Source organism: Pseudomonas sp. CBZ-4, from assembly GCF_000346755.1.
In the GTDB taxonomy this organism is placed as follows: Bacteria; Pseudomonadota; Gammaproteobacteria; order Pseudomonadales; family Pseudomonadaceae; genus Aquipseudomonas.
The window spans coordinates 57,672-103,682 of the sequence record NZ_ANNV01000166.1 but is presented as its reverse complement, the minus strand read 5'-3'; the positions used below and the strand labels follow the sequence as shown (position 1 = coordinate 103,682).

Sequence of the window (46,011 nt, the reverse complement as noted above, 5' to 3'; positions counted from 1 at the left end):
GTTGAATTCACTGCAGCTATCGCAGGCAAGCCAGCTCCCACAGAGACCGCATTGCAGGTTTAGGGCAGTGGGGCTTCGCGGTCCATCATCTGGCCGACCAGCAGTACGCCTAGCTCGCTTAATTGGTGGATCGCCAGGGCCACGTCGCGGTGTTCGCCGGTGAGGTCGTTGGAAAGGCTGAGCAATAAGGTGCGCACGCTAGAGAAGGTCTCGTAGCTGTTGAGGACGAGGGTTTCGGTGGGGAGGTTGGGGGTAACAGAATAAAGATTAGCCATGGATCGTCTCCGGAGAATGGAGCCGCAACCGACCGCTACTAAACAGAGGGTGGCAGCTGTACGCAGGTTAGTAGACCGGGGAGACACAACCGGCGCGCCCGAAAGCGCCCTCCGTACAGCCACCATCAAATGGAGAATTGCTGTACGTCTCACCACGGGCTACTAAACCCGATCACTGAACATTCAGCGACCGGCGAACCTTAAGAGACACCCCTCCAGACGCACAAGCCGGCGGATTCTGGCGTACGCGTAGGCAACGATACAAGGCTCATGCCCTATTGCCAGACCTGTCCTACAGCATCAGTAGGACATATCCAAATCCCGTTCTGGAATGCAAAAAAATGTGGGAGCTGGCTTGCCTGCGATGACAGTGTTGAATTCACTACAGCTATCGCAGGCAAGCCAGCTCCCACAGGGGAATGGTGTGGCATTCGAGATCAGGCGTTTTCCAGCAGGTTATGCAACTCCACAAACTGCTGGGTCAACTTATGCCGTGGGTCCAGGTGGATCAGCGGCTTGCTCTCCTGGTGCGACTCGCGCATGCGCACCGAACTGGCCAGGTACACCGGCAGCACCGGCAACCCCTCGGCAATCAACTCATCGAGCATCTGCTGCGGCAGCGTAGCCCGGGCCTGGAACTGGTTGACCACGATCCCTTCAACCTCAAGGCCTTCGTTGTGGTCCTCCTTCAACTCTTCGATCTCAGCCAGCAGGCCGTACAGCGCCTGGCGCGAGAAGCTGTCGCAATCGAAGGGGATCAGCACGCGATCAGCGGCAATCAACGCCGAAACCGCATAAAAGTTCAGCGCCGGCGGGGTATCCAGGTAAATCCGGTCGTAATCTTCGCTCAACTCGTCCAACAGCTTTCGCAGCTTGTTGATCTTGTGCTTGGCCTCAAGCTTGGGCTGCAGGTCTGCCAGCTCGGCGGTGGCGGTGACCACATGCAGGTTATCGAAGGGCGTTTCGTAGATATCCACCTTGTTCTTCTTCGAAAACGGCCCGGAAGACAGGGTTTGCTTGAAAAAATCCGCGATCCCCATGGGGATGTCGTCGCCCGTCAGCCCGGTGAGGTACTGGGTTGAGTTGGCTTGTGCATCGAGGTCCACCAACAGGGTTCGATAGCCTTCGCTGGCGCTGACCGCCGCCAGGTTGCAGGCAATGCTGGATTTGCCAACGCCGCCTTTCTGATTGAACACCACACGCCGCATGGAAAAACCTCCGTGTATCAATGAATGCCCGAGTGTAGAGGGCAAAAGCGCCTGTTAGCTACCTTGTTCATCCACGCACTTACAGCATCACAGGCGATTGGAGCGCCGACTGTCATATGCCGCCGACAAATTAAACAGAACAGTCCGACAATCCAATCTGATTCCGGGTAACCGACAATCTGTAAATCTTTCCGGGCCATTTGTAATCAACCTTGAACAATTCATTACCAAAGTTTGCTAGAACCCCGCAGCACCGGGATAATGCGCGCCATTCGGCCATTGTTCCCTGTCCCGGTATTCGGGGCCAACGGCCGCACATGGAAGCCCGCAGGGGCGGGATAACCTCTCAGTGATCAATTTCAACATCGCCCAATGGCGCGCCTGGGCCCCTGGTCTCGACTGCGCGCAAGACTGGCTGGCCTGGAGCAAGGCCCCAGTGGTCATTCCCGCCAGCGACGCCTCCCCCGACGTGTCATTTCTGCCAGCGATGCAGCGCCGTCGCCTGAGCCGCCTGGCACGCATGGCGTTCAGCGTCGGCTGGCCATTGGCCGAAGGCTTGCAGGATCTGCCGCTGGTGTTCATCTCCCGGCATGGCGAAACCCCGCGCACCCTCGACATCCTCAGCGACCTGGCCAACGACCAGCCCCTGTCGCCGACCCAGTTCAGCCTGTCGGTGCATAACGCGGTGATTGGGCTGTGGTCGATCCTGCGCAATGAAACCAGCGAAATGACCGCCCTCGCCGCCGCCGGCGACGGCCTGGAACACGGCTTGCTGGAGGCCGCCGCGCTGCTCAACGAAGGCGCCCCGGCCGTATTGCTGGTAATCACCGAAGAACAGCCACCCGAGGCCTACGCCAGCTGGATCAAGGACGTGCCGTTCCCCTACGCCCTCGGCCTGCTGCTGACGCCGGGCGACGAGTGGCAGCTGGAACTGCGCACCGCCACGGTCCAACCCACTCAAACCCAGTGGCCCCACGCCCTGAACCTGCTGCGCACCCTGCTTACCGAGCAAGGCGCCTGCCAACATGCCTGGAAGAACCGCGTATGGAACTGGCAACGCAAGTAATCACTGACAAGCCACGGCAGGCCTACTATTGGCGCCTGTTCGCGACCGCCATCAGCTTCCTGACCTTTGGCGTCGGCGGCCTGTGCCTGCGCTTGCTGGTGTTCCCGCTGCTCAGTTGCCTGCCGGGCGATGCCAGGCAGCATCAGCGACGTGCGCGCCACACCATCAGTTGCCTGTTCTGGTTTTTCATTCGCCTGATGTACCGCCTGGGCATCCTCACCTACAGCGTCGAAGGTGCGGAAAAACTCGGTCGCCCGGGGCAGATGATCGTGGCCAACCACCCGTCGCTGATCGACGTGGTGTTCCTCATCGGCCTGATGCGCCAGACCAACTGCGTGGTCAAGCAGAGCCTGTTCCAGAACCCGTTCATGCGTGGCCCGGTGCGCGACGCCGGCTACATCAGCAATGACGGCAGCGCCGACATGCTCGACGCCGCCGCCGACGCCCTGCGCGACGGCCAGACCCTGATCATCTTCCCCGAAGGCACCCGCACCACGCCCGGCGCGGCGCCCGCCTTTCATCGCGGGGGCGCCGCCATTGCACTGCGCGGTGCGACAATCGTCACCCCGGTGGTGATCAAGGTCAGCCCCACCACACTGACCAAGGCCGAGCCCTGGTATCGCATCCCCAAACGCCGCTTTCACTTCAGTTTGCGCGTGGGTGCCGATATAGAACCACAGGCGTTCGCCACACTGGGGCCCGCGCCCCAGGCTTCACGCAAGCTCAACGATTACCTGCATGACTATTTTATTAAGGAGCTCGCCGAAGATGAGCGACAGCAACAGCCTTGAGTACGACATAAAGACGCTGATCATCGAGGCCCTGGGCCTTGAGGACATCAGCGTCGACGACATTGGTAGCGACCAAACCCTGTTCGGCGAAGGCCTGGGCCTGGATTCGGTAGACGCCCTGGAACTGGGCCTGGCGATCCAGAAAAAGTACGGCATCAAGATCGATGCCGACGCCAAGGACACCCGCAATCACTTCACCAACGTGGCCAGCCTTGCGGCGTTCGTCACGGCCCGACAGGCAGCTTGAGACCCTACCATGCAAACTCGTGACGATATTTTCAACACCTTGCGCGACGCCCTGGTGGAACTGTTTGAACTGGCGCCGGAACGCGTCACCCTTGACGCCAACCTGTACCAGGACCTGGAAATCGACAGCATCGACGCCGTGGACTTGATCGACCATATCAAGCGCCAGACCGGCAAGAAGATCGCCGCCGAAGAGTTCAAGGCCGTGCGTACCGTGGACGACGTGGTTGAGGCGGTGTACCGCCTGGTGCAACCCGCCGCATGAGCCGGCTGATCGGCCTTGGCCTGTTGTTGGCGGGGCTGCTGTACCCCTTTGCGGTGTATTACGGCACCGAGCACTTTGCACCGTGGCAATTCGGCCTGCTGCTGGGCAGCCTGTGGCTGTTGCGCGCGGTTACCGGCGCCCGGCGCCCCGGCAGCCGCTGGATGGCGCTGGCGGTGATCGTGTTCTGCCTGCTGCTGGCCTGGTTCGACAACCCGCACCTGCTGCGCTGGTACCCGAGCCTGGTCAGCGCGTTCATGCTGGCGCTGTTTGGCCTGAGCCTGAAATACGGCCCGCCGATGGTGGAACGCCTGGCGCGCATGACCGACCCGCAACTGCCGCCCCACGCGATTGTGTATACGCGCCAGGTCACCATGGTCTGGAGCGCGTTTTTTCTGTGTAATGGCCTGCTCGCCGCCGCCCTCACCCTGTGGGCGCCGCTGAGCTGGTGGACGTTGTACAACGGCCTGATCGCCTACGGGCTGATGGGGCTGTTGTTTGCCGTGGAATGGCTGGTACGACAAAGGGTTCGAGGCCGCGTATGAATGGGTTGAAACTTGAGCACTTGCTGCTTGAGCCGCTGGAACAGCGTCCGGTCACCACCGAACCTGCAATGAATCACGCCCAGCTGTGGGAGCAGTCCCTGAGCCTGGCGGCGGGGCTGCGCGCGCGCGGTATCCAGCGCGTCGCCGTGCACCTGGAAGACGCCGGTCTCCTGGCGATTGCCCTGCTGGGTGCCTGGCGCGCCGGGGTCAGCGTGCTGCTGCCGGCCGACCTGCAAGCGCAAACCCGGCAACGCTGGGACACTGCCGTCGACGCCTGGTTGACCGACGCGACGCACCTCGACGCGCTGTATCAAGCGCCGTTGAGCGCGGCGGCGCTGGACCTCGACGCCTGCCAACTGAGCCTGTGCACCTCCGGCTCCAGCGGCGAGCCCAAGCGCATCGACAAGTCCCTGCGCCAACTGGCCAACGAAGTCGACGCCCTGGAAACCCTGTGGGGCGCAGACTTGAAAAGCGCCTGCATCATCGGCAGCGTCGCCACCCAACATATCTACGGCCTGCTGTTCCGCGTGCTGTGGCCGCTGTGCGCCGGGCGCGCCTTTGTGCGCAAGCAACTGGCCTTTCCCGAGGACTTGCAGCGCGCCAGCCGCGAACACCCACAATTCGCCTGGGTCGCCAGCCCGGCGCTGCTCAAGCGCATGGGCGACAACCTCGACTGGCCGGCGCTGAGCCAGGTGTCGCGGGTTTTTTCCTCCGGCGGCGCGTTGCCCATCGAGGCCGCTGGCGAGCTGTACGACCGCCTGCAGCAATGGCCGACGGAAATCCTCGGCAGCTCGGAAACCGGCGGCATCGCCTGGCGCCAAGGCGCGCAGCCCTGGCAGCCGTTCGCCGACGTGGAGTTGAGCCAGGACGCCGACGGCGCCCTGCGCATCGCTTCGCCCTACCTGCCCGCCGGGCATGTCGAACAGACCGCCGACGCCGCGCGCATCCACGCCGATGGCCGCTTCGAACTGCTCGGGCGCCTGGACCGCATCGTCAAGCTGGAAGAAAAACGCATCTCCCTGCCCATGCTCGAACAAGCGCTGATGGCCCACCCGTGGGTCGCCGAAACCCGCTTGGGCGTGGTACAGGAAAACCGCGCGTCACTCGGTGCATTGGTGGTGCTGAGCGCCGAGGGCCTGCATGCCTTGCGCAATCAGGGCCGGCGCACGCTGACCCAAACCCTGCGCCAGCATCTGAGCCAACACTGCGAAGCCCTGGCGCTGCCGCGTCGCTGGCGCTTACTGCGCCAGCTGCCGCTCAACAGCCAAGGCAAACTGCCCCAAGCCCAAGTCGAGGCGTTGCTGCTGGCGCCACGGCCAAAGGCGCCGGAAGTATTGGAGCAAGTCGAAGCCAACGGTGAGTGGACCTTGCAACTGAGCATCCCACCCGACCTGGCCTACTTCAGCGGCCACTTCCCGGTCACACCGGTGTTGCCGGGCGTGGTGCAGATCGAATGGGCGTTCAACCTCGGCCAGCAACTGCTCGATTTGCCGACGACCTTTGCCGGGATGGAAGTGCTCAAGTTCCAGCAACTGGTGCGCCCAGGCGACCGGGTCGAACTGCACCTGCGCTTCGACCAGGAGCGCGGCAAGCTGTACTTCGCCTATCGCAATGGCGACGCGGCCTGCTCCAGTGGGCGGATTTTGCTGGAGACTGAGCATGCATAGGTTTGGTGAGCGCTTCGCGCTCAATCGCGGGCAAGCCCGCTCCCACACTGGACCTGTGCCAGCCACATATCTCCCGCATACAGCAGATCAAATGTGGGAGCGGGCTTGCCCGCGATGCAGGCGACGCGGTCAACCAGGAGACTGCGATCATGCATAACCCCTGCGCCCTGATCCCGGTCTACACCCACAAACCCGCCGTCCCCGCCGTGATCCACAGCCTGTTGCACAGCGGCCTGCCCTGCCTGCTGGTAGACGACGGCAGCAGCCCGGCCTGCGCGGCGGTGCTGGCGCAATTGGCAACCCTGGATAACGTCACCTTGCTGACCCTGCCAAACAACCAGGGCAAGGGCGGCGCGGTCATGGCCGGTTTCCGCGAAGCCGCGCGCCTGGGCTTCAGCCACGCCCTGCAAGTGGACGCCGACGGCCAGCACGACCTGCGCGACGTCGACACCTTCCTCGACGCCTCACGCACCCACCCCAGCGCAATCATCTGCGGCTACCCCGAATACGACGACAGCGTGCCCAAAGGTCGCCTCTACGCGCGTTACCTGACCCACGTATGGGTGTGGATCAACACCCTGTCGCTACAGATCCGCGACTCCATGTGCGGCTTTCGCGTGTACCCGCTGGCCCCCACGCTGGCGCTGATGGACTCGGCCTACATCGGCACGCGCATGGATTTCGACTCCGACATCCTCGTGCGCCTGGCCTGGCGCAACCAGCCGATGCGCTGGCTGCCGACCCGCGTGCATTACCCGGCGGACGGCCTGTCGCACTTCCGCCTGTTCCGCGACAACGTGCGCATCTCGGCGATGCACACCCGCTTGTTCTTCGGCATGTTGGTGCGCTCGCCGATGATCCTGTGGCGGCGGTGGCAGGCATGAGCGACAGCACCAAGCACTGGGCCGACCGCGAGGAGCGCGGCAGCTTCCTGCTGATGAAACTCACCGCGTTCGCCGCCAAGGTCCTTGGCCGCCGCGTGTTGAGCCCGCTGCTGTACGCCATCGTCCTGTACTTCTTCCTGTTCGGCCGCACCGCACGCCACAGCGCCTGGCAATACCAGCAGCGCCTGGCCGACTGGAGCGGGCGCGATGACCTGCGCCCCACCCACAGGCGCGTCTTCGGCCAGTTCATGGCCTTCGCCGACTCCCTGCTCGACAAGCTCGACGTGTGGAACGGCAAGCTGCGCCTGGAACAGATCGAGATCAACGACCCGGCCAAGTTGCGCGGGCAACTGCGCGGCGAGCGCGGGCAGATGCTGGTGGGCGCGCACCTGGGCAACCTCGAAGTGTGCCGCGCCCTCGCCGAGATCGGCGAACAAGTGACCATGAACGTGCTGGTGCACACCAAGCACGCCGAACAATTCAACCGCCTGCTGGGCGAAGCCGGGGCGACGCACTTGCGCCTGATCCAGGTCAGCGAACTGGACCCGACCACCATGCTGCTGCTCAGCCAACGCCTGGACGACGGCGAATGGCTGGCCATCGCCGGCGACCGCGTGCCGCTGCACGGCGGGCGCACGGTGCGCGTGGACTTCCTCGGCCACGCCGCCGCCTTCCCCCAAGGCCCGTGGCTGCTGGCCGGCCTGCTCAAATGCCCGGTGAACCTGCTGATGTGCCTCAAGCACAAAAGCCGCTATCGCCTGACCATCGAGCCTTTCGCCGATTTGATCGAATGGAAACGTAATACCCGCGAGCAGGTCATAGCCCTGTGGACCGCACGCTATGCCGCACGCCTGGGCCAGTTCTGCCTGGAAGCGCCCCAACAATGGTTCAACTTTTACCCTTTCTGGAAGACCGATGACCACGCATCTTGAGCCGGTAACCTTTGGCGAACGCGCTTTGCGCATCGAAGACGTGCTGGCCCTGGCCAACCGTCAGGCGCCTACCCAATTGCAGGGCGATGCCGCCTACCGCCAGCGCATCGCCAAGGGCGCGCAGTTCCTCGACTCGCTGCTGGACAAGGAAGGCGTGATCTACGGCGTGACCACCGGCTACGGCGACTCGTGCGTGGTGGCCGTGCCGTTGCAGCACGTCGAAGCGCTGCCGCGTCACCTCTACACCTTCCACGGGTGCGGCCTGGGCAAGCTGCTCGATGCGCAAGCCACCCGCGCCGTGCTGGCCGCGCGTTTGCAGTCGCTGTGCCACGGCGTGTCCGGCGTGCGCGTGGAGCTGCTGGAGCGCCTGCATGCCTTCCTTGAACACGACGTGCTGCCGCTGATCCCGGAAGAAGGCTCGGTGGGCGCCAGCGGTGATTTGACGCCGCTGTCCTACGTGGCTGCGACCTTGTCCGGCGAGCGCGAAGTGATGTTCCGTGGCGAACGCCGCCAGGCCGCCGACGTGCATCGCGAACTGGGCTGGGACCCGCTGGTGCTGCGCCCGAAAGAAGCCCTCGCGCTGATGAACGGCACCGCCGTGATGACCGGTCTCGCGTGCCTGGCCTTCGCCCGCGCCGACTACCTGCTGCAACTGGCCACGCGCATCACCGCGCTGAACGTGGTGGCGCTGCAAGGCAACCCGGAACACTTCGACGAGCGCCTGTTCGCCGCCAAGCCGCACCCGGGGCAGATGCAAGTCGCCGCCTGGCTGCGCAAGGACCTGGCCATCGATGCACCGACCGCGCCGCTGCATCGCTTGCAGGACCGCTACTCGCTGCGCTGCGCACCCCACGTCCTCGGCGTGCTGGCTGACAGCCTGAACTGGCTGCGGTCGTTCATCGAGATCGAACTGAACAGCGCCAACGACAACCCGATCATCGACGCCGAAGAAGAGCGCGTGCTCCACGGCGGGCACTTCTACGGCGGCCACATTGCCTTCGCCATGGACAGCCTCAAGACCCTGGTGGCCAACGTCGCCGACCTGCTCGACCGCCAGCTCGCGCTGCTGGTGGACGTGCGCTACAACCACGGCCTGCCAAGCAACCTGTCCGGCGCCCCGGAGGATCGCGCGATGATCAACCACGGCTTCAAGGCCGTGCAGATCGGCACCAGCGCCTGGACCGCCGAAGCGCTGAAAAATACGATGCCGGCCAGCGTGTTCTCGCGTTCCACCGAATGCCACAACCAGGACAAAGTGAGCATGGGCACCATCGCCGCCCGCGATGCGATCCGCGTGCTGGAACTGACCGAACAGGTCGCTGCCGCCACCTTGCTTGCCGCCAACCAAGGCGTGTGGCTGCGCGCCCAGGCCGCCGATGCACGCCCGCTGCCTCCCGCGCTGGCGGCGATGCACGAACAACTGGCGCAGGACTTCCCGCCAGTGATCGAAGACCGCGCCCTCGAAGGCGAACTGCGCCTGTGCCTGCAACGCATCGCCGCGCAACACTGGAGGCTGCATGCGTAGCCCCGGCGTGCTGCACTGCGACACCGAAATCCTCGTGCCGTTTTTCGACGTCGACACCATGAACGTCGTCTGGCACGGGCACTACGTGAAGTACCTGGAAGTGGCGCGCTGCGCGCTGCTGGACAAGCTCGGCCACAACTACACGCAGATGCTGGAGTCGGGCTACGCCTGGCCGGTAATCGACATGCAGCTGCGCTACGTGCGCGGCGCGGTGTTTGGCCAGACCATCAACGTGCGCGCCAGTTTGGTGGAGTGGGAGAACCGTTTGAAGGTCAATTACCTGATCACCGACCTGGCCAGTGGCGAGCGGTTGACCCGCGCGAGCACGGTGCAAGTGGCCGTGGAAATCGCCAGTCGCGAGATGCAACTCGCCTCGCCCAAAATCTTCACCAACGCCGTCGAAAGGGCCTTGAAATGAAATCCCCTGTGGGAGCGGGCTTGCCCGCGATGGACGTCAACGATAACGCAATCCGCCTGACACTCCGCAGCGCCCTCAGGCTCATCGCGGGCAAGCCCGCTCCCACATTGTTGATCGGGTTGTTCCTGAGTTTCAGTGCCCATGCTTTTGACTTGCAGCAGCTCAGCGACCAGCTCGCCAAACCCTCGGTGATCCACGGCAACTTCACCCAGGAAAAACACCTGCGCGCCCTGCCCCAGCCGCTGGTCAGCAAAGGCACCTTCGTCCTCGCCAAGGACCACGGCCTGCTGTGGCTGCTGAAAACCCCGCTGCAACAGGACTACCGCATCAGCGCCCAGGGCATCGCCCGCCGTGACGCCACGGGTTGGCAGCCGCTGCCGAACAAGAGCGCCGGTGCCGAGCAGAATCGTCTGTTCCTCGCCGTGCTCCAGGGCGACAGCAGCGGCTTGCAGCGTGACTTCGAGCTGCAACTGAAAGGCGAGGCCAACGACTGGAAGCTGACCCTGATCCCACGCTCGCTGCTGCTGAAACAAGTCTTCACCCAGATCAATATCGAAGGTGGCGAGCTGGTGCAGAACATCGAGCTGCTGGAAACCCAGGGCGACAGCACCCTGCTGCGCATGCAGGACAGCACCGCCGCCCTGCCCTTGAGCGACGCGGAGCGCCACGACTTTGCGCAGTGAGCGTCTGTTACCGCGGCTGTTCCTGATCCTGCTGGTGGCCGTGCTGGCCCTGGCCGGCTGGCAGTGGCGCCATGGCGCGCCGTTGTCGGCGAACCTGATGGAGCTGGTGCCGGGCAACACGCCGGACGCCCTGGAGCTGCAAGCCGAACAGCGCATGCAAGAGCCGCTGAACCGCGAAATGCTGGTGCTGGTCGGGCATGCCGACCGCCAGCAAGCGGTGGCCGTGGCGCAACAATTGGGCGAGCGCTGGCAAGCCAGCGGGCTGTTTGAAAAGGTCCAGTGGAACCTGCAAGCCGACCTGCCGGCGCTGCGCGAGCAATTGCTGCGCGGGCGTCTGGCGATGCTCTCGGCCAAGGACCGCGAGCAACTGATCGAACAACCCGACGCCTTCATCCAGCAGCGTGTGCAAGCGCTGTTCGACCCCTTCACCGGCTTCAGCCTGGTGCCGAGCCAGGATGACTGGCTGGGCCTGACCGGGCGCATCCAGAACAGCCAGCCGCAACACGGCTCGGTGCAGTTGGATATCGGCAGCGGCGCGCTGATCGCCGATGCCGACGGCAAGAGCTGGGTGCTGCTGCGTGCGCGCACCACCGGCAATGCCTTCGACATGAAACTGCCACTGCAAGTGGCGGACCTGCTCCAGGCCAGCCGTGCCCAAGCCGGCGAGCAAGGCGCGCAGCTGCTCGCCGCCAGCGGGCTGCTGTATGCGGCCAACGGTCAGCAGCAAGCCACGCGGGAAATCACCTGGGTCGGCGGCGGCGCCACCGTCGGCATCCTGTTGCTGCTGTTGCTCGCCTTCCGCCGTTGGCGCGTGCTGCTGGCGTTTGTGCCGGTGCTGGTGGGCATGCTGTTCGGCGCGGTGGCCTGTGTGGCGCTGTTCGGCCATATGCATGTGATGACGCTGGTGCTGGGCTCCAGCCTGATCGGCGTGGCGGTGGATTATCCGCTGCACTACCTGTCGAAAAGCTGGAGCCTGAAACCCTGGCGCAGCTGGCCGGCGTTGCGCCTGACGCTGCCGGGGCTGAGCCTGAGCCTGGCGACCAGTTGCATAGGCTACCTGGCGCTGGCCTGGACGCCGTTCCCGGCGCTGACGCAAATCGCGGTGTTCTCGGCGGCCGGCCTGGTCGGCGCGTACCTGTCGGCGGTGTGCCTGTTGCCGGCGCTGCTCAAGGGCGTCGAACTGCGCCCGGCGCAATGGCCGCTGCGCATCGCCGAATGCCTGTGGCTAGTGCGCGAATCGCTGCTCAAGCGCGTGCCGAGCGCGGCGCTGCTGGCCCTGTTGCTGCTGTTTTGCGCCGGTGGCCTGTGGCAGCTCAACAGCAAAAACGATATTCGCCAATGGATCGGCGCGCCGCCGCAACTGCTGCAAGAAGCACAAGCCGTGGCGCGGATTACCGGGTTCCAGCCCACCAGCCAGTTCTTCCTGGTGCGCGCCGAGGACCAGCAGCAGTTGCTGGAACGGGAAAGCGCCCTGGGCCAGCGTCTCGATCAACTGGTGAACATGGGCAAGCTCCAAGGCTACATGGCCCTCAGCCAACTGGTCAGCCTGCCCGCCGAGCAGCAAACACTGCGCGATGCGCTGAGCAATCTGGCGCAACACTGGCAACCGCTGCTGGACCTCGGCGTGCCCGCCAGCGCCCTGCACGCCGAAGTCGCGCACCTGCAAGCGCTGCCCACCCAAGACATCGACGCTGCACTGCAAGGCCCGCTGGCCGAACCCTGGCGCACGCTGTGGCTGGGCCCGGTAGACGGCGGCGTAGCGGCGATGGTCAGCCTGCAAGGCTTGAACAACCCGGCGCTGCTGCGGGTGCAGGCCGTGGATCTGCCCGGCGTGCAACTGGTGGATCGCCTAGGCGACCTGAACCGGGTGTTCGCCGACACGCAGATCAGCGCCGCTGAATTGAAATTGATGTCCTGCGTGCTGATCGTGCTGTTGCTGATCCTGCCGTTCGGCTTTGGCGGTGCCCTGCGCATCGTCGCCCTGCCGTTGCTGGCAGCATTGTGCAGCCTGGCCAGCCTCGGTTGGCTGGGCCAGCCGCTGACGTTGTTCAGCCTGTTCGGCCTGCTGCTGGTCACGGCCATCAGCGTGGATTACGCGATCCTCATGCGCGAGCAGATCGGCGGCCCGGCGGTCAGCCTGCTGGGCACGCTGCTGGCGGCGCTGACGACCTGGTTGTCGTTCGGCCTGCTGGCGGTGTCCAGCACACCGGCGGTGAGTAATTTCGGCTTATCGGTCAGCCTCGGCCTGGCATTCAGCTTTATGCTGGCGCCCTGGGCCGGGCAACAAAAGCACGCCTTATGAATGTGATTATCGCCAATGCGGCAAGGAGCCCTCGTGCCCATAGTTGAAATGGAACGTCGCCAGGTGGTGGTGATCGGTGCCGGTCCGTCCGGGGCCATCGCCGCCGCGCTGTTAAAGCGCAAAGGGCATGATGTATTGATCATCGAGCGCCAGCATTTCCCACGGTTCTCCATCGGCGAAAGCCTGCTGTCCCACTGCATCGACTTCATCGAAGAAGCCGGCATGCTCGACGCTGTAGAAGCGGCCGGTTTCCAGGTGAAAACCGGCGCCGCGTTCGCCTGGGGCGAGCGCTACAGCGCGTTTGATTTCAGCGATACCTTCAGCAACGGCAAGCCGACCACCTTCCAGGTGCAGCGCGGCGAGTTCGACAAGCTGCTGGCCGATCAGGCGGCGCTGCAAGGCGTGGACATCCGCTACGGCGAAACCATCGTCGGCGTCGATTTCAAAGGCGAAACCCACTACTTGCACGTGCGCCGCGAGAACGGCAGCGAGTACCACCTCAAGGCCAAGTTCGTACTCGACGCCAGCGGCTACGGCCGCGTGCTGCCGCGCCTGCTGGACCTGGAAGCGCCGTCGGATTTCCCGGTGCGCCAGGCCGTGTTCACCCATATCGAAGACCGTATCGAACACCCCGGTTTCGACCGCAGCAAGATCCTCATCACCACCCATCCGACCCAGCGTGACATCTGGTTCTGGAGCATCCCGTTCAGCAACGGCCGCTGCTCGGTGGGCGTGGTCGCGGCCAAGGAGCATTTCGACGGCCGCGACGGCGACCTCGATGCCTGCCTGCGCGGGTTTATCGACGAAACCCCAAGCCTGTCCAACGTGCTGCAAAACGCCGTATGGGACACGCCGGCGCGCACCATCGGCGGCTACTCGGCCAACGTCAAGACCTTGCACGGCCCGGGCTTTGCGCTGCTGGGCAATGCGGCGGAATTCCTCGACCCGGTGTTCTCGTCCGGCGTGACCATCGCCATGCGTTCGGCAAGCATGGCCGCCGGCCTTTTGCACCGCCAACTGACGGGCGAAACCGTGGACTGGCAAACCGAATTCGCCGCGCCCTTGAAGCGCGGCGTAGACACCTTCCGCTGCTACGTCGAAGGCTGGTACGCCGGCACGTTCCAGGATGTGATCTACCACCCGGACAGCTCGCCGGAGATTCGCCGGATGATCTGCTCGATCCTCGCCGGCTACGCGTGGGATGAGCGCAACCCGTTTGTCAGCGAGCCCAAGCGGCGCCTGCGGATGTTGTCGGAAATCTGTGCGAGTGAGCCGGTATGAGCAGTCAGTACCTGAGTAAAAACTACGTCGAAGAAACCAAATTCGGCTTCTGGTTCCTGCGCAGCCACACCTGGCAGCACCATGTGCTGCGCGTGGCGATCAACGACCTGCGCAGCCTGTTCACCGACCCGCTGCCACAGGCGCCGGTGCTGCTGGATGCCGGTTGCGGCCAGGGCAAGTCATTCCAATACCTGCGGCAGGTGTTCGCCCCCGCACGCCTGATCGGCCTCGACGCCGACCCCCACAGCCTGACACTGAGCCAGGCTGAAGCGGCGCGCCAGGGCATGGCCGTGGAGCTGATCGGCAGCGATTGCGCCACGCTCGATGTGCCGGATGAAAGCGTCGATATCCTGTTCTGCCACCAGACCTTTCACCACCTGGTCGAACAGCATCGCGCGCTGAAAGAGTTCTACCGCGTGCTCAAGCCGGGCGGGTACCTGCTGTTTGCCGAGTCCACCGAAGCCTATATCGACACCTGGGTGATCCGCTGGCTGTTCCGCCACCCGATGCATGTGCAGAAAAGCGCCGAGGAATACCTGGAGATGATCCGCGAACAGGGCTTTGAATTCGGCCCGCAGAACATCTCGTACCCGTACCTGTGGTGGAGCCGTTCCAGCGATTTCGGCCTGCTGGAACGCTGGGGCCTGCGCAAGGCACCGCCAGTGGGGCAGCGCGAAGAAACCCTGGTCAACTGCGTGGCGCGCAAGCCCCTGGCGAGCGCGGCCACATGATGCGTGCGTGGCTGATCGGCTGCCTGTTGCTGCTGAGCGCCTGCGCCAGCCAGCCGCCGTTGCCGGAGAAACCCCCGAGCCTGGCCCTGCCCCTGCAATTGCACGTGCAGCGCTTGGCTGATGGCCAAAGCCAGGACTGGCTGCTGGTGATCCAGCGCGAAGGCGGCGGCATTCGCTGGTCGATGATGGACCCGCTGGGCATTCCCCAGGCCCGGCAAAAACTGATCGATGGGCAATGGCAGGCCGACGGCTTGCTGCCGCCCAATCCTCAGGCGCGCGAGCTGTTTGCCGCGCTGTTGTTTGCGCTGACCTCGGCGAATGACTTGCGCGCGCTGTATCCGACGGCGCAAGCGATGGACCTGACGCGCACCCTGCCGGGTCATTGGAAGATCGTGTATCAGTCTTCCGAGGTGTTCAGCGTGAACATCAGCGGCCAGCCCCTCAGCTACCGCATCACGCCGCTGGGAGCCGGGCAATGACGGCCTACCTCAACGCCCTCGGCGTGATCTGCGCCCTCGGCCGTGGCCAGGCCGAGGTCAGCCGCAGCCTGTTTGCCGGCGACTGCTCGGGTATGGTCGCCGAAAGCGGCTGGGTGCCGGAGCGTGTATTGCCGGTTGGCGCGGTACATGGCGAGCTGGCGACTATCCCCGCCGAACTCGGCCAGCAGAGCAGCCGCAACAACCAGCTGCTGCTGGAAGCGGCGTTGCAGATCGAGGGCGAGATTCGCCAGGCGATCCGCACCTACGGCGCGTCGCGGGTCGGCGTTGTGCTGGGTACCAGCACTTCGGGCATCGATGAGGCCAGCCGTGGCATCGCCCATTTCCTGCGGGAAAACCAGTTCCCCGGCGACTACGACTACCAGCAGCAGGAACTCAGCGCCCCGGCGAATTTCCTCGCCGACTGGCTGCAACTGAGCGGCCCGGCCTATGTGATTTCCACCGCCTGCACCTCCAGCGCCCGCGCACTGATGAGCGCCCAGCGTCTGCTGGATTTGGGCGTGTGCGATGCGGTGATCTGCGGTGGCGTGGACAGTTTGTGCAAGCTCACGCTCAACGGTTTCAGCTCGCTGGAAGCGGTGTCGAACGAGCGCTGCAACCCGTTCTCGGTGAACCGCAACGGCATCAATATCGGCGAAGCGGCGGTGCTGTTTGTGATGAGCAAGGAGCCGGCGCCCATCGCCCTGCTGGGCAGCGGCGCCAGTTGTGATGCGCACCATATCTCCGCGCCCGAGCCCAGCGGCAAAGGCGCGTTGCAGTCGATGCGCAAGGCGTTGGCCAGCGCGAAATTGCAGCCCGGGCAGATCGGTTACCTGAACCTGCACGGCACCGCCACCCAGCACAACGACGCCATGGAAAGCCTGGCCGTCGCCAACCTGTTCCCCCACGGCGTGGCCTGCTCATCGACCAAGCCCATGAGCGGTCACACCCTCGGTGCGGCGGGCGCGCTGGAAGCGGCGTTCTGCTGGCTGAGCCTGCGCCACGGCCAACTGCCGCCGCACGTCTGGGACGGCGTGCCCGACCCGGCGCTGCCAGCCTTGCACTGGGCACGGCTGGGCGACACCCTGGAAAAACGCTGCCTGATGAGCAACTCGTTTGCCTTCGGCGGCAACAACGTCAGCCTGATTATCGGAGAGGCCCCATGACCCCTTGGCCACTCGCCGAACTGCTGCCCCATGCCGGCGACATGATCCTGATCGACCAGGTGCTGTCGTACGATGAAGAGCAGATTCGCACCCGCGTCACCGTCACCCCCGGCGGCCTGTTCAACCGCGCCGACGGCAGCCTGCCTGCGTGGGTCGGCATTGAGTTGATGGCGCAAAGTGTCGCCGCCTATGCCGGTTGCCGGGCGCGCCACAAAGGCGAAGCCGTGGAACTGGGCTTCCTGTTGGGCACACGTAAATTCGAGTGCAACGTGGAGCACTTCCCGGCCGGCGCCGAGTTGACCATCCACGGCCTGCGCTCCCTGGAAGACGACAACGGCATGGGTGTGTTCGAATGCCACCTCACCGGCGAGGGCATCCAGGCCAGTGCGCGCTTGAACGTATTCCGACCGCCCCAGGCGGCCACCTATTTAGATGAATCGAAGGACGTAACGCCATGACTGAATCCGTACTGGTCACCGGCTCCAGCCGTGGCATCGGCCGCGCCATCGCCCTGCGCCTGGCCCAGGCCGGGCATGACCTCGTGCTGCACTGCCGCAGCGGGCGTGCCGAAGCCGACGCGGTGCAGGTCGAGATCGAGGCCCTGGGCCGCAAGGCGCGGGTGTTGCAATTCGATGTGGCGGACCGGGCTGCATGCAAGGCAATCCTTGAAGCCGATGTGGAGCAGCACGGCGCCTACTACGGCGTGGTGCTCAACGCCGGCCTGACCCGCGACGGCGCGTTCCCGGCGTTGTCGGAAGACGATTGGGACGTGGTGATGCGCACCAACCTCGACGGTTTCTACAACGTGCTGCACCCGGTGATGATGCCGATGATTCGGCGGCGCGCCGCCGGGCGTATCGTGTGCATTACGTCAGTGTCGGGGTTGATCGGCAACCGTGGCCAGGTCAACTACAGTGCGTCCAAAGCCGGTTTGATCGGCGCGGCCAAAGCGTTGGCGATTGAACTGGGCAAGCGCAAGATCACCGTCAACTGCGTCGCACCGGGCTTGATCGACACGGCGATGCTGGATGAAAACGTACCGGTGGAAGAACTGATGAAGATGATCCCGGCGCAACGCATGGGCACCCCGGAAGAGGTGGCCGGCGCGGTGAATTTCCTGATGTCGGCCGAAGCCGGCTACATCACCCGCCAGGTCCTGGCCGTGAATGGAGGCCTGTGCTGATGAAGCGTGTCGTCGTCACCGGCATGGCCGGCATGACCTCCCTGGGCAGCGATTGGGCCACCATCTCGGCCAACTTCCGCGCCAACCGCAGCGGTATCCGGCGCATGGACGAGTGGGACCGCTTCACCGAATTGAATACGCGCCTGGCCGGGCCGATTGACGATTTTGTCGTGCCAGCCCACTGGACCCGCAAGCAACTGCGCAGCATGGGCCGCGTCTCGCGCCTGGCGGTGTGGGCGGCGGAGCAGGCGTTGCAGGACGCCGGCTTGCTCGGTGACGAGTCGATCAAGGACGGGCGCATGGGCGTGGCCTGTGGCTCGTCCACCGGCAGCACCGACGAGATCAAGGCATTCGGCAATATGCTGCTGAACTCGGTGGCCGAGGGGCTGAATGCCAACTCCTATGTGCGCATGATGCCGCACACCACGGCGGCGAATATCAGCATTTTCTTTGGCCTGACCGGGCGGTTGATCCCTACGTCCAGCGCCTGCACCAGCGGCAGCCAGGGCATCGGCTATGCCTATGAGGCGATCAAGTTCGGCCGCCTGCCGCTGATGCTCGCCGGCGGCGCCGAAGAGCTGTGCCCCACCGAAGCCATGGTGTTCGATGCGCTCTACGCCACCAGCCTGAAAAACGACGCGCCGCAGACCAGCCCACGGCCCTACGACAGCGGCCGCGATGGCCTGGTGATCGGCGAAGGCGGCGGCATGCTCGTCCTCGAAGAGCTGGAACATGCGCTGGCGCGCGGGGCGCATATCCACGCGGAACTGGTCGGCTTCGGCAGCAACGCCGACGGCCAGCACACCACGCGCCCGGAACAGAAAACCATGCGCCGTGCGATGGAGCTGGCGCTGGAAGACGCCGGCCTGGAGCCGTCCGCCATCGGCTACGTCAACGGCCATGGCACCGCCACCGATCAAGGCGACGTCGCCGAGACCCTGGCCACCCACGCCCTGTTCGGCAGCCGCATGCCCATCAGTTCGCAGAAGAGTTTCCTCGGCCACACCCTGGGCGCGTGCGGCGCGCTGGAGTCGTGGTTCAGCATCGAGATGATGAACAGCAACCACTATGTGCACACCTTCAACCTGGACGCCGTCGACCCGCAATGCGGCGAGCTGGATTACCTGCAGGGTGAGTTCCGCGAGATGCACCACGACTACGTGATGAACAACAACTTTGCCTTTGGCGGCGTCAACACGTCGCTGATCTTCCGCCGCTGGTCCTGACTTTTTAATCGATTGGAGAATACGGAATGTCTTCCTTGCTACGCGCGACCCTGATCACCCTGGCCCTGCTGACCACCGCCGGCTGCACCAACAAGCCTGTGCTCAACACCCAGCACGAACTGCCGGCCGACATCCAGATCAGCGAAGAAAAAATGAAGACGGTGATCGTCACCGCCCTGCAAAAACGCGAGTGGACCGTGCAGCGCCTGAGCCCGCAACTGGTGCAGGCCGAGATCACCATCCGCAACCAGTATTACGCCGCCATCGACATCCGCTACACCCGCAACAGCTACGCCATCACCTACCGTGACAGCCGCGACCTGGGTTACAAGGACGGCAAGATCCACCGCAACTACAACCGTTGGGTGAACAACCTCGACCGCGACATCATGGCCGGGTTGCGCAGCAATGGCGCAAACGAGGCCGGCTCGGCGGCGCAGTTGTTTGAGCAGACGGGCACGACCAAGTAACACTGAGACGTTGGCTTCTCCAGAAACGACAAAGGGCGCCTTTCGGGAACGTCGAGCAATTCGATCTGGCAAACACTGAAGATCAACTGTGGGAGCTGGCTTGCCTGCGATGGCGGTGGATCAGCAACATCGATGTTGCCTGACACTCAGCTATCGCAGGCAAGCCAGCTCCCACCTCGATCTGCTTCGTTTTGAAGTGCGTATTTCTTACTGAACAGCCTTACGCGTCAACAACTCCACAAACCCCTCTGCCATCGGGGTCTGCACGCCCTTGCGCTGCACCAGCCACACCGCCGTCACCGCTTCCTCATCCAGCAACGTGCGATAGACCACGCCATCAATGCGGATGCGCTGGTAAGACGCCGGCAACACCGACACGCCCAACCCCGCCGCCACCAGGCCGATGATGGTCATCGCCTCTCCCGCTTCCTGGGCGAAGTGCGGGCTGAAACCGGCGTCACGCGCCAGGTTGATCAGCTGCGCATAGAGCCCGCTGCCGTAGCTGCGCGGGAAAAACACGAACGGTTCCTCGGCCAGCTGCGCCAGGTACAACCCACGCTCGCTGCCGTCCACCAGCGGGTGGTCGGCGTTCAGCACGGCCACCAGCGGTTCGCGCATCAGCTCGACCACACTCAGCGAATCCGGCAGCGGCAGCGGGCGCATCAGGCCGACCTGGATCGACTCGTCCACCAGCGACTCGGCCACCTGTGTACTGCTCATCTCCTGCAGGTTGAGGTGCACCGCCGGGAACGCCTGGCGGAACGCAAAGATCGCCTGGGGAATGCTCGCGTTGAACGGCGCCGACGAGGTGAAGCCGATCTTCAACTCTCCCAGCTCACCCAACTGCGCACGTCGCGCCACGTCCGCCGCCTTGTCCACCTGGGCCAGCACCAACCGCGCCTCATGCAGGAACAGGCGCCCCGCTTCGCTCAGCTCGACCCGACGATTGGTACGCTCGAACAAACGCGCACCCACCTGCTGCTCCAGCGCCTGGATCTGCTGGCTCAGCGGCGGTTGCGAGATGCCCAGCACCTGCGCGGCGCGGCCGAAATGCAGTTCTTCGGCGACGGCGATGAAGTACCGCAGATGTCGTAATTCCATACCACCCTCATTAGGTCGTAAAAGTTCTTAAACAGGTCGAACAATATATTGGAAAGAATCATTAGCCAGCTATATTCTTTTTTGCATGGCCGGTCCTGGCACGCTTTCCCTCCCCGAGGTCCCCGTGAATTCTGCTGTCGCTCCACTCGCTCAAGAAGTCCCGCCCACTGCCCTGGATGAGGTGGTGGCGCAGCTCAATGACGCCTACATCGAAAAAGGCACGCCGATGTTCATGCGCACGGTGCTGGCGCTGTTCTCCGGCGGTTTTGCCACCTTTGCCCTGCTGTATTGCGTGCAGCCGATGATGCCGGCGCTGTCCCACGAGTTTTCCATCAATGCGGCGCAGAGCAGCCTGATCTTGTCGGTCGCTACCGCCATGCTCGCCTGTGGCCTGCTGATCACCGGGCCGATTTCCGACCGCTTGGGCCGCAAGCCGGTCATGGTGTCAGCCCTGTTCTGCGCCGCGCTGGCGACCATCGCCAGTGGCTTGATGCCGACGTGGGAAGGGATTCTGCTGATGCGCGCATTGGTGGGCTTGTCATTGAGCGGCCTGGCCGCCGTCGCGATGACCTACCTGAGCGAAGAAATCCACCCGCAACACATCGGCCTGGCCATGGGCTTGTACATCGGTGGCAACGCGATTGGCGGCATGAGCGGGCGCTTGATCATGGGCGTGCTGATCGACTTCGTCAGTTGGCACACCGCCACATTGATCATCGGCGCCCTGGCGCTGATCGCCGCCACCGTGTTCTGGAAAATCCTCCCCGAATCGCGCAACTTCCGCGCCAGCAGCCTCAAGCCGCGCAGTCTGCTGGATGGGTTTGTCATGCACTTCAAGGACGCCGGCTTGCCGTGGCTGTTCCTCGAAGCCTTCCTGCTGATGGGCGCGTTCGTGACGATGTTCAACTACATCGGCTATCGCCTGCTGGGCGATCCGTATGACCTCAGCCAGGCCGTGGTCGGCCTGTTGTCATTGGTGTACCTCTCGGGCATCTACAGCTCGGCGAAAATCGGCTCCCTGGCCGACCGCCTCGGCCGCCGCCGCGTGCTGTGGGCCACCATCGTGCTGATGCTCGCCGGTATCGTGCTGACCCTGTTCACCCCGCTGTGGCTGGTGGTGCCGGGCATGCTGATCTTCACCTTCGGCTTCTTCGGCGCGCACTCGGTGGCCAGCAGCTGGATCGGCCGCCGCGCGGTGAAGGCCAAGGGGCAGGCGTCGTCGTTGTATCTGTTCTGCTATTACGCAGGGTCGAGCGTGGCGGGAACGGCAGGCGGGTTCTTCTGGCATTACGCCGAGTGGAACGGGATTGGTGGGTTTATCGTGGCGTTGTTGGTGAGTGCGTTGCTGGTAGCGTTGAAGTTGGCGAAGTTGCCGCCGTTGGGGCAAACAGCGACATAACTTATGTGTTAGAAAAAAAACCGCTTCACAGCGGTTTTTTCGCAACAGGCTTGCGCTTCATTCCAGTGCTGACCGAGTCATGGAGCGCCATCGCACGTCCCCCATCCCACTCGGCCTGCATCACCAAAAACAACTCGTCGTCGATGCGAGCTTGATGCGCAATGAGTGCCTCGGACATCGCCTCAGCGATTCGCTCGATGATCATCCCAGGCTTCTCCACCGCACAGTACTTACGACCAAATTCCATCAGTTGCTGGCGATCTGGATAAGCCTTCACCTTGTTCATCTTGATTGCCAGGGTGCGGTCAACCAATGAACGGCCAGACTTGGGGTTGTAGTTCTCATACACAGTGGTAGTCGTGACATCGAATACAGGCGCTAACTGCACCGTCTCACGGGCGCCTGGATGGGTGTAGATCACACCAAAATTTTTCAGGTGTGCGTCGCCGTTACGCACCATGACCGACAAGCAAACCGATGAGAAAAACCGCTCAAGCTCACGGAGCGGGTCACCTTGCGCACAGACATGATTGATCACCGCCGCGAGGGTTTCGTAGCTCTGGGAATACTTGTAGTTGTCATGGGGATCTTTGTTAAGCCCCAACAACACGGCCATGTCCTCAAAACCAAGCCGCCCCGAGGGAGTAAGGTCAAAGCGCTCCATGACAAACAGATCACCCCCTTCGGACAACCAGAAAGGCGGTGTCTCCATGCCCGCCATGCGAGCAGCTTCCATGCAAAGGAACTCGTTTTGTGCCAAGTGAGCGTACTCATCGGCGCCAGATTTCACGATCAAGTCAGAACTGAGCATGGTTTTGCGGTTACCGGCCAGCTTGTCCAGGTCAGGCACCAGCACCTTGGGCTGCACGCCGGATATACCCGACTCGAAATAGGTCTCCACCAGAAACTCGAAGACGCCCTGGGAGCTATCGGCTGACAGTATTTGCTGGAGCCCCACCTGAGCCGTTACAGGAACTGATACCTCGGCAGGATTCTGGTACGTCAGCTGACCAATCTGGTTCCCACCGATCACCGACAACAGGCGCATCTCATCCACCTGCATGTGCTTGGCCATGCGTCGCTTGATCTGATCGGCCAGAAAACCTTCTGGTACGTTCATATCGAAAATTGGATGCAATACATTGCTGACTGAAGGTGTCGGGTCATAGGGCATGACCAGCGATGCCTCTCGCTCGGCATCAGCGGACGAATAGGAAAACGCGAACTGCGAGCCTTTGGACAATTCGCCAGAGTGCCCCTGAGGAGTGAGGACGTTGAGCAATTTGACTCTACTCATCGTGCTCCACCAGATCAGCCAGGGATTTGAGGTCAATGCGTTTATCGACAACTTCCAATGCCATTCCCAGGGCAGAAATCACCCTGAACACCGTATACATCGCGACATTTTCACCGGCTTCAAGATCCATGATGGTCTTGCGGTTGCACTTGGCCCGATCCGCCAGTTGCGCTTGGCTATAGCCTTTGGCACGGCGCAGCTGTCGTATCCTGTCGCCCAAATCAGGCGGATTAGTCAGCAACATGATGTCACCCAAAACGGACTTTTAAGATGAACAATGCATCTTATGTCCGCAATAACGGACATTACAAGCACCTTACGTCCGCTGACCTCAAACAAAAACGCCCGGCATAAACCGGGCGTTTTTATTGGGCAGCGATTACTCGTGATACTGCGCCGACAACTCATGCACCGCCCGCAAGAACGCGCCCGCATGCTCCGGGTTCACTTCCGGCGTGATGCCATGCCCGAGGTTGAACACATGCCCACTGCCCTTGCCGTAGCTGGCCAGGATGCGGCCGACTTCGGTGCGGATCGCTTCCGGCTTGGCGTACAGCACGGTCGGGTCCATGTTGCCTTGCAGCGCGACGCGGTTGCCCACGCGCTGGCGGGCTTCGCCGAGGTCGCAGGTCCAGTCCAGGCCGAGGGCGTCGGCGCCGGCGTCGGCGATGCTTTCCAGCCACAGGCCGCCGCCCTTGGTGAACATGATCACCGGCACTTTGCGGCCTTCGTGTTCGCGGATCAGGCCGCTGACGATCTTGCGCATGTAGGCCAGGGAGAACTCCTGGTACGCCGCCGACGACAGGTTGCCGCCCCAGGTGTCGAAGATCTGCACGGCTTGCGCGCCGGCCATGATCTGCGCGTTGAGGTAGGAAGTGACCGACTGCGCCAGCTTGTCCAGCAGCAGGTGCATGGCTTGCGGGTTGTCGTAGAGCATGGCCTTGGTCTTGCGGAAGTCTTTCGACGAGCCGCCTTCGACCATGTAGGTGGCCAGGGTCCACGGGCTGCCGGAGAAGCCGATCAGCGGCACGCGGCCATTGAGCTCGCGGCGGATGGTGCTGACGGCGTCCATCACGTAACCGAGGTCTTTGTGCGGATCAGGGATCGGCAGGGCTTCGATATCGGCCAGGGTGCTGACGACTTTCTTGAAACGCGGGCCTTCGCCGGTTTCGAAGTACAGGCCTTGGCCCATGGCGTCAGGAATGGTGAGGATGTCGGAGAAGAGGATGGCCGCGTCCAGTTCTGGGTAGCGGTCCAGCGGCTGCAGGGTGACTTCGCAGGCGAACTCCGGGTTCATGCACAGGCTCATGAAGTCACCGGCGTTGGCGCGGCTGGCGCGGTATTCCGGCAGGTAGCGACCGGCCTGGCGCATCATCCACACAGGGGTGACGTCCACGGGTTGCTTGAGCAGGGCACGAAGGAAACGGTCGTTCTTGAGGGCAGTCATGTCGGCATCCGCAAAAAAAGTGCGGGCATTTTCTCAGAGCCGGACGCAAAAGGCACGGAGTGCGCCGTGCCTTTTGTCTATCGGGTTGATTTACGACAATAACTTGAACCTGCACAAAACAAATGTGGGAGCTGGCTTGCCTGCGATTGCGGTGGTTCAGTCGATACATCCGGTGACTGTTACATCGCTATCGCAGGCAAGCCAGCTCCCACAGTTGACCGTGTTTCAAATCAGACTTGCAGGTAATCCAGGATGCCTTCGGCGGCATTGCGACCTTCGAAGATCGCGGTTACCACCAGGTCGGAACCGCGCACCATGTCGCCACCGGCGAAGATCTTCGGGTTGCTGGTCTGGTGCTTGTACTGGCCTTGTTCCGGGGCTACCACGCGGCCCTGGCTGTCGGTCTGGATCTGGAACTGTTCGAACCACGGCGCCGGGCTTGGGCGGAAACCGAAGGCGATAACCACGGCGTCGGCCGGGATGATTTCTTCGGAACCCGGGATCGGCTCAGGGCTGCGACGGCCACGGGCGTCCGGTTCGCCGAGACGGGTCTCGACCACCTTCACGCCTTCGACACGGTCTTCACCGACGATGGCAATCGGCTGGCGGTTGTAGAGGAATTTCACGCCTTCTTCCTTGGCGTTCTTCACCTCTTTGCGCGAGCCGGGCATGTTGGCTTCGTCACGACGATAAGCGCAGGTCACCGACTTGGCGCCCTGGCGGATCGACGTCCGGTTGCAGTCCATCGCGGTGTCGCCACCGCCGAGCACCACGACCTTCTTGCCTTTCATGTCGACGAAATCTTCCGGCGACTTTTCAAAGCCCAGGTTGCGGTTGACGTTGGCGATCAGGAAGTCCAGCGCGTCGTAAACGCCCGGCAAATCCTCACCGGCAAAGCCGCCCTTCATGTAGGTGTAGGTGCCCATGCCCATGAATACGGCATCGTATTCTTCGAGCAGTTGCTCCATGGTGATGTCTTTGCCGATTTCGGTATTGAGACGGAACTCGATACCCATGCCGGTGAACACTTCACGGCGGTGGCTCAGCACGGTTTTTTCCAGCTTGAACTCGGGGATACCGAAGGTCAGCAAGCCGCCGATTTCCGGGTTCTTGTCGAACACCACCGGGGTCACGCCGCCACGCACCAAGACGTCGGCGCAGCCCAGGCCGGCAGGGCCGGCGCCGATGATGGCGACGCGCTTGCCGGTCGGCTTGACCTTGGACATGTCCGGGCGCCAGCCCATGGCGAACGCGGTGTCGGTGATGTACTTCTCCACCGAGCCGATGGTCACCGCGCCAAAGCCGTCGTTAAGGGTGCAGGCACCCTCACATAGACGGTCCTGCGGGCACACCCGGCCGCAGACTTCCGGCAGGGTGTTGGTCTGGTGCGACAGCTCGGCGGCGGCGAGGATGTTGCCCTCGGCCACCAACTTGAGCCAGTTGGGAATGAAGTTGTGCACCGGGCACTTCCATTCGCAATACGGGTTACCGCAACCCAGGCAACGGTGGGCCTGGTCGGCCGAGTGCTGGGGTTTGAAGGGTTCGTAGATTTCCACGAACTCTTTCTTGCGTTGACGCAACAGTTTCTTCTTCGGATCTTTGCGCCCGACATCGATGAACTGGAAGTCGTTATTCAGACGTTCAGCCATGTTAAAACCTCATCAAACTCTTCAGGCGCATATCACTGCGGGTTGGCACGGATGCTGGAAAGCAACGATTTCAGGTTGGCAGCCTTGGGCTTGACCAGCCAGAAACGACGCAGGTAATCATCGAGGTTTTCGGCGAGGTTACGACCCCATTCGCTGCCGGTCTCCTCGACGTACTCGTCCAGCACGTGCTGCAAGTGGTTCCGGTAGGATTCCATGGCTTCGCCGCTGATCCGCTGGATCTCGACCAACTCGTGGTTGACCTTGTCGACAAAGGTGTTGTCCTGGTCGAGCACGTAGGCGAAACCGCCGGTCATGCCCGAACCGAAGTTGTAACCGGTCTTGCCCAGTACCGCGACAAAGCCCCCGGTCATGTACTCGCAGCAGTGATCGCCAGTGCCTTCCACCACGGTGTGGGCACCGGAGTTACGCACAGCGAAACGCTCACCGGCAGTACCGGCGGCAAACAGCTTGCCACCGGTGGCGCCGTACAAGCAGGTGTTACCGATGATGGCACTGTCCTGGGTCTTGTAGACGCTGCCTTTGGGCGGAACGATCACCAGCTTGCCGCCGGTCATGCCCTTGCCCACGTAGTCGTTGGCGTCGCCTTCCAGGTACATGTGCAGGCCACCGGCGTTCCACACGCCAAAGCTCTGGCCCGCAGTGCCCTTGAAGCGGAACGTGATCGGCGCTTTCGCCATGCCCTGGTTGCCGTGCTTGCGCGCGATTTCGCCGGAGATGCGTGCGCCGATGGAACGGTCGCAGTTGCAGATATCCAGTTCGAACTCACCACCGCTGGCGTCATTGATCGACGATCCGGCGATTTCCACCATCTTCTCGGCCAGCAGGCCTTTGTCGAACGGCGGGTTGCGCTCGACGCCGCAGAACTGCGGTTTGTCAGCCGGAATGTGATCGCTGCCCAACAGCGGCGTCAGGTCCAGGTGGTGCTGCTTGGCGGTCTGGCCCTGGAGGATTTCCAGCAGATCGGTGCGGCCGATCAGCTCTTCCAGCGAGCGCACGCCCAGCTTGGCCAGCCACTCACGGGTCTCTTCGGCGACGTAGGTGAAGAAATTCACCACCATGTCGACGGTGCCGATGTAGTGATCCTTGCGCAGCTTCTCGTTCTGCGTCGCTACGCCGGTGGCGCAGTTGTTCAGGTGGCAGATGCGCAGGTATTTGCAGCCCAGGGCGATCATTGGCGCGGTGCCGAAGCCGAAACTTTCGGCGCCGAGGATCGCGGCCTTGATCACGTCGAGGCCGGTTTTCAGGCCGCCGTCGGTCTGCACGCGGACCTTGCCGCGCAGGTCGTTGCCGCGCAGGGTCTGGTGGGTCTCGGCGAGGCCCAGCTCCCATGGCGCGCCAGCGTACTTGATGGAGGTCAGCGGCGAAGCGCCGGTGCCGCCGTCGTAGCCGGAGATGGTGATCAGGTCGGCATAGGCCTTGGCCACGCCGGCGGCGATGGTGCCCACGCCGGCTTCTGCCACCAGTTTCACCGAGACCAGGGCCTTCGGGTTGACTTGTTTCAAGTCGAAAATCAGCTGCGACAAGTCTTCAATCGAGTAGATGTCGTGGTGCGGCGGCGGCGAAATCAGGGTCACGCCCGGCACGGCATAACGCAGCTTGGCGATCAGGCCGTTGACCTTGCCGCCTGGCAGTTGCCCACCTTCACCGGGCTTGGCGCCCTGGGCTACCTTGATCTGCAGCACTTCGGCGTTGACCAGGTATTCCGGGGTCACGCCAAAACGGCCCGTCGCGACCTGCTTGATTTTCGAGCTCTTGATCGTGCCGTAGCGCGCCGGGTCTTCGCCGCCTTCGCCGGAGTTGGAACGCGCACCCAGGCGGTTCATGGCTTCGGCCAGGGCTTCGTGGGCCTCAGGCGACAAGGCGCCCAGGGAAATACCGGCGGAGTCGAAGCGCTTGAGGATCGATTCCAGCGGCTCGACTTCGCTGATGTCCATCGGCGTGTCCAGGGTCTTCACCTTGAACAGGTCGCGGATCATCGACACCGGGCGGTTATCCACCAGCGAGGTGTATTCCTTGAACTTGGCGTAGTCGCCCTGCTGCACGGCGGCTTGCAGGGTGTTGACCACGTCCGGGTTGTACGCGTGGTATTCGCCACCGTGCACGAACTTGAGCAGACCGCCTTGCTGGATCGGCTTGCGCGCGCTCCAGGCCTCCAAGGCCAGGGCTTTCTGCTCGGCTTCGATGTCGACGAAACGCGCGCCCTTGATACGGCTTGGCACGCCACGGAAGCTCAGGTCGCAGACTTCTTCGGACAGGCCGATGGCTTCGAACAATTGCGCACCGCGATAGGACGTGACGGTGGAGATGCCCATCTTCGACAGGATCTTCAGCAGGCCCTTGGTGATGCCTTTGCGGTAGTTCTTGAACACCTCGTAGAGGTCGCCCAGCACTTCACCGGTACGGATCAGGTCGCCGAGTACTTCGTACGCGAGGAACGGATACACCGCCGAGGCGCCGAAGCCGATCAGCACCGCAAAGTGGTGCGGGTCGCGGGCGGTGGCGGTTTCGACAAGGATGTTGGAGTCGCAGCGCAGGCCTTTTTCGGTCAGGCGGTGGTGCACCGCGCCGGTAGCCAGGGAGGCGTGGATCGGCAGCTTGCCCGGGGCGATGTGACGGTCGGTCAGCACGATCTGCGTACGACCGGCGCGCACGGCTTCTTCGGCCTGGTCGGCGACATTGCGCACAGCGGCTTCAAGGCCGAGGCTCTCGTCGTAGTTCAGGTCGATGATCTGGCGGTCGAAGCCTGGGCGGTCCAGGGTCATCAACGAACGCCACTTGGCCGGGGAAATCACTGGCGAGCTGAGGATCACGCGGGAGGCGTGCTCAGGCGACTCCTGGAAGATGTTGCGCTCGGCACCGAGGCACACTTCCAGCGACATCACGATGGCTTCGCGCAGCGGGTCGATCGGCGGGTTGGTCACCTGGGCGAACTGCTGGCGGAAGTAGTCGTACGGCGTGCGCACGCGCTGGGACAGCACGGCCATCGGCGTGTCATCGCCCATGGAGCCGACGGCCTCGTAGCCTTGCTCGCCGAGCGGGCGCAGCACCTGGTCGCGCTCTTCGAACGTGACCTGGTACATCTTCATGTATTGCTTGAGCTGGTCGACGTCATAGAACGCCGAACCGTGGTCGTTGTCTTCCATGGTCGCCTGGATGCGCAGGGCGTTCTTGCGCAGCCATTGCTTGTACGGGTGACGGGACTTCAGGCGGTTGTCGATCGCATCGGTGTCGAGGATCTGACCGGTTTCGGTGTCCACGGCAAGGATCTGCCCAGGGCCGACGCGGCCTTTGGCAATCACGTCTTCGGGCTGGTAGTTCCACACGCCGATTTCCGACGCGAGGGTGATGAAACCGTTGGTGGTGGTCACCCAACGCGCCGGGCGCAGGCCGTTGCGGTCGAGCAGGCACACGGCGTAGCGACCGTCGGTCATTACGACGCCGGCCGGGCCGTCCCACGGCTCCATGTGCATCGAGTTGTACTCGTAGAACGCACGCAGGTCCGGGTCCATGGTTTCGACGTTCTGCCACGCAGGCGGAATGATCATGCGCACGCCACGGAACAGGTCGATGCCGCCGGTGACCATCAGTTCGAGCATGTTGTCCATGCTGGAGGAGTCAGAGCCGACGCGGTTGACCAGCGGGCCGAGCTCTTCCAGGTCCATCAGATCGTTGGCGAACTTGGTGCGACGGGCCACGGCCCAGTTGCGGTTGCCGGTGATGGTATTGATCTCGCCGTTGTGGGCGAGGAAGCGGAATGGCTGGGCCAGCGGCCATTTCGGCAGGGTGTTGGTGGAAAAGCGCTGGTGGAACACGCAGATTGCGGTTTGCAGGCGCTCATCGCTCAGGTCTGGATAGAAGGCGGTGAGGTCCGCCGGCATCATCAGGCCTTTGTAAATGATGGTCTTGTGGGAAAAGCTGCAGATGTAGTGCTCGGTGTCGGCGGCGTTGGACACCGACGAGCGACGACGCGAGGTGAACAGCTTGATCGCCATGTCCTGGTCGCTCAGGCCATCGCCGGCGATGAACACTTGTTCGATCTGCGGCAGGCGCTCAAGCGCGAGGCGACCGAGGACGCTGGTGTCGATCGGCACTTTGCGCCAGCCGACGAGTTGCAGGCCGGCGGCGGCGATTTCGCGGTTCATGTTTTCGCGAGCGGCTTGGGCTTTGACCGGGTCCTGGTTGAAGAACACCATGCCCACGGCGTACTGCTTGGGCAGGTCGACAGCAAATTGCTCTTTAGCGACAGCGCGCAGGAACAGGTCGGGCTTTTGAATCAGCAAGCCACAACCGTCACCGGTCTTGCCGTCGGCGTTGATCCCACCGCGGTGGGTCATGCAGGTCAGGGCCTCGATGGCCGTTTGCAGAAGGGTGTGGCTGGGCTCGCCCTGCATGTGGGCTATCAGGCCGAAACCACAGTTATCCTTGAATTCATCGGGTTGGTACAGACCTGCTTTCATAGACACTTTCTCACCAGGCTGCCTCTTATATCGAGGCAAATTTCTTTTCAATTCAACCGGTTACCTTCCACGCCGAACGTACGCCGGCTTAGCGGGGGCAAAAGGGAGGTCATTGTACACACCGACACAGACGCTCACAAATTTAGCGACGAAATGTCGAAAATCTATGTCGCATTTATGAAAGGTTTAAAGCGATATGCTGTGCTAGTCAAAACTTTTTTAATTCTGACCGCTACGACTCAAAAGCCACTGTGACGCAGACACCACAAAGCGCGCGGCCTGTAAGGGCAGCACGCACTTGCGGATATTTTTTGAGGTGCCGGGAGGGCGGCCTGGGTAAGGCCGCCGGATCTTCAGCGAGTTGTTGCGAGTTCTTGTTGAACGCTGGCAACAGTGCGAGGCCAAGGTTTACCAGCCTGAACCTTCGCTGGCAAGGCTTTGATCGCAGAATCAGCGGCTGCACGGCTGGAGAAGTTGCCGTAGGTGATCACGTAGAGAGGCTTGCCGTTGAGCACTTTCTTGAAATAACGGTACTCGCCGCCCTGCTCTTTCACGAACGCCTGGGCGTTGGCTTCGGAGCTGGTGCCGAGGATCTGCACGACGAAGTTGCTGGCAGGCTGGCTGCCATACCAACCGCTGCCCGCAGCGCCCGCTTTAGCGACGGTGACAGGCTTTTCAGCCGGCTTGGCGGCCGGAGCCGGGGTTGGCTTGGCAGCAGGCGCAGGCGCCGCGACAACCGGCTTGGTCACTGGCGCCGGCTTGGCGGCGGCGACGCTCGGTGCCGGCGTCGGCTTGGCCACGGCTGCTGGCTGGCCTGCTGGCACGCCCGCAGGTGGCGCAGTGGTGGTAACGGTTGGCGGTGTGGCGCTGGAACCTTCCACCGGCACGCCGTCGTCGCCTTCGGAGATGCCACCGGCTTCTTCGGCGAGCGGGCCGCGCATTACTGGCTGACCGACCATCGGCAGGTTGGTCGGCTGGCCGGAGTTGGCGAACTCAACGTTTGGAGTAGGCTTGCCCAGTGGCAACTGCGCCTGTTCGGTTGGCGCGCCGGCAGTGGTCGGCGCCTTGCTGCGGCCCGGGATCAACCAGGCGGCGGCAACAGCCACCACGACTACCGCGGAAATAGCCAATACGTGCTTCTTAGGCATAGTGAACCCCATCTTTGGACGCTTGACCGCAGAGCGGCTGGCAATCATGGCTTCGATCATCGCATCGCGGGCAACCTGGTTGATGGTGCCAGGCCAGCCGTCGGAGCTTTCGTGAATATCAGAGATCTGATTTGCCGTGAAAAGTTCGATACCGGCGCCGGCGCCTTCGAGGCGTTGGGCCAGGTATTCGCGGGTTTCTTCTTCTTCGTACGGCTGCAATTCGATCACGTGGAACAGCTCTTGATCGCCGCTGATCTGCTCCAGGTCGGCGATCAACGACGACTCACCAAACAGGAACACGTGCGGGCGACCTTCCGGCGTACCGGCGGCCAGCGCCAGCAGCGCTTCAAGGGCGGATTCGTCGAGCTGCTCGGCGTCATCCACCAGCAGATAGACTTCCTGGCCGGTCAGGCCCAGTTGCACCACTTGCTTGAGGATCGCGTTCGGCTCGGCCGTGGACACGTCCAGCGCCTGGGCCACCTGGCGCAACACGCCAGCCGCATCACCGGCGCCGCGCGCGGAGACCACCACGCTCTGTACCGATTGCTTGTTGGTGCTCGCCACCAGCGCCTGGCGCAGCAAGGTCTTGCCGCTGCCCAACGGGCCGGTCACCACCAGCAGCAACTGGCTGTAGCGCGCCAGGTGGTGCAGTTGCCCCAGCACTGGCTTGCGCTGGGCCGGGAAGAATTTGAAACCAGGCACCCGTGGAGCAAAAGGGTCGTGGCTTAACTGGTAATGGCCGAGGAACGCCTCGTCGGCATGCAAACTAGTCATCGGGATCTGGTTAACCTTTCAGCTGAGCCAGGGCGCGGTAATCCGCTCCCAGCGTGGCTTGTAAAATCTCTTTTGGATAATCGTCGGTTACCACGGCTTCGCCCATGTGGCGCAGCAGCACCAGTCGCAGTCGACCGTCGATCACTTTCTTGTCTATCGCCATATGTTCGAGGAAGTCCGCCTCGGTCATCTCTTCAGGCGGGATGACCGGCAAACCGGCGCGCTGGAACAGGCGGATACCACGATCACGCTCCTGGGCGCTGATCCAGCCCAGGCGTTGCGACATCTCCAATGCCATCACTGTGCCAGCCGCTACGGCCTCTCCATGCAACCACACACCATAGCCCATGTGCGTTTCGATCGCATGGCCGAAGGTGTGGCCGAGGTTCAAGGTGGCGCGCACGCCGGACTCCCGTTCGTCGGCATTCACCACCAGCGCCTTGGCGGCGCAGGAGCGAGAGATCGCTTCGGTCAGGGCGACCTGGTCGAGGTTGCGCAAGGCGTCGACGTGTTCTTCCAGCCAGGCCAGGAACGGCTCGTCGCAGATCAGCCCGTACTTGATGACTTCCGCCAGGCCCGCCGACAGCTCGCGGGGCGGCAAGGTATTGAGGGTGGCGGTGTCGATCAGCACAGCCTGCGGCTGGTAGAACGCGCCGACCATGTTCTTGCCCAGCGGGTGGTTGATACCGGTCTTGCCACCCACCGACGAATCGACCTGGGACAGCAAGGTGGTCGGCACCTGGATAAAGTCCACGCCACGCTGGTAGCAGGCCGCCGCAAAGCCGGCCATGTCGCCGATCACACCGCCGCCCAGGGCGATCACGGTGGTGCGGCGGTCATGGCGCGCAGTCAGCAGGCCATCAAAGATCAGTTGCAGGGTTTCCCAGTTCTTGTGGGCTTCGCCGTCTGGCAGGATCACCGAGATCACCGAATACGCCGCAAGGCTGCGGCTCAGGCGCTCTAGGTACAGCGGCGCGACCGTTTCGTTGGAGATGATCGCCACTTGCCGCCCGGCAATGTGCGGGGCGAGCAACTCGGGCTGGTCCAGCAGACCTTCGCCAATATGGATCGGGTAGCTGCGCTCGCCTAGATCGACCTTAAGTGTCTGCATGTGTCCCCGCGTTAGAGATGGTATGACGACCGGCAACGTCGAGATGGGGCGTTGCCTGATGGCTCTACGCCACACCTCAAAGGGTAATGGCGCGCCGCCGAGAATAGCGCATTTCGGGCCTGGCTTTAACGGGGTGGCAGCCGTTGCAGGCGCTCGAGAATGTCGAGGACCACCATCCGCGGCGGCCGCTCATCGGTTTCCACCACCAGATCGGCGATTTCCCGATACAGCGGGTCGCGCAGCGTGAGCAGGTCCCGCAAGGTTTTTTCCGGGTTGGCCGTGCGCAGCAGCGGGCGATTGCGATCGCGGGCGGTGCGGCCCACCTGCTGCTCGACCGAGGCATGCAGATAGACCACCCGACCACCGGCATGCAGCGCCCGACGGTTTTCTTCGCGCATGACTGCGCCGCCGCCGGTGGCCAATACCACGCCGTCGAGGCCGCACAGCTCGGCGATCATCGCCTGCTCGCGGTCACGAAAGCCCAGCTCGCCTTCCTTATCGAAGATCCATGGGATATTGGCACCCGTGCGCAATTCAATTTCCTTGTCGGAATCTTTGAATGGCAGGCGCAGCTCTTTGGCCAGCAAACGGCCGATGGTGCTTTTTCCAGCCCCCATCGGTCCTACAAGAATCAAATTTCGCACAGAATCAACGACTCACAGCAATCGCCTGGTTATTCATAATACGCGGAGTCAGGAATACCAGCAGCTCGGATTTTTTCTCCGCCAGCACATCGCGCCGGAAAAGGCGGCCAAGATACGGCACATCGCCCAAAAATGGCACTTTATCTACCACTTTGCTCTGGGTATTGGAGAAAACCCCGCCGATGACAATGGTCTCACCATCCTTGACCAGCACCTTGGCGTTGACTTCGTTCTTCTTGATCGGCGGCACATCGTTGAGTTTGTTCAGGTAGTCGGGCTCGTCCTTGGTGACCTTGACCTCCATGATCACGTGGCCGTCGGGGGTGATTTGCGGGGTGACTTCCAGGGACAGCGAGGCCTCCTTGAACGACACCGAGGTGGCGCCGCTGGAGCTGGATTCCTGATAGGGAATCTCGGTGCCCTTGAGGATGCGCGCGGTTTCCTTGTCGGACGTGACCACCTTGGGCTGTGAGACGATTTCACCGTTACCGGTTTTCTCCATGGCGGTCAGTTCCAGGTCCAGCAGCAGGTTGTCAGTGATATAAGCGACGCCCAGGCCCGACGTGCCGGTAATCGCCCCCAAATCGACAAACGGCGAGCTGGGCGGATTTTCCGGCGGTTCTGCGCCCTCCGGCAGCGGTTTGGGGATGCCGCCAGCGCTCCAGTTGCCACGATTGAGCCGCCCACCCCAGCGCGCACCGAGGCTTTTGTCGTAATCCACATTGGCCTCGACAATCCGCGCCTCGATCATCACCTGGCGCACCGGAATATCCAGTTGCGTCACGATGCGCCGCAGCTCCTCCAGCCGCTCGCCGGTCTGGTAGGCAATGATGTTGTTGGTGCGGTCATCCACCGCCACCGAGCCGCGCTCATCGGTACTGCCCTCCAGCCCCGTCACCGATTGGAATAGCTTGGCCAGGTCCGCCGCCTTGGCGTAATTGACCTGCAACAGCTCCCGACGCAGCGGCGCCAGCTCGTCCATCTGCCGGCGGGATTCCAGCGTGAGCAGTTCGCGGGCGGCCAATTCCTCGGCCGGCGCCACCAGCAATACGCCGGCCTTGATCCGCTTATCCAGGCCCTTGGCTTGCAGCACCAGGTCTAGCGCCTGGTCCCAGGGCACATCCTTGAGTCGCAGGGTGATCGAACCTTGCACATCGTCGCTGGCCACCAGGTTGAGGCCCGCCACGTCGGCGATTTGCTGCAACACGGCGCGCACTTCGATGTTCTGGAAATTGAGGTTGAGTCTGTCCCCCGCCAACGCCTGCGGCGGCGGCAGTTGGATCAGGTCTACGCGATTGGGCACAGCAGCAGCCATCGGTGCCGTGAACGCTATCCATAGCGCCACACCGAAGGACAGGAAAGTCCTTTTCATGGGTTTGATTCCGTTATGAGTTGACGTTTAACACGAGGGTTCGCGGGCGCTCCAGCCATGCACCCTGTTCATCGGGGAACAACTCGACCAGCTCGACATGCCCGGCGTAAATGGCCGTGACCCGGCCGTGATTCGGCCCCAGGTAGTCACCGACCGCCAGCCGGTGCACCGTCGAGGCCATGCGCAGCAGAACGAAAGCCTGCACGCCACGGGACAGGGTGCCGACCATTTCGAACTGGTCGACCGCAAACGCTTCCAGCGCGCCACGCGGCCGCATGAGGTCCGGCGCCCGGGCTGGCCGTCCACGCGCGTGATCGACCTGGACGGCCAGCGGCGTGAACGGGTCGCGCAGGCCGGAGGAGTCGTAGACAAAGCGCGCGCCCTGGGTGATGGCCTCGCCCTGCCGGCCACCCGCAGACGCACGCCAGTAGCTCTTCACCCGCAGTTCAAGACGCAGCAGCCTGCCCTCCGGGCGCAGGGCCACATCATGGGCCGTGACCAAACGGGACAGGCCACCGAATGCACTGACGAACATCGCCAGGTCGTGATAGGCGCCACTGACGCCAACCGCCACCGGTTGCTCGACATAAAAAGCCTGGGGCTGCTCATCCTGCGGCGTGACGCTTTCAACCACCAAGCCATTGGTCAATGCCAACCGCGCGATGTCTTCCAGCAGGCCGGGGATTTCGGATTCAGCGGGCAGCGCCTGAAAAAGCCCATCAACCTTTGCCTGCATCCGCTCAAGCTGGCGAGCCCGCTCCTCCAGACCGGCAGCCAAGGCAGTTTTTTCCTGAATCTGCTGTTGCAGGACCACTTCCTGCGCCTCGGCCTGGTGCAACCGTTCCCGTGACGGGCTCAGCCACACAAGGTCACCCACCACACACAACAGGCCTGCCAATGCGCCACCCAGCAAGACTTTGCCAGGCAGTGGCCAATGGGCAGCGTTGTGAGTGAGCGCAGACAGATCGAGCCTGGGCAGGCTCAAGGTTGCACCTCGCCGGATTCTCCCTGGCGCACCATCAACTGGAATTCATTGGCGCCGCGCGCGCCTTCCGTCAGCACGTGCTGCAAACGGGTGGCGTGGGCACCTTCAGTGGCCTCCAGGCGACGCATCAACTGGGCAATGTCCTGGCTGGATTCAGCACTGCCGCGAATACTCACCGTATCGCCCTTGGCCACCACTTCATGCAGGTGCACCCCATCCGGCACGGCGCGCGCCAACTGGTCCAGCAGTTGGGCACCGGCCGAGCGCCCGTCGTGCAAGTCCTCGACAACCTTCATGCGTTGCGCCAATTGCTGGCTTTGCACCTGCAGGTCGTCGATGGTCTTGATCCGTGAATCCAGGACGGCGACGTCCTTGTCCAGGTGGCTGTTGCGCGTGACCTGTCGATCGATCGCCTGGTCGATCACTTGATCCGCCAGCCAGACCGCTGCGAGCGCCACACAGGCGAACGCCAGCAGCAACATCAGGAAAAACTTGCGCCGCCGTTCTGCCAGGGCCTGACGCCAAGGTAATAGGTTGATTCGTGTCATCAAGCGAAACTCCTCAGGGCCACCCCGCAAGCCACTCCCATTCCCTGGGCATCCACGGCCCATTGTGCGCCATCGACTCGACGGCCCGGCGTGAAGCTGGCGAAATCCTGACGGCAAGCACGCGCCAATGCAAACCCTTCGACATCTACCACCCGCGCCACCAGCCCGGCCTGGGCCAAAACAGCCTCGCGCGCCTCGACCTGCGCCCTGAGACAGGCCGCCAGCAACACCTCGACCCGCGCCGGGTCGTGGGCGCAAGGGCCCTGCACTTGATAGTCGATGGCCACGTCATCCAACGGATAGGGAATGTACTGATCGGCTTCCATCTGGATCCGCCAACCCACCTCTTCGTCGCTGAGCCCGGACTCCATGTCGATCACCTGGGTAATGACCGACGGGCCTGCCACGGCGATTACCGCGTACCTGGCTGACGTGTGCAAGCGGGGCACCGCCTGTTGCAGCGCACGCCCGACAGACTCAAGGTCCAGCAGGTTGCCATCGACCACCGCACGAGGTGCCAGCGCCTGTGTGGCGTAGCTTCTGATGGTGTAACCGCTGCTTGAATGGCCCAGCTCGACCAACCTGATCGCCGTGTCGCTGATATCGACGCCGAGGACGGCATCGACTTTTCGCCTGAAAAATCCCTTTCTCATAAAACTCCCCAAAACTTTCCCTGTCATAACGGCGGTCCTACCGCCGGTTAGCCGCTGAGCAGGCGTGAATGACGCCCCAAGCCGAAAAATGCTTTAATGCCCAGCGTTTTTCCCCGCTTTTTACCTACAGCCCGGGTCGATCCATCGTTAGCCATGCATGCCCCGACGCCTAACCCATTCTTTTCTCTGGAAATCCAAAAGCCTTGATTCGTCTGCTGAAGTTTTTCGGGTACTCCATTGTCGCGATCGTCTGCGGGCTGCTGCTCGTACTCAGCGGGGCCTACCTCTACCTTAGTCCGGGTTTGCCCTCCGTAGAGGCCCTCAGAAGTATCCAGTTGCAGATTCCTTTGCGGGTCTACAGCAGCGACGAAAAACTGATCGCGGAGTTCGGCGAAATGCGCCGCACCCCGATCCGTTTCGCCGATATTCCGCCCAATTTCATCAGCGCATTGCTGTCGGCCGAAGACGATAATTTCGCCAACCACTACGGCGTCGACCCCAGCAGCCTGGTTCGTGCCGCCACGCAATTGGTAAAAAGCGGACACATTCAATCCGGCGGCAGCACCATCACCATGCAGGTGGCGAAGAACTTCTTCCTCACCAGCGAGCGCAGCTTTTCGCGCAAGGCCACCGAGATCCTGCTGGCCCTGCAGATTGAACGCCAGCTGACCAAGGACGAGATCCTTGAGCTGTACGTCAACAAGATCTACCTGGGCAACCGTGCCTACGGCATCGAGGCGGCGTCGCAGGTCTACTACGGCAAGTCGATCCGTGACGCGAGCCTGGCGCAGATGGCGATGATTGCCGGCCTGCCCAAGGCGCCGTCGCGCTTCAACCCACTGGCCAACCCGGCGCGCAGCAAAGAGCGTCGCGACTGGATCCTGGGCCGCATGTACAAGCTGGGCAAGATCGACCAGGCCGCCTACGAAAGCGCGGTGGCCGAGCCGTTGAACGCCAGCTATCACGTGCCGACGCCAGAAGTGAACGCACCGTATATCGCTGAAATGGCCCGCGCCGAGATGGTCGGCCGCTATGGCAGCGAGGCGTACACCGAAGGCTTCCGCGTCACCACGACGGTGCCGAGCGACACCCAGGAAATCGCCAACAACGCCGTGCATTCCGGCTTGATCACCTACGACCAGCGCCACGGCTACCGTGGGCCCGAGTCGCGCCTGCCGGGCAAGACCCTGAGCGCCTGGACCACCGAACTGGGCAAACAGCGCGCCATCAGCGGCCTGGAACCGGCCATCGTCACCCAGGTGCAAAAAGACGGCGTGCAGGTGCTGACCCGCACCGGCGAAGCCCATGTGGCCTGGGACAGCATGAAGTGGGCGCGGCCCTTCCTGAACACCAACAGCATGGGCCCGATGCCCAAGCAGCCGTCGGACGTGGCGCAGGTCGGTGACCTGATCCGCGTGCAACGCCAGAAGGACGACAGCCTCAAATTCAGCCAGGTGCCGCTGGCCCAGGGCGCCCTGGTTTCCCTCGACCCGCAGAACGGCGCCATCCGCGCCCTGGTGGGCGGCTTCGCCTTCGAGCAGAGCAACTACAACCGCGCCGTGCAGGCCAAGCGCCAGCCGGGCTCAAGCTTCAAGCCCTTCATCTACAGCGCCGCGCTGGATAACGGCTACACCGCCGCCAGCCTGGTCAACGATGCACCGATCGTGTTTGTCGACGAATACCTGGACAAGGTCTGGCGCCCGAAGAACGACACCAACACCTTCCTTGGCCCGATCCGTATCCGCGAGGCGCTGTACAAGTCGCGCAACCTGGTGTCGATCCGCCTGCTGCAGGCGATGGGTGTGGGCAAGACCATCGACTACATGACGCGCTTCGGCTTCAACAAGTCGGACCTGCCGCCGAACCTGTCCCTGGCCCTGGGCACCGCGACCCTCACGCCGATGGAAATCGCCACCGGCTGGAGCACCTTTGCCAACGGCGGCTACAAGATCGCGCCGTACCTGATCGACAAGATCGAAAGCCGCAATGGCGACACCCTGTTCACCGCCAACCCACCGCGCGTACCGGGTGATGTGGTCAACGGCGTGGCCGCTACCGATGGCCTGGCCGCCCCGAGCAACGGTGGCATCACCATCGAGCCGACCCCCGGTGCCACGCCCGCTGCAAACGCCGCGACGCCAACCGAGCCACAGGCGCCTGCCGTTGCCGAACGCATTGTGGATGGCCGCACCACCTACATCCTCAACAGCATCCTGCAAGACGTGATCAAGAAAGGCACCGGCCGTCGCGCCCTGGCCCTCGGCCGCGCAGACATCGCCGGCAAGACCGGTACCACCAACGATTCCAAGGACGCCTGGTTCTCCGGCTACAACGGCGACTACGTGACCACCGTGTGGACCGGCTATGACCAGCCGGAAAGCCTCGGCCGTCGCGAGTTCGGTGGCACCGTCGCGCTGCCGATCTGGATGAGCTACATGGGCGCCGCCTTGAAGGACAAGCCCCTGCACACCCAGCCGGAACCGGAAGGCATCCTCAGCCTGCGGATCGACCCGGTGAGTGGCCGCGTGGCATCGCCAAGCACGCCGAATGCCTACTTCGAACTGTTCAAGAGCGAAGACACGCCGCCGTCGGTCAATGAGCTGGGCAATGGCATTGCGCCTGGCAGCCCGTTGCCAGCGGATGAAGCGGCGCCGATCGATCTGTTCTAACGCGCTGGCAGTTGGCTTCTGTGGGAGCTGGCTTGCCTGCGATGCAGGCAACTCGGTCTTTCAGTGATACCGCGGTGATGCTATCGCAGGCAAGCCAGCTCCCACATTTGGTGCTGCACAAGGCTTGAATTAATCGCCACACAGCAAAAAGCCCCGACTCGCGAGAGCCGGGGCTTTTTGTTGGTGCGCTACAACGGCTTAGCCGTTGAACACATCATCCACGCTTTGCAGCGGGTAGTTCTTCGGATACGGCAGGGTGGCCACACCGGTCTCGATTGCGGCTTTGGCCACGGCATCGGAGATCAGGGTGATCAGGCGCTTGTCCATTGGCTTCGGAATGATGTACTCACGGCCGAATTCCAGCTTGGCGCCACCGTAGGCGTCGCACACGTCCTGAGGTACTGGCAGCTTGGCCAGTTCACGCAGGGCGTTGGCCGCGGCTACTTTCATCTCTTCGTTGATGCGCTTGGCGCGAACGTCCAGGGCACCACGGAAGATGAACGGGAAGCCCAGCACGTTGTTGACCTGGTTCGGGTAGTCCGAACGGCCGGTGGCCATGATCACGTCGTTGCGGGTGGCGTGAGCCAGCTCTGGCGAGATTTCCGGGTCCGGGTTGGAGCAGGCGAACACGATCGGGTTGGCCGCCATGGACTTCAGGCCTTCAGCGCTCAGCAGGTTCGGGCCGGACAGGCCAACGAACACGTCTGCACCGTCAAGGGCGTCAGCCAGGGTGCGCTTGGAGGACGGGTGGGCAAACATCGCCTTGTACTGGTTCAGGTCGGTACGCTCGGACTGGATCACGCCCTTGCTGTCGACCATGTAGATGTTTTCCAGCTTGGCGCCCATGCTCACGATCAGCTTCATGCACGAGATAGCCGCGGCACCAGCGCCCAGGCAGACGATCTTCGCGTCAGCCAGGGTTTTGCCAGCGATTTCCAGGGCGTTGATCATGCCGGCCGCGGTAACGATCGCGGTGCCGTGCTGGTCATCGTGGAATACCGGGATGTCGCACTGTTCGATCAGGGCCTTTTCGATCTCGAAGCACTCAGGTGCCTTGATGTCTTCCAGGTTGATGCCACCGAAGGTGATGGAAATGCGCTTTACGGTGTCGATGAAAGCCTGCGGGCTCTCGGAGTCGACTTCGATGTCGAAAACGTCAATGCCGGCGAAGCGCTTGAACAGCACGCCTTTGCCTTCCATGACTGGCTTGGAAGCCAATGGGCCGAGGTTGCCCAGGCCCAGAATCGCGGTGCCATCGGAAATCACTGCAACCAGGTTGCCCTTGCCGGTGTACTTGTACGCCAGCTCGGGGTCGCGGGCGATTTCACGTACGGGCTCGGCCACGCCAGGGCTGTAGGCCAGCGACAGGTCGCGGGCGGTGGCGGTGGCTTTGGTGAGCTCTACACTCAGCTTTCCTGGACGAGGATTGGCATGATATTCGAGAGCGGCAGTTTTCAAATCAGACATATCGGCATTCCGCTTTTACTGTTGGTCGACGGACCGCCGAGGATACGCGTGTCGTAAAGTCCCTACAAGACTGGGTAGTCACCGGTGTCAAGGCCCCAGAGCGCCGTACTTTGGTCTAAGGCCACGGGATACAAGGGCTCAACTGTTCACAATCGATTTAAAAAATGTCTACAATTTTTTATTTAAACGTCGATTCAAGTGGTTTTTATCAAATTCCAGGCACAAAAAAGGCGCCCACGGGGGGCGCCTCTTTTTTCAGCGGGAAAAACCCAGGGGGTTTTTCAGGCTTACTCTGCTGGAGTAGCAGCCTTCTTGCCGAAAGCGCCGAAACGGTCAGCAAAGCGCTGTACGCGGCCGCCGGTGTCCAGAGTCTTCTGCTTACCGGTGTAGAACGGGTGGCACTCGTTGCATACGTCAGTACCCAGTGGCTTGCACAGGTTCGAACGAGTTTCGAACTTGTTGCCGCAGCTGCAAGTTACTTCGATGGTTTCGTACGCTGGATGGATATCGGCTTTCATGGCACTTCCTCGGGCTAGCGTGCCGCCACTCGACACTATTGTCGAATACCGCACGTAATTAGGCCGCGGATTCTACCAGACCTTTTTAAACGCGCAAGCGGCGCTGCCGGCTGATTCCACGCGGATAAGCGCCTTTCATCAGAAACTACTGGCTTGCCACAATCCATGTGGGAGCTGGGCTTGCCCGCGATAGCGGTGTGTCAGACACCCAACCCTGCGACTGATATGACGCCATCGCGGGCAAGCCCGGCTCCCACAGAAGCACCCGAGACGGGACACCTCTATCGCAGGTCTGCTAGGCTCCCGCCCCTGCGCCACCGCCTGCCTATATAGATGAGACCCCCGCGTGCCCGACGCCATTTTGCGCCTAGCCCTGCCCTCGCCCCTGCGCCGCCTGTTCGATTACCGTGCCCCGGCCGGCGTGCTGCGGGCGCAGTTGCAGCCGGGCATGCGGGTGCGGGTGCCGTTTGGCCGGCGGGAAATGATCGGCATCCTGGTGGAAGTCGCCGACCACAGCGAAGTGCCCGCCGAAAAGCTCAAGCCGGCGCTGGCGATCCTCGACGCCACGCCGCCGCTGCCGCCCGCCCTGTTCAAGCTGTGCCTGTGGACGGCCCAGTATTACCAGCACAGCCTCGGCGACACCCTGAGCTGGGCGCTGCCGGTGCTGCTGCGCCAGGGCGAACTGGCCGAGGCGCGCCAGGAGCGTTTCTGGTCGGCGGCACCCGGCGCGCGCCTCGACGACCCGCGCATCGCCCGCGCCCCGCGCCAGCGCGAAGCCCTGGCAACCCTGGCGCAACATCCCCACGGCGTGGCCCATCAGTTGTTAAGCAAGCTGATGCTGAGCAAAGACAGTCTCGACCTGCTGCTCGCCAAGGACCTGGTGCAGGTGGAAATCCGCAAGCACGCCCCCGACCCGCGCCACGAACACTGGCTGGCCCAGCCGGAATTGCCGTTGAACCCCGAACAACGCGCCGCCTACGAGGCGATCCGCGCAGGCTTCGACAGCTTCCACGCGTTCCTGCTGGCCGGCGTCACCGGCAGCGGCAAGACCGAAGTGTATTTGCAGCTGATCCGCGAAACCCTGCAAGCCGGCAAGCAGGCGCTGGTATTGATCCCGGAGATCAACCTCGGCCCGCAGACCCTGGCGCGCTTCGAGCAACGCTTCAATGCGCGCATCGCCCTGGTGCACTCGGCGGTCAATGACCGCGAACGCCTGGAGTCGTGGCTGGCGGCGCGGGACGGTGAGGCCGACATTATTATCGGCACCCGTTCGGCACTGTTCACCCCGATGAAAAACCCCGGGCTGATCATCATCGACGAGGAGCACGACGGTTCTTATAAACAGCAGGAAGGCCTGCGCTACCACGCCCGCGACCTGGCGCTGGTGCGCGCGCGCCAGGAAAACATCCCGATTGTGCTCGGCTCGGCCACGCCGTCCCTGGAAAGCCTGCACAACGCCTACACCGGTCGTTACGGCCTCCTACGCCTCAACGAGCGCGCGGGTGGCGCCAAACAGCCACGTTTCCTACGCCTGGATGTAAAAAGCCGCCCGCTGGACAGCGGTATTTCCGGGCCGATGCAACAAGCCATCGGCCAGACCCTCGCCGCCGGCCAGCAAGTGCTGGTGTTCCTCAACCGTCGTGGCTTTGCGCCGACGCTGTTGTGCCATGACTGCGGCTGGATGTCCGAGTGCGAGCGCTGCGACGCGCGCATGACCGTGCACCAGCGCCACGGCGAGTTGCGCTGCCACCACTGCGGCCATGTGGAACGGGTACCGCGCCACTGCCCGCAGTGCGGCAAAGTGGACCTGCGACCGGTCGGCGCGGGCACCGAGCGCGCCGAGGAGCGCCTGGGCATTCTGTTCCCGGACTTCCCGGTGCTGCGGGTTGACCGCGACAGCACCTCGCGCAAAGACGCGATGAACCAGCTGTTCGCCACTATCCAGAAAGGCCAGCCGTGCATCCTGATCGGCACGCAGATGCTTGCCAAAGGGCACCACTTTCCACGGGTGACCCTGGTATCGATCCTGGATGCCGACGGCGGTCTGTTCTCCGGCGACTTCCGCGCCAGCGAGCGCATGGCGCAACTGATCGTGCAGGTCGCCGGCCGCGCCGGGCGCGCTGAAGAACCCGGCCGAGTGATTATCCAGACCCACCTGGCCGACCACCCGCTGCTGATCCAACTGACAGAACAAGGCTACTTTGCCTTCGCCGAGCAGGCCTTGAGCGAGCGCCGCTCCGCCGGCCTGCCGCCGTTTTCCCATCTGGCCCTGCTGCGCGCCGAAGCGCATAAACCGGGGCAGGCCGAAGGTTTCCTCGACGAAGCATGCAGCGCAGCCGAACGTTTGCTCGGCGAACTGGGTCTGACCGGCATCGAACTGCTCGGCCCGGTGCCCGCGCCCATGGAGCGCCGCGCCGGGCGCTATCGCGCTCAGCTACTCTTGCAGGCAACGTCCCGCGCGCCCCTGCATCGGCTGTTAAGTAGCCTGTTACTTGCCCTGGAGCAAATGCCCAGCGGCCGGCAGGTGCGATGGTCGATGGATGTGGACCCCGTGGATTTGTATTGATCCACTCCACAGTTTGAATTGTGAACACCCTTAAATGTGGGAGCGGGCGTGCCCGCAATGAGGCCCGCAGGTCCGCCAACCCGTCTGAACGGTTGGCAAGCCCGCCCTCCCCACGGATAATGCCCAGTTTTTCCACCCGCGCATCGCGCGCTGTCGCTTGCGGCACAAAGAGAACACCATGAAAGACACCATTCGCCAGCTGATCCAACAAGCCCTCACCCAACTCGTCAACGAAGGTGTGTTGCCTGAAGGCCTGACGCCGGCGATCCAGGTGGAAAACACCCGCGACAAGACCCACGGCGACTTCGCCAGCAACATCGCGATGATGCTGTCCAAGCCCGCGGGCATGAAGCCCCGTGACCTCGCGGAAAAAATCATCGCCGCGCTGCCGGCCGACGAGAGCGTCACCAAGGCCGAAATCGCCGGCCCGGGCTTTATCAACTTCTTCCAGAACACCCAGGCCCTGGCTTCGCGCCTGGACGCGGCCCTGGCCGACGCCAAGATCGGCGTGCGCAAGGCCGGCCCGCTGCAACGCGTGGCCATTGACCTGTCGGCGCCGAACCTGGCCAAGGAAATGCACGTCGGCCACCTGCGCTCCACCATCATTGGCGACGGCGTGGCGCGGGTGCTGGAGTTCCTCGGCGACACCGTGATCCGTCAGAACCACGTGGGCGACTGGGGCACCCAGTTCGGCATGCTGATGGCCTACCTGCAAGAAAACCCGATCACCAGCAACGAGCTGTCGGACCTGGAAAACTTCTACCGCGCTGCGAAGAAGCGCTTCGACGAGTCCGAAGAGTTCGCCGACCGCGCCCGTGGCCTGGTGGTCAAGCTGCAAGCCGGCGACC

40 protein-coding genes and 1 pseudogene (1 of these 41 cut by a window edge) are annotated in these 46,011 nt (G+C 63.0%); 24 read left to right on the top strand and 17 right to left on the bottom strand.

Annotated features, from left to right (window positions below; all coding sequences use genetic code 11):
* Positions 1–59: 59 nt before the first annotated feature.
* Both B348_RS0125695 and B348_RS0125690 read right to left on the bottom strand, forming a co-directional pair.
* Complete coding sequence (locus tag B348_RS0125695; protein ID WP_017738899.1) at positions 60–275, bottom strand: DUF6124 family protein; 216 nt, start codon at positions 273–275, stop codon at positions 60–62.
* Between the two features lie 437 nt (positions 276–712).
* The gene (locus B348_RS0125690) at positions 713–1,483 is read right to left on the bottom strand and encodes a ParA family protein (RefSeq protein ID WP_017738898.1); all 771 of its coding nucleotides are present in this window, start codon (positions 1,481–1,483) and stop codon (positions 713–715) included.
* A gap of 349 nt (positions 1,484–1,832) precedes the next feature.
* On the opposite strand from B348_RS0125690, the gene B348_RS0125685 reads away from it, so the two are divergent.
* The 20 genes from B348_RS0125685 (at position 1,833) to B348_RS0125590 (ending at position 19,337) form a co-directional block, all read left to right on the top strand.
* Entirely contained in the window at positions 1,833–2,549 is a 717-nt protein-coding gene (locus B348_RS0125685; RefSeq protein WP_017738897.1) for a beta-ketoacyl synthase chain length factor, read from the top strand.
* The gene (locus B348_RS0125680) at positions 2,528–3,340 is read left to right on the top strand and encodes a 1-acyl-sn-glycerol-3-phosphate acyltransferase (protein WP_017738896.1); all 813 of its coding nucleotides are present in this window, start codon (positions 2,528–2,530) and stop codon (positions 3,338–3,340) included. The genes B348_RS0125685 and B348_RS0125680 overlap by 22 nt, the downstream gene beginning before the upstream one ends.
* Positions 3,318–3,587 carry a phosphopantetheine-binding protein gene (locus B348_RS0125675; protein WP_017738895.1) on the top strand — a complete coding sequence of 90 codons (270 nt, stop codon included), beginning with the start codon at positions 3,318–3,320 and terminating at the stop codon, positions 3,585–3,587. The genes B348_RS0125680 and B348_RS0125675 overlap by 23 nt, the downstream gene beginning before the upstream one ends.
* Before the next feature lie 9 nt (positions 3,588–3,596).
* Positions 3,597–3,851 carry an acyl carrier protein gene (locus B348_RS0125670; protein ID WP_017738894.1) on the top strand — a complete coding sequence of 85 codons (255 nt, stop codon included), beginning with the start codon at positions 3,597–3,599 and terminating at the stop codon, positions 3,849–3,851.
* The gene (locus tag B348_RS0125665) at positions 3,848–4,393 is read left to right on the top strand and encodes a membrane protein (RefSeq protein ID WP_017738893.1); all 546 of its coding nucleotides are present in this window, start codon (positions 3,848–3,850) and stop codon (positions 4,391–4,393) included. Before B348_RS0125670 ends, B348_RS0125665 begins: the two co-directional genes overlap by 4 nt.
* A complete protein-coding gene (locus B348_RS0125660) occupies positions 4,390–6,060 on the top strand; it encodes an acyl-CoA synthetase family protein (RefSeq protein WP_017738892.1) in 1,671 nt (556 codons plus the stop codon). Before B348_RS0125665 ends, B348_RS0125660 begins: the two co-directional genes overlap by 4 nt.
* 149 nt (positions 6,061–6,209) lie before the next feature.
* Positions 6,210–6,944 carry a glycosyltransferase family 2 protein gene (locus tag B348_RS0125655; RefSeq protein WP_017738891.1) on the top strand — a complete coding sequence of 245 codons (735 nt, stop codon included), beginning with the start codon at positions 6,210–6,212 and terminating at the stop codon, positions 6,942–6,944.
* Complete coding sequence (locus B348_RS0125650) at positions 6,941–7,876, top strand: glycosyl transferase (RefSeq protein ID WP_017738890.1); 936 nt, start codon at positions 6,941–6,943, stop codon at positions 7,874–7,876. Before B348_RS0125655 ends, B348_RS0125650 begins: the two co-directional genes overlap by 4 nt.
* On the top strand, positions 7,860–9,401 hold the full coding sequence (hutH, locus tag B348_RS0125645) for a histidine ammonia-lyase (protein ID WP_017738889.1): 1,542 nt from the start codon (positions 7,860–7,862) through the stop codon (positions 9,399–9,401). The genes B348_RS0125650 and hutH overlap by 17 nt, the downstream gene beginning before the upstream one ends.
* The gene (locus B348_RS0125640) at positions 9,394–9,819 is read left to right on the top strand and encodes a thioesterase family protein (protein ID WP_017738888.1); all 426 of its coding nucleotides are present in this window, start codon (positions 9,394–9,396) and stop codon (positions 9,817–9,819) included. Before hutH ends, B348_RS0125640 begins: the two co-directional genes overlap by 8 nt.
* Before the next feature lie 29 nt (positions 9,820–9,848).
* Positions 9,849–10,502, top strand: a complete 654-nt coding sequence (locus B348_RS0125635; protein WP_017738887.1) for an outer membrane lipoprotein carrier protein LolA — start codon at positions 9,849–9,851, stop codon at positions 10,500–10,502.
* Entirely contained in the window at positions 10,492–12,804 is a 2,313-nt protein-coding gene (locus tag B348_RS0125630; RefSeq protein WP_017738886.1) for an MMPL family transporter, read from the top strand. Before B348_RS0125635 ends, B348_RS0125630 begins: the two co-directional genes overlap by 11 nt.
* 33 nt (positions 12,805–12,837) lie before the next feature.
* Positions 12,838–14,085 carry an NAD(P)/FAD-dependent oxidoreductase gene (locus tag B348_RS0125625; protein WP_026137067.1) on the top strand — a complete coding sequence of 416 codons (1,248 nt, stop codon included), beginning with the start codon at positions 12,838–12,840 and terminating at the stop codon, positions 14,083–14,085.
* On the top strand, positions 14,082–14,816 hold the full coding sequence (locus B348_RS0125620) for a class I SAM-dependent methyltransferase (protein WP_017738884.1): 735 nt from the start codon (positions 14,082–14,084) through the stop codon (positions 14,814–14,816). Before B348_RS0125625 ends, B348_RS0125620 begins: the two co-directional genes overlap by 4 nt.
* Entirely contained in the window at positions 14,813–15,295 is a 483-nt protein-coding gene (locus B348_RS0125615; RefSeq protein ID WP_017738883.1) for a hypothetical protein, read from the top strand. Before B348_RS0125620 ends, B348_RS0125615 begins: the two co-directional genes overlap by 4 nt.
* Positions 15,292–16,458, top strand: a complete 1,167-nt coding sequence (locus B348_RS0125610; protein WP_017738882.1) for a beta-ketoacyl-[acyl-carrier-protein] synthase family protein — start codon at positions 15,292–15,294, stop codon at positions 16,456–16,458. Before B348_RS0125615 ends, B348_RS0125610 begins: the two co-directional genes overlap by 4 nt.
* Positions 16,455–16,916: a hotdog family protein gene (locus B348_RS0125605; RefSeq protein WP_017738881.1), complete on the top strand. Its 462-nt coding sequence runs from the start codon at positions 16,455–16,457 to the stop codon at positions 16,914–16,916. Before B348_RS0125610 ends, B348_RS0125605 begins: the two co-directional genes overlap by 4 nt.
* The gene (gene fabG / locus B348_RS0125600; protein ID WP_017738880.1) at positions 16,913–17,641 is read left to right on the top strand and encodes a 3-oxoacyl-ACP reductase FabG; all 729 of its coding nucleotides are present in this window, start codon (positions 16,913–16,915) and stop codon (positions 17,639–17,641) included. Before B348_RS0125605 ends, fabG begins: the two co-directional genes overlap by 4 nt.
* Positions 17,641–18,867 (top strand): beta-ketoacyl-ACP synthase, encoded by a 1,227-nt coding sequence (locus tag B348_RS0125595; RefSeq protein ID WP_017738879.1) that lies wholly within the window; start codon positions 17,641–17,643, stop codon positions 18,865–18,867. The genes fabG and B348_RS0125595 overlap by 1 nt, the downstream gene beginning before the upstream one ends.
* A 26-nt stretch (positions 18,868–18,893) precedes the next feature.
* Positions 18,894–19,337: a hypothetical protein gene (locus tag B348_RS0125590; protein WP_017738878.1), complete on the top strand. Its 444-nt coding sequence runs from the start codon at positions 18,894–18,896 to the stop codon at positions 19,335–19,337.
* A gap of 207 nt (positions 19,338–19,544) precedes the next feature.
* Here B348_RS0125590 and B348_RS0125585 read toward each other — a convergent pair whose 3' ends face one another.
* Positions 19,545–20,438, bottom strand: coding sequence for a LysR family transcriptional regulator (locus B348_RS0125585; RefSeq protein WP_017738877.1), 894 nt, complete (start codon positions 20,436–20,438; stop codon positions 19,545–19,547).
* A gap of 172 nt (positions 20,439–20,610) precedes the next feature.
* Between B348_RS0125585 and B348_RS0125580 the strand changes: the two genes are divergently transcribed.
* A complete protein-coding gene (locus B348_RS0125580; RefSeq protein ID WP_371105916.1) occupies positions 20,611–21,837 on the top strand; it encodes an MFS transporter in 1,227 nt (408 codons plus the stop codon).
* 25 nt (positions 21,838–21,862) lie between these two features.
* Here the strand turns inward: B348_RS0125580 and B348_RS0125575 are convergent, their stop codons facing one another.
* From B348_RS0125575 to pilM, 12 genes and pseudogenes are all read right to left on the bottom strand, one after another.
* On the bottom strand, positions 21,863–23,134 hold the full coding sequence (locus tag B348_RS0125575; RefSeq protein WP_017738875.1) for a type II toxin-antitoxin system HipA family toxin: 1,272 nt from the start codon (positions 23,132–23,134) through the stop codon (positions 21,863–21,865).
* The gene (locus tag B348_RS0125570; protein WP_026137065.1) at positions 23,127–23,378 is read right to left on the bottom strand and encodes a helix-turn-helix transcriptional regulator; all 252 of its coding nucleotides are present in this window, start codon (positions 23,376–23,378) and stop codon (positions 23,127–23,129) included. Before B348_RS0125570 ends, B348_RS0125575 begins: the two co-directional genes overlap by 8 nt.
* 135 nt (positions 23,379–23,513) lie before the next feature.
* The gene (gene hemE / locus B348_RS0125565) at positions 23,514–24,581 is read right to left on the bottom strand and encodes a uroporphyrinogen decarboxylase (RefSeq protein ID WP_017738873.1); all 1,068 of its coding nucleotides are present in this window, start codon (positions 24,579–24,581) and stop codon (positions 23,514–23,516) included.
* A gap of 230 nt (positions 24,582–24,811) precedes the next feature.
* A complete protein-coding gene (locus B348_RS0125560; RefSeq protein ID WP_016979195.1) occupies positions 24,812–26,230 on the bottom strand; it encodes an FAD-dependent oxidoreductase in 1,419 nt (472 codons plus the stop codon).
* 32 nt (positions 26,231–26,262) lie between these two features.
* A complete protein-coding gene (gene gltB, locus B348_RS0125555; protein WP_026137064.1) occupies positions 26,263–30,708 on the bottom strand; it encodes a glutamate synthase large subunit in 4,446 nt (1,481 codons plus the stop codon).
* Between the two features lie 353 nt (positions 30,709–31,061).
* Positions 31,062–32,630, bottom strand: a complete 1,569-nt coding sequence (locus B348_RS0125550) for an SPOR domain-containing protein (RefSeq protein ID WP_017738870.1) — start codon at positions 32,628–32,630, stop codon at positions 31,062–31,064.
* A 10-nt stretch (positions 32,631–32,640) separates the two neighbouring features.
* On the bottom strand, positions 32,641–33,741 hold the full coding sequence (aroB, locus tag B348_RS0125545) for a 3-dehydroquinate synthase (RefSeq protein WP_017738869.1): 1,101 nt from the start codon (positions 33,739–33,741) through the stop codon (positions 32,641–32,643).
* Between the two features lie 125 nt (positions 33,742–33,866).
* Positions 33,867–34,385: a shikimate kinase AroK gene (aroK, locus tag B348_RS0125540; RefSeq protein WP_016979191.1), complete on the bottom strand. Its 519-nt coding sequence runs from the start codon at positions 34,383–34,385 to the stop codon at positions 33,867–33,869.
* A gap of 4 nt (positions 34,386–34,389) precedes the next feature.
* Positions 34,390–35,631, bottom strand: a pseudogene (locus B348_RS0125535) (type IV pilus secretin PilQ); the annotation flags it as partial.
* 139 nt (positions 35,632–35,770) lie between these two features.
* Positions 35,771–36,742, bottom strand: coding sequence for a pilus assembly protein PilP (locus tag B348_RS0125530; protein ID WP_026137063.1), 972 nt, complete (start codon positions 36,740–36,742; stop codon positions 35,771–35,773).
* On the bottom strand, positions 36,739–37,290 hold the full coding sequence (locus B348_RS0125525; protein WP_017738865.1) for a PilN domain-containing protein: 552 nt from the start codon (positions 37,288–37,290) through the stop codon (positions 36,739–36,741). Before B348_RS0125525 ends, B348_RS0125530 begins: the two co-directional genes overlap by 4 nt.
* Positions 37,290–37,943, bottom strand: a complete 654-nt coding sequence (gene pilM / locus B348_RS0125520; protein ID WP_026137062.1) for a type IV pilus biogenesis protein PilM — start codon at positions 37,941–37,943, stop codon at positions 37,290–37,292. The genes B348_RS0125525 and pilM overlap by 1 nt, the downstream gene beginning before the upstream one ends.
* Before the next feature lie 206 nt (positions 37,944–38,149).
* Here pilM and B348_RS0125515 point away from each other — a divergent pair, with 206 nt between their 5' ends.
* On the top strand, positions 38,150–40,612 hold the full coding sequence (locus tag B348_RS0125515; protein ID WP_370695308.1) for a penicillin-binding protein 1A: 2,463 nt from the start codon (positions 38,150–38,152) through the stop codon (positions 40,610–40,612).
* A 198-nt stretch (positions 40,613–40,810) separates the two neighbouring features.
* Here the strand turns inward: B348_RS0125515 and B348_RS0125510 are convergent, their stop codons facing one another.
* Both B348_RS0125510 and rpmE read right to left on the bottom strand, forming a co-directional pair.
* A complete protein-coding gene (locus B348_RS0125510) occupies positions 40,811–42,079 on the bottom strand; it encodes a malic enzyme-like NAD(P)-binding protein (protein ID WP_017738862.1) in 1,269 nt (422 codons plus the stop codon).
* Between the two features lie 287 nt (positions 42,080–42,366).
* Positions 42,367–42,597, bottom strand: coding sequence for a 50S ribosomal protein L31 (gene rpmE / locus B348_RS0125505; protein WP_017738861.1), 231 nt, complete (start codon positions 42,595–42,597; stop codon positions 42,367–42,369).
* Positions 42,598–42,943: 346 nt separating this feature from the next.
* Between rpmE and B348_RS0125500 the strand changes: the two genes are divergently transcribed.
* Positions 42,944–45,163, top strand: coding sequence for a primosomal protein N' (locus B348_RS0125500; protein WP_017738860.1), 2,220 nt, complete (start codon positions 42,944–42,946; stop codon positions 45,161–45,163).
* 178 nt (positions 45,164–45,341) lie between these two features.
* Positions 45,342–46,011 carry the 5' portion of an arginine--tRNA ligase gene (gene argS / locus B348_RS0125495; protein WP_017738859.1) on the top strand. 1,067 nt of this gene lie beyond the right edge of the window, so the window shows 670 of its 1,737 coding nt (coding positions 1–670); the start codon lies at positions 45,342–45,344; its stop codon lies off the right edge, out of view.

What these genes read in the sequence shown, in the direction of transcription:
- B348_RS0125665 (WP_017738893.1), top strand. Translation starts at nt 3,848, where the DNA reads ATGAGCCGGCTGATCGGCCTTGGCCTGTTGTTGGCGGGGCTGCTGTAC.
- B348_RS0125605 (WP_017738881.1), top strand. Translation starts at nt 16,455, where the DNA reads ATGACCCCTTGGCCACTCGCCGAACTGCTGCCCCATGCCGGCGACATG.
- B348_RS0125640 (WP_017738888.1), top strand. Translation starts at nt 9,394, where the DNA reads ATGCGTAGCCCCGGCGTGCTGCACTGCGACACCGAAATCCTCGTGCCG.
- B348_RS0125595 (WP_017738879.1), top strand. Translation starts at nt 17,641, where the DNA reads ATGAAGCGTGTCGTCGTCACCGGCATGGCCGGCATGACCTCCCTGGGC.
- B348_RS0125610 (WP_017738882.1), top strand. Translation starts at nt 15,292, where the DNA reads ATGACGGCCTACCTCAACGCCCTCGGCGTGATCTGCGCCCTCGGCCGT.
- B348_RS0125690 (WP_017738898.1), bottom strand. Translation starts at nt 1,483, where the DNA reads ATGCGGCGTGTGGTGTTCAATCAGAAAGGCGGCGTTGGCAAATCCAGC.
- B348_RS0125655 (WP_017738891.1), top strand. Translation starts at nt 6,210, where the DNA reads ATGCATAACCCCTGCGCCCTGATCCCGGTCTACACCCACAAACCCGCC.
- hemE (WP_017738873.1), bottom strand. Translation starts at nt 24,581, where the DNA reads ATGACTGCCCTCAAGAACGACCGTTTCCTTCGTGCCCTGCTCAAGCAA.
- B348_RS0125575 (WP_017738875.1), bottom strand. Translation starts at nt 23,134, where the DNA reads ATGAGTAGAGTCAAATTGCTCAACGTCCTCACTCCTCAGGGGCACTCT.
- B348_RS0125670 (WP_017738894.1), top strand. Translation starts at nt 3,597, where the DNA reads ATGCAAACTCGTGACGATATTTTCAACACCTTGCGCGACGCCCTGGTG.
- B348_RS0125635 (WP_017738887.1), top strand. Translation starts at nt 9,849, where the DNA reads ATGGACGTCAACGATAACGCAATCCGCCTGACACTCCGCAGCGCCCTC.
- fabG (WP_017738880.1), top strand. Translation starts at nt 16,913, where the DNA reads ATGACTGAATCCGTACTGGTCACCGGCTCCAGCCGTGGCATCGGCCGC.
- B348_RS0125695 (WP_017738899.1), bottom strand. Translation starts at nt 275, where the DNA reads ATGGCTAATCTTTATTCTGTTACCCCCAACCTCCCCACCGAAACCCTC.
- B348_RS0125615 (WP_017738883.1), top strand. Translation starts at nt 14,813, where the DNA reads ATGATGCGTGCGTGGCTGATCGGCTGCCTGTTGCTGCTGAGCGCCTGC.
- B348_RS0125680 (WP_017738896.1), top strand. Translation starts at nt 2,528, where the DNA reads ATGGAACTGGCAACGCAAGTAATCACTGACAAGCCACGGCAGGCCTAC.
- B348_RS0125650 (WP_017738890.1), top strand. Translation starts at nt 6,941, where the DNA reads ATGAGCGACAGCACCAAGCACTGGGCCGACCGCGAGGAGCGCGGCAGC.
- B348_RS0125550 (WP_017738870.1), bottom strand. Translation starts at nt 32,630, where the DNA reads ATGACTAGTTTGCATGCCGACGAGGCGTTCCTCGGCCATTACCAGTTA.
- B348_RS0125660 (WP_017738892.1), top strand. Translation starts at nt 4,390, where the DNA reads ATGAATGGGTTGAAACTTGAGCACTTGCTGCTTGAGCCGCTGGAACAG.
- gltB (WP_026137064.1), bottom strand. Translation starts at nt 30,708, where the DNA reads ATGAAAGCAGGTCTGTACCAACCCGATGAATTCAAGGATAACTGTGGT.
- aroB (WP_017738869.1), bottom strand. Translation starts at nt 33,741, where the DNA reads ATGCAGACACTTAAGGTCGATCTAGGCGAGCGCAGCTACCCGATCCAT.
- B348_RS0125620 (WP_017738884.1), top strand. Translation starts at nt 14,082, where the DNA reads ATGAGCAGTCAGTACCTGAGTAAAAACTACGTCGAAGAAACCAAATTC.
- B348_RS0125585 (WP_017738877.1), bottom strand. Translation starts at nt 20,438, where the DNA reads ATGGAATTACGACATCTGCGGTACTTCATCGCCGTCGCCGAAGAACTG.
- hutH (WP_017738889.1), top strand. Translation starts at nt 7,860, where the DNA reads ATGACCACGCATCTTGAGCCGGTAACCTTTGGCGAACGCGCTTTGCGC.
- B348_RS0125570 (WP_026137065.1), bottom strand. Translation starts at nt 23,378, where the DNA reads ATGTTGCTGACTAATCCGCCTGATTTGGGCGACAGGATACGACAGCTG.
- B348_RS0125590 (WP_017738878.1), top strand. Translation starts at nt 18,894, where the DNA reads ATGTCTTCCTTGCTACGCGCGACCCTGATCACCCTGGCCCTGCTGACC.
- B348_RS0125560 (WP_016979195.1), bottom strand. Translation starts at nt 26,230, where the DNA reads ATGGCTGAACGTCTGAATAACGACTTCCAGTTCATCGATGTCGGGCGC.
- rpmE (WP_017738861.1), bottom strand. Translation starts at nt 42,597, where the DNA reads ATGAAAGCCGATATCCATCCAGCGTACGAAACCATCGAAGTAACTTGC.
- B348_RS0125510 (WP_017738862.1), bottom strand. Translation starts at nt 42,079, where the DNA reads ATGTCTGATTTGAAAACTGCCGCTCTCGAATATCATGCCAATCCTCGT.
- B348_RS0125675 (WP_017738895.1), top strand. Translation starts at nt 3,318, where the DNA reads ATGAGCGACAGCAACAGCCTTGAGTACGACATAAAGACGCTGATCATC.
- pilM (WP_026137062.1), bottom strand. Translation starts at nt 37,943, where the DNA reads ATGAGAAAGGGATTTTTCAGGCGAAAAGTCGATGCCGTCCTCGGCGTC.
- B348_RS0125525 (WP_017738865.1), bottom strand. Translation starts at nt 37,290, where the DNA reads ATGACACGAATCAACCTATTACCTTGGCGTCAGGCCCTGGCAGAACGG.